55 protein-coding genes (1 of these 55 cut by a window edge) are annotated in these 56032 nt (G+C 63.3%); 34 read left to right on the top strand and 21 right to left on the bottom strand.

The window, feature by feature from the left end; genetic code table 11:
* Nucleotides 1-188, bottom strand: partial view of a heat-inducible transcriptional repressor HrcA gene (gene hrcA / locus EI545_RS10850; RefSeq protein ID WP_125325494.1) — the start only. It extends 880 nt beyond the left edge of the window; the window shows 188 of its 1068 coding nt (coding positions 1-188); its start codon is at nucleotides 186-188; the stop codon falls past the left edge of the window.
* A gap of 94 nt (nucleotides 189-282) precedes the next feature.
* Between hrcA and rph the strand changes: the two genes are divergently transcribed.
* The 3 genes from rph to hemW are packed head-to-tail and all read left to right on the top strand — an operon-like array spanning nucleotide 283 to nucleotide 2788.
* Nucleotides 283-999, top strand: coding sequence for a ribonuclease PH (gene rph / locus EI545_RS10845; protein ID WP_125325493.1), 717 nt, complete (start codon nucleotides 283-285; stop codon nucleotides 997-999).
* Nucleotides 999-1607, top strand: coding sequence for an RdgB/HAM1 family non-canonical purine NTP pyrophosphatase (gene rdgB / locus EI545_RS10840; protein ID WP_125325492.1), 609 nt, complete (start codon nucleotides 999-1001; stop codon nucleotides 1605-1607). The genes rph and rdgB overlap by 1 nt, the downstream gene beginning before the upstream one ends.
* 8 nt (nucleotides 1608-1615) lie before the next feature.
* Nucleotides 1616-2788 carry a radical SAM family heme chaperone HemW gene (hemW, locus tag EI545_RS10835; RefSeq protein ID WP_125325491.1) on the top strand — a complete coding sequence of 391 codons (1173 nt, stop codon included), beginning with the start codon at nucleotides 1616-1618 and terminating at the stop codon, nucleotides 2786-2788.
* Here the strand turns inward: hemW and EI545_RS10830 are convergent.
* The 7 genes from EI545_RS10830 to hemJ all read right to left on the bottom strand — a co-directional run bounded on the left by EI545_RS10830 (nucleotide 2785) and on the right by hemJ (nucleotide 10208).
* Nucleotides 2785-3699 carry a ParB/RepB/Spo0J family partition protein gene (locus tag EI545_RS10830; protein ID WP_125325490.1) on the bottom strand — a complete coding sequence of 305 codons (915 nt, stop codon included), beginning with the start codon at nucleotides 3697-3699 and terminating at the stop codon, nucleotides 2785-2787. The genes hemW and EI545_RS10830 overlap by 4 nt on opposite strands.
* Nucleotides 3700-3702: 3 nt before the next feature.
* On the bottom strand, nucleotides 3703-4521 hold the full coding sequence (locus tag EI545_RS10825; protein ID WP_425471551.1) for a ParA family protein: 819 nt from the start codon (nucleotides 4519-4521) through the stop codon (nucleotides 3703-3705).
* Nucleotides 4505-5137, bottom strand: a complete 633-nt coding sequence (rsmG, locus tag EI545_RS10820) for a 16S rRNA (guanine(527)-N(7))-methyltransferase RsmG (RefSeq protein ID WP_245989950.1) — start codon at nucleotides 5135-5137, stop codon at nucleotides 4505-4507. Before rsmG ends, EI545_RS10825 begins: the two co-directional genes overlap by 17 nt.
* Complete coding sequence (gene mnmG, locus EI545_RS10815; RefSeq protein ID WP_164517269.1) at nucleotides 5134-6999, bottom strand: tRNA uridine-5-carboxymethylaminomethyl(34) synthesis enzyme MnmG; 1866 nt, start codon at nucleotides 6997-6999, stop codon at nucleotides 5134-5136. Before mnmG ends, rsmG begins: the two co-directional genes overlap by 4 nt.
* A 12-nt stretch (nucleotides 7000-7011) precedes the next feature.
* Nucleotides 7012-8298: a tRNA uridine-5-carboxymethylaminomethyl(34) synthesis GTPase MnmE gene (gene mnmE, locus EI545_RS10810; RefSeq protein WP_125325487.1), complete on the bottom strand. Its 1287-nt coding sequence runs from the start codon at nucleotides 8296-8298 to the stop codon at nucleotides 7012-7014.
* A gap of 28 nt (nucleotides 8299-8326) precedes the next feature.
* A complete protein-coding gene (gene rho, locus EI545_RS10805) occupies nucleotides 8327-9598 on the bottom strand; it encodes a transcription termination factor Rho (protein WP_125325486.1) in 1272 nt (423 codons plus the stop codon).
* A 157-nt stretch (nucleotides 9599-9755) separates the two neighbouring features.
* Nucleotides 9756-10208: a protoporphyrinogen oxidase HemJ gene (hemJ, locus tag EI545_RS10800; RefSeq protein WP_125325485.1), complete on the bottom strand. Its 453-nt coding sequence runs from the start codon at nucleotides 10206-10208 to the stop codon at nucleotides 9756-9758.
* 413 nt (nucleotides 10209-10621) lie between these two features.
* On the opposite strand from hemJ, the gene EI545_RS10795 reads away from it, so the two are divergent.
* Genes EI545_RS10795 through dnaQ form a run of 4 tightly spaced genes read left to right on the top strand, consistent with a single transcriptional unit; the run spans nucleotide 10622 to nucleotide 13335 of the window.
* The gene (locus EI545_RS10795; protein ID WP_125325484.1) at nucleotides 10622-11215 is read left to right on the top strand and encodes a Maf family protein; all 594 of its coding nucleotides are present in this window, start codon (nucleotides 10622-10624) and stop codon (nucleotides 11213-11215) included.
* Nucleotides 11212-12051: a shikimate dehydrogenase gene (locus tag EI545_RS10790; RefSeq protein WP_125325483.1), complete on the top strand. Its 840-nt coding sequence runs from the start codon at nucleotides 11212-11214 to the stop codon at nucleotides 12049-12051. Before EI545_RS10795 ends, EI545_RS10790 begins: the two co-directional genes overlap by 4 nt.
* A complete protein-coding gene (gene coaE / locus EI545_RS10785; RefSeq protein WP_125325482.1) occupies nucleotides 12048-12647 on the top strand; it encodes a dephospho-CoA kinase in 600 nt (199 codons plus the stop codon). The genes EI545_RS10790 and coaE overlap by 4 nt, the downstream gene beginning before the upstream one ends.
* Nucleotides 12640-13335, top strand: coding sequence for a DNA polymerase III subunit epsilon (dnaQ, locus tag EI545_RS10780; protein ID WP_125325481.1), 696 nt, complete (start codon nucleotides 12640-12642; stop codon nucleotides 13333-13335). Before coaE ends, dnaQ begins: the two co-directional genes overlap by 8 nt.
* Nucleotides 13336-13341: 6 nt before the next feature.
* Here dnaQ and secB read toward each other — a convergent pair whose 3' ends face one another.
* The gene (gene secB / locus EI545_RS10775; RefSeq protein ID WP_125325480.1) at nucleotides 13342-13857 is read right to left on the bottom strand and encodes a protein-export chaperone SecB; all 516 of its coding nucleotides are present in this window, start codon (nucleotides 13855-13857) and stop codon (nucleotides 13342-13344) included.
* 54 nt (nucleotides 13858-13911) lie between these two features.
* Nucleotides 13912-14370 (bottom strand): FxsA family protein, encoded by a 459-nt coding sequence (locus EI545_RS10770; protein WP_125325479.1) that lies wholly within the window; start codon nucleotides 14368-14370, stop codon nucleotides 13912-13914.
* A gap of 116 nt (nucleotides 14371-14486) precedes the next feature.
* Here EI545_RS10770 and EI545_RS10765 point away from each other — a divergent pair, with 116 nt between their 5' ends.
* The 3 genes from EI545_RS10765 to EI545_RS10755 are packed head-to-tail and all read left to right on the top strand — an operon-like array spanning nucleotide 14487 to nucleotide 16775.
* Nucleotides 14487-15146: a Tim44/TimA family putative adaptor protein gene (locus EI545_RS10765; RefSeq protein ID WP_125325478.1), complete on the top strand. Its 660-nt coding sequence runs from the start codon at nucleotides 14487-14489 to the stop codon at nucleotides 15144-15146.
* 10 nt (nucleotides 15147-15156) lie between these two features.
* Nucleotides 15157-16182, top strand: a complete 1026-nt coding sequence (gene mltA, locus EI545_RS10760; protein ID WP_125325477.1) for a murein transglycosylase A — start codon at nucleotides 15157-15159, stop codon at nucleotides 16180-16182.
* Between the two features lie 5 nt (nucleotides 16183-16187).
* On the top strand, nucleotides 16188-16775 hold the full coding sequence (locus EI545_RS10755) for a Smr/MutS family protein (RefSeq protein ID WP_125325476.1): 588 nt from the start codon (nucleotides 16188-16190) through the stop codon (nucleotides 16773-16775).
* A 105-nt stretch (nucleotides 16776-16880) separates the two neighbouring features.
* On the opposite strand, the gene EI545_RS10750 is transcribed toward EI545_RS10755, so the two are convergent.
* Nucleotides 16881-17981 (bottom strand): alpha/beta hydrolase, encoded by a 1101-nt coding sequence (locus EI545_RS10750; protein ID WP_125325475.1) that lies wholly within the window; start codon nucleotides 17979-17981, stop codon nucleotides 16881-16883.
* A 150-nt stretch (nucleotides 17982-18131) separates the two neighbouring features.
* Here EI545_RS10750 and EI545_RS10745 point away from each other — a divergent pair, with 150 nt between their 5' ends.
* Together EI545_RS10745 and EI545_RS10740 are read left to right on the top strand one after the other, a co-directional pair.
* Entirely contained in the window at nucleotides 18132-18875 is a 744-nt protein-coding gene (locus tag EI545_RS10745) for an SDR family oxidoreductase (RefSeq protein WP_164517268.1), read from the top strand.
* A 60-nt stretch (nucleotides 18876-18935) separates the two neighbouring features.
* Complete coding sequence (locus EI545_RS10740; RefSeq protein ID WP_125325473.1) at nucleotides 18936-19772, top strand: fumarylacetoacetate hydrolase family protein; 837 nt, start codon at nucleotides 18936-18938, stop codon at nucleotides 19770-19772.
* Nucleotides 19773-19877: 105 nt separating this feature from the next.
* Here EI545_RS10740 and msrA read toward each other — a convergent pair whose 3' ends face one another.
* A complete protein-coding gene (gene msrA / locus EI545_RS10735) occupies nucleotides 19878-20486 on the bottom strand; it encodes a peptide-methionine (S)-S-oxide reductase MsrA (RefSeq protein WP_125325472.1) in 609 nt (202 codons plus the stop codon).
* A gap of 163 nt (nucleotides 20487-20649) precedes the next feature.
* On the opposite strand from msrA, the gene EI545_RS10730 reads away from it, so the two are divergent.
* Genes EI545_RS10730 through EI545_RS10710 form a run of 5 tightly spaced genes read left to right on the top strand, consistent with a single transcriptional unit; the run spans nucleotide 20650 to nucleotide 26337 of the window.
* The gene (locus EI545_RS10730) at nucleotides 20650-21549 is read left to right on the top strand and encodes a D-amino acid aminotransferase (RefSeq protein WP_125325471.1); all 900 of its coding nucleotides are present in this window, start codon (nucleotides 20650-20652) and stop codon (nucleotides 21547-21549) included.
* A 3-nt stretch (nucleotides 21550-21552) separates the two neighbouring features.
* Nucleotides 21553-22737, top strand: a complete 1185-nt coding sequence (locus EI545_RS10725) for a phytanoyl-CoA dioxygenase family protein (RefSeq protein ID WP_125325470.1) — start codon at nucleotides 21553-21555, stop codon at nucleotides 22735-22737.
* A 10-nt stretch (nucleotides 22738-22747) separates the two neighbouring features.
* Nucleotides 22748-23464 (top strand): sulfotransferase-like domain-containing protein, encoded by a 717-nt coding sequence (locus EI545_RS10720; protein WP_125325469.1) that lies wholly within the window; start codon nucleotides 22748-22750, stop codon nucleotides 23462-23464.
* 10 nt (nucleotides 23465-23474) lie between these two features.
* Entirely contained in the window at nucleotides 23475-25385 is a 1911-nt protein-coding gene (locus tag EI545_RS10715; RefSeq protein WP_164517267.1) for an alpha/beta fold hydrolase, read from the top strand.
* Between the two features lie 16 nt (nucleotides 25386-25401).
* Nucleotides 25402-26337 (top strand): hypothetical protein, encoded by a 936-nt coding sequence (locus EI545_RS10710; RefSeq protein WP_164517266.1) that lies wholly within the window; start codon nucleotides 25402-25404, stop codon nucleotides 26335-26337.
* A 32-nt stretch (nucleotides 26338-26369) separates the two neighbouring features.
* Here EI545_RS10710 and EI545_RS10705 read toward each other — a convergent pair whose 3' ends face one another.
* Nucleotides 26370-27599, bottom strand: a complete 1230-nt coding sequence (locus tag EI545_RS10705) for an argininosuccinate synthase (protein ID WP_125325466.1) — start codon at nucleotides 27597-27599, stop codon at nucleotides 26370-26372.
* Between the two features lie 133 nt (nucleotides 27600-27732).
* Between EI545_RS10705 and ilvA the strand changes: the two genes are divergently transcribed.
* On the top strand, nucleotides 27733-28980 hold the full coding sequence (gene ilvA / locus EI545_RS10700; protein WP_125325465.1) for a threonine ammonia-lyase IlvA: 1248 nt from the start codon (nucleotides 27733-27735) through the stop codon (nucleotides 28978-28980).
* Nucleotide 28981: 1 nt separating this feature from the next.
* Here the strand turns inward: ilvA and EI545_RS10695 are convergent, their stop codons facing one another.
* Nucleotides 28982-29314: an Hpt domain-containing protein gene (locus tag EI545_RS10695; RefSeq protein WP_125325464.1), complete on the bottom strand. Its 333-nt coding sequence runs from the start codon at nucleotides 29312-29314 to the stop codon at nucleotides 28982-28984.
* Between the two features lie 182 nt (nucleotides 29315-29496).
* Between EI545_RS10695 and EI545_RS10690 the strand changes: the two genes are divergently transcribed.
* On the top strand, nucleotides 29497-30741 hold the full coding sequence (locus EI545_RS10690; protein ID WP_125327391.1) for a SpoIIE family protein phosphatase: 1245 nt from the start codon (nucleotides 29497-29499) through the stop codon (nucleotides 30739-30741).
* Here the strand turns inward: EI545_RS10690 and EI545_RS10685 are convergent.
* Nucleotides 30715-31173: an NUDIX domain-containing protein gene (locus tag EI545_RS10685; protein ID WP_125325463.1), complete on the bottom strand. Its 459-nt coding sequence runs from the start codon at nucleotides 31171-31173 to the stop codon at nucleotides 30715-30717. The genes EI545_RS10690 and EI545_RS10685 overlap by 27 nt on opposite strands.
* 75 nt (nucleotides 31174-31248) lie before the next feature.
* Between EI545_RS10685 and hslO the strand changes: the two genes are divergently transcribed.
* The 7 genes from hslO to EI545_RS10650 all read left to right on the top strand — a co-directional run bounded on the left by hslO (nucleotide 31249) and on the right by EI545_RS10650 (nucleotide 39663).
* Nucleotides 31249-32250, top strand: coding sequence for an Hsp33 family molecular chaperone HslO (gene hslO / locus EI545_RS10680; protein WP_125325462.1), 1002 nt, complete (start codon nucleotides 31249-31251; stop codon nucleotides 32248-32250).
* Nucleotides 32247-32846: a CoA pyrophosphatase gene (locus EI545_RS10675; protein WP_125325461.1), complete on the top strand. Its 600-nt coding sequence runs from the start codon at nucleotides 32247-32249 to the stop codon at nucleotides 32844-32846. Before hslO ends, EI545_RS10675 begins: the two co-directional genes overlap by 4 nt.
* The gene (locus EI545_RS10670) at nucleotides 32843-33988 is read left to right on the top strand and encodes a CCA tRNA nucleotidyltransferase (RefSeq protein WP_125325460.1); all 1146 of its coding nucleotides are present in this window, start codon (nucleotides 32843-32845) and stop codon (nucleotides 33986-33988) included. Before EI545_RS10675 ends, EI545_RS10670 begins: the two co-directional genes overlap by 4 nt.
* Before the next feature lie 177 nt (nucleotides 33989-34165).
* Complete coding sequence (locus tag EI545_RS10665) at nucleotides 34166-36013, top strand: ABC transporter ATP-binding protein (RefSeq protein ID WP_125325459.1); 1848 nt, start codon at nucleotides 34166-34168, stop codon at nucleotides 36011-36013.
* Complete coding sequence (locus EI545_RS10660) at nucleotides 36010-37863, top strand: ABC transporter ATP-binding protein (RefSeq protein WP_245989948.1); 1854 nt, start codon at nucleotides 36010-36012, stop codon at nucleotides 37861-37863. The genes EI545_RS10665 and EI545_RS10660 overlap by 4 nt, the downstream gene beginning before the upstream one ends.
* Nucleotides 37860-39077 (top strand): class I SAM-dependent RNA methyltransferase, encoded by a 1218-nt coding sequence (locus tag EI545_RS10655; protein ID WP_125325458.1) that lies wholly within the window; start codon nucleotides 37860-37862, stop codon nucleotides 39075-39077. Before EI545_RS10660 ends, EI545_RS10655 begins: the two co-directional genes overlap by 4 nt.
* Before the next feature lie 91 nt (nucleotides 39078-39168).
* On the top strand, nucleotides 39169-39663 hold the full coding sequence (locus EI545_RS10650; protein WP_125325457.1) for a L,D-transpeptidase family protein: 495 nt from the start codon (nucleotides 39169-39171) through the stop codon (nucleotides 39661-39663).
* 36 nt (nucleotides 39664-39699) lie between these two features.
* Here EI545_RS10650 and dalA read toward each other — a convergent pair whose 3' ends face one another.
* Entirely contained in the window at nucleotides 39700-40209 is a 510-nt protein-coding gene (gene dalA / locus EI545_RS10645; protein ID WP_125325456.1) for a divisome-associated lipoprotein DalA, read from the bottom strand.
* A 174-nt stretch (nucleotides 40210-40383) separates the two neighbouring features.
* On the opposite strand from dalA, the gene EI545_RS10640 reads away from it, so the two are divergent.
* Nucleotides 40384-40977: a L,D-transpeptidase gene (locus tag EI545_RS10640; protein WP_125325455.1), complete on the top strand. Its 594-nt coding sequence runs from the start codon at nucleotides 40384-40386 to the stop codon at nucleotides 40975-40977.
* 118 nt (nucleotides 40978-41095) lie between these two features.
* Here EI545_RS10640 and EI545_RS10635 read toward each other — a convergent pair whose 3' ends face one another.
* From EI545_RS10635 to EI545_RS10625, 3 genes are all read right to left on the bottom strand, one after another.
* Complete coding sequence (locus EI545_RS10635) at nucleotides 41096-42643, bottom strand: hypothetical protein (protein ID WP_125325454.1); 1548 nt, start codon at nucleotides 42641-42643, stop codon at nucleotides 41096-41098.
* A 169-nt stretch (nucleotides 42644-42812) separates the two neighbouring features.
* A complete protein-coding gene (hemH, locus tag EI545_RS10630; protein WP_125327386.1) occupies nucleotides 42813-43913 on the bottom strand; it encodes a ferrochelatase in 1101 nt (366 codons plus the stop codon).
* Between the two features lie 54 nt (nucleotides 43914-43967).
* Nucleotides 43968-44807, bottom strand: coding sequence for a methyltransferase domain-containing protein (locus EI545_RS10625; RefSeq protein WP_125325453.1), 840 nt, complete (start codon nucleotides 44805-44807; stop codon nucleotides 43968-43970).
* A gap of 23 nt (nucleotides 44808-44830) precedes the next feature.
* On the opposite strand from EI545_RS10625, the gene EI545_RS10620 reads away from it, so the two are divergent.
* The 7 genes from EI545_RS10620 (at nucleotide 44831) to EI545_RS10590 (ending at nucleotide 50360) form a co-directional block, all read left to right on the top strand.
* Nucleotides 44831-45553, top strand: coding sequence for a ComF family protein (locus EI545_RS10620; protein ID WP_125325452.1), 723 nt, complete (start codon nucleotides 44831-44833; stop codon nucleotides 45551-45553).
* A 35-nt stretch (nucleotides 45554-45588) separates the two neighbouring features.
* Nucleotides 45589-45846, top strand: coding sequence for a glutaredoxin 3 (grxC, locus tag EI545_RS10615; protein ID WP_125325451.1), 258 nt, complete (start codon nucleotides 45589-45591; stop codon nucleotides 45844-45846).
* The gene (locus EI545_RS10610) at nucleotides 45846-46676 is read left to right on the top strand and encodes a carbon-nitrogen hydrolase family protein (RefSeq protein ID WP_125325450.1); all 831 of its coding nucleotides are present in this window, start codon (nucleotides 45846-45848) and stop codon (nucleotides 46674-46676) included. Before grxC ends, EI545_RS10610 begins: the two co-directional genes overlap by 1 nt.
* Entirely contained in the window at nucleotides 46673-47137 is a 465-nt protein-coding gene (locus EI545_RS10605; RefSeq protein ID WP_125325449.1) for a MarR family winged helix-turn-helix transcriptional regulator, read from the top strand. Before EI545_RS10610 ends, EI545_RS10605 begins: the two co-directional genes overlap by 4 nt.
* Before the next feature lie 202 nt (nucleotides 47138-47339).
* On the top strand, nucleotides 47340-49373 hold the full coding sequence (locus tag EI545_RS10600) for a YjbH domain-containing protein (protein WP_245989944.1): 2034 nt from the start codon (nucleotides 47340-47342) through the stop codon (nucleotides 49371-49373).
* A 2-nt stretch (nucleotides 49374-49375) separates the two neighbouring features.
* Entirely contained in the window at nucleotides 49376-50050 is a 675-nt protein-coding gene (locus EI545_RS10595) for a YjbF family lipoprotein (RefSeq protein ID WP_164517265.1), read from the top strand.
* 97 nt (nucleotides 50051-50147) lie between these two features.
* On the top strand, nucleotides 50148-50360 hold the full coding sequence (locus tag EI545_RS10590) for a hypothetical protein (protein ID WP_125325446.1): 213 nt from the start codon (nucleotides 50148-50150) through the stop codon (nucleotides 50358-50360).
* A 45-nt stretch (nucleotides 50361-50405) separates the two neighbouring features.
* On the opposite strand, the gene EI545_RS10585 is transcribed toward EI545_RS10590, so the two are convergent.
* Nucleotides 50406-53939 (bottom strand): translocation/assembly module TamB domain-containing protein, encoded by a 3534-nt coding sequence (locus tag EI545_RS10585; protein ID WP_125325445.1) that lies wholly within the window; start codon nucleotides 53937-53939, stop codon nucleotides 50406-50408.
* Nucleotides 53939-55714: an autotransporter assembly complex protein TamA gene (locus tag EI545_RS10580; protein WP_245990367.1), complete on the bottom strand. Its 1776-nt coding sequence runs from the start codon at nucleotides 55712-55714 to the stop codon at nucleotides 53939-53941. The genes EI545_RS10585 and EI545_RS10580 overlap by 1 nt, the downstream gene beginning before the upstream one ends.
* Nucleotides 55715-56032: the final 318 nt, after the last annotated feature.

The following is a 56032-nucleotide window of genomic DNA, read 5'->3' as shown; positions in this document are numbered from 1 at the left end:
AGCAGACCCAGATATTCCAGATCCTGCATCACATTGCGCACTGTTGCGGCGGACACCTTCTCGGACAGGCTGCGCGTCAGAGTGCGGGACCCGACCGGCTCACCCGAGGTCAGGTAGCCTTCCACCACCCGGCGAAACACTTCGCGGGTGCGGTCGTTCATGTCGCCAAGGTTGGGTTGCTGGGTCATGGGGTGGGGTTGGGGCCTGATGCTGGGATCAATCGGGGTTGCATCCGACGTCTGTGGTTGCGTAAGTGGCCGCAGTCCAGCGAAAGGTCCGGAAATGCGCCCGTCAGGCAGAAAATTAAGCGATCTACGGACGGTTTCAATCGAAACCGGCGTGATGAAGCATGCCGAAGGGTCTTGCCTGATCAAGATGGGCGAAACCCACGTCCTGTGTTCTGCCACGATCGAGGATAAACCGCCACCGTTCCTGAAGAACACCGGCCAGGGCTGGGTCACCGCTGAATATGGCATGCTGCCCCGCGCCACCAACAGCCGCACCCGGCGCGAGGCTGCGGCGGGCAAGCAATCTGGTAGAACCCAGGAAATTCAACGGCTTATTGGGCGGGCGCTGCGCGCTGGCGTGGATCGCAACGCGCTTGGTGAACGGCAGATCGTGATCGACTGCGATGTGATCCAAGCCGATGGTGGCACGCGCTGTGCGTCGATCACCGGCGGTTGGGTGGCGCTGCGGCTGGCGGTGAACAAGCTGATGGCGGCGGGCACAATTGTCAGCGACCCGATCCTTGACCATGTCTCGGCCATCTCTTGCGGGGTCTATGCCGGGCAGCCGGTGCTTGACCTTGACTATCTGGAAGATTCGGCTGCGGGGACCGACGGCAACTTCGTGATGACCGGCGCGGGCCGTCTGATCGAGGTGCAGATGTCGGCTGAAGGTGCGGCCTTTTCGCAAGAGGAACTTTTGCACCTTCTCGACCTTGCCCGCACCGGGAATGCAGCCCTTGTCGCCGCGCAGAAGGCGGCTTTGGGCGTTTGATGCCGGGGCTGATCGGGGACCGCCTGCTGATTGCCACGCATAATCGCGGCAAGCTGGAGGAGATCGCCGATCTGCTGGCGCCGTTTGGCGTGGCTGTGGTGGGCGCTGCCGACCTAAACCTTCCCGAACCCGAGGAAACCGAAACCACTTTTGTTGGCAACGCGCGTCTGAAGGCGCATGCTGCCGCCAAGGCAAGTGGTCTTGTGGCCCTTGCCGATGATTCCGGCCTGTCTGTCGACGCCCTTGGTGGTGCTCCGGGTGTGTTTACGGCCGATTGGGCGACCACAGCCCACGGCCGCGACTTTGCCGTTGGCATGGAGCGCGTGTGGCGTGAGCTTGAGGCGATCCATGCCCCCGAGCCGCGCCTTGCCCAGTTCCGCTGCACGCTTGTCCTGGCCTGGCCTGATGGCCAAGACCGTGTTTTTGAAGGTGTTTCACCGGGCCGTCTGGTCTGGCCCGGCCGTGGTGATCAAGGCCACGGGTTTGACCCGATCTTCATGCCGGATGGCCATCAGATCACCTTTGGTGAGATGGACCGCTGGGAAAAGAACCGGCTCAGCCACCGCGCCGATGCGTTTCGCAAACTGGTGGCGGCTTGTTTCCCGTGAAACAGGCCATGGAAGACTGGCGCCATGCCGGGTTCGGGTTGTACCTGCACTGGCCCTTCTGCCAGTCGAAGTGCCCCTATTGCGACTTCAACAGCCATGTCGCCGCGACGGTCGACCAGTCCCGCTGGCTGACGGCGTTCGAGGCCGAGATTGACCGCATTGGCGCCCTGACCGAAGGCCGTGTCCTGAACACCGTGTTCTTCGGTGGTGGCACGCCCTCCCTGATGGAGCCGGCCTTGGTGCAGGGCATCCTTGACCGCATCCGCGCCACCTGGACGCTGGCGAATGACCTTGAGATCACGCTGGAGGCCAACCCCGGATCCGTCGAAGCGGCGCGGTTCGAAGGCTATGCCAAGGCTGGCGTGAACCGAGTTTCCCTTGGTATTCAATCCCTTGAGGCAAATGATCTGCGCCGCCTTGGTCGGATGCACAGTGTGGACGACGCCCATGCCGCCATTGCCATCGCCCAGAACACGTTTGACCGCGTCAGCATCGACCTGATCTACGCCCGACAGGACCAAACCCTGCCAGCCTGGCGCGATGAACTGTTGCGTGCGCTGGATCTTGGGACATCGCACTTGTCGCTTTACCAGCTTACGGTGGAGGACGGCACGGTCTTTGGCCAGATGCACGCGAAGAACCTGCTCCGCGGTCTGCCGCCCGAAGACCTTGCCGCTGACATGTTCGAACTGACGCAAGAGATCACGTCGGCTGCAGGTCTGCCCGCATATGAGGTGTCGAATCACGCCCGCCCGGGCAGCGAATCGCGCCACAATCTGATCTATTGGCGCATGGGCGATTATGCGGGAATCGGTCCGGGAGCACATGGCAGGCTGACAGTGGACGGTCGCCGAATCGCTACCGAAGCAGAACGAATGCCGACCGATTGGCTGACCAAGACGCTCACCAAACCCGGCCTAGCCGAACGCTCGGAAGTGCTTGTGGCCGAGGATCGCGCCAGCGAATACCTGATGTTCGCCCTGCGCCTGAAGGAGGGTGCGTCGCTTGGCCGGTATCAGGCCCTTGCCGGCGCGCCGCTGTCAGACAGCGCGCTGGATGAGGTTGTGGGACTTGGCCTACTTCACCGCAAGGATGACCGGATTAGTACCACCGGCTCTGGCGTCATGATGCTGAATGGTGTCCTGCGCGCCCTCTTGGCCGATCGGCACAGCGCAACTTAGTCATCACCCCGGGCTAGCCGATGTGGTGGCTGTGAAAGCACCTGACACAATATGTCGAGGTCCTCTAGGCTGTCATAGCGGATCACCAGTTTCCCCGCCTGCCCGTCTGGCCCGTGGTCGATCTGAACGTGCATCTTCAGATTTGCCGACAGATCAGCTTCAAGCGCACGGGTATCTGCGTCCTTTTCGGATGCTGGCGAGGGCTTGCGATCCGCGGCTTTCGGCGTTGCCTGCACCTTGACCAGCTTTTCGGTTTCACGCACCGAAAGCCCTTTTGCCACGATCTGCCCGGCCAGTTCGTGCGCCTTTGGGCTGCCAATCAGCGCGCGCGCATGGCCGGCGGACAGGCTGCCGTCACGGACCATGTCCTGCACTTCGGTCGGAAGCGTCAGAAGCCGCAAAAGGTTGGCAACATGGCTGCGGCTCTTGCTCAGGGCCTCGGCCAGCTTCTCTTGTGTATGGCCGAATCGGGTCATCAACTGGCGAAAGCCGAGCGCTTCTTCGATTGCGCTGAGGTCGGACCTCTGGATATTCTCGATGATAGCGATTTCAAGGACTTCGCTGTCATCAAGATCACGAATCACCACTGGAACTTCGTGCAACTGGGCCAGTTGGGCTGCGCGCCAGCGACGTTCCCCAGCGACGATCTCATAGACATCGCGCCCCATCTTGCGACGGACGATCAACGGCTGGATGACGCCTTTCTGCCGAATCGAATCAGCCAGGCTTTCCAGTTCATCGCGTTTGAAATCCAGGCGCGGCTGCTGCGGGTTCGGTTCCAGCTTGTCGATAGGCAGCATCTGCTCGGCCCGCCGGCCGGATGAGCCCTGATCTGGTCCCGCAAGGTTCACATCGGCCATAAGCGCCGAAAGACCACGACCGAGACCGCGCTTTTCATTCTTGGTGTTCATGCGTCAAGCCTCAGACATTGCAGGGGTTTTTCGGCGATCCGCGATTTCCCGCGCCAACGCGCGATACGCGATGGCACCCTTCGACGAGGGGTCGTAAGTCAGCACGGGCATCGCATGGGACGGGGCCTCACTGATCCGCACGTTGCGCGGGATGGTGGTTTTCATCACAAGATCGCCCATATTGCTGCGGGCGTCCGCCTCGACTTGGGCTGTCAGCCTGTTCCGCACGTCATGCATGGTAAGAACGACCCCCTCTATTCGGAGCGCGGGGTTGGCGGATCGGCGGACATCGCGAATCGTCAGCATCAGTTGCGACAACCCCTCCAGCGCGAAGAATTCGCATTGCAGCGGCACAAGCACCGAATCACACGCCACCATGGCATTCACCGTCATCAGGCTAAGCGATGGCGGACAGTCGATCAGGATATAGTCGAAGCGGTAGTCGTCCATTGCCGGCTGATGCAATGCGTCGTGAAGCAGAAAGCTGCGCTTTTCATTGGCCATGATGTCGAGGTCAGCCGAGGACAGATCCGCATTCGCCGGAATGATGAAAACGTCGGGCAGCCCGGTCGGCAACACAACATCTTGCAGGTCTGCCCCGTCAACGATCAAGTCATAGCTGGTCTTCTTGCGTTTTTCCGGACGGATCCCCAGCCCCGTGGACGAGTTTCCTTGCGGGTCGATGTCGACCAGAAGCACTTTGTTGCCAAGCTCGGCCAACCCTGCAGCCAGGTTTATCGCCGTAGTCGTCTTTCCTACGCCGCCCTTCTGATTGGCAAGGGCCAGGATGTGGGCGCGCGACCCGTCAGTTCTGCTTTGCACGTTCAATGTTCCTGATGATCAGAATGGCCGCCCCAGGCTCGGACTGGCTGGAGTGAGTATCGACGTCGAAGCTCCACTGCGCGCGCGCTGCTGTCAGCTCTTCAGTGTGACGCGCGCCTTTCGGGAAAATTGCAGTGCCACCTTCGCGTAAGTGCACTGCCGCGAACTCGAGGAGAGCGTCGAGCGGCGCAAGCGCCCGGGCAGAGACGACATCTGCCTGCAGGCTTTCCATCGATTCGATTCGTTTGTTGACCACAACGACAGACAGACCCAACGCTTGGGCGGCTTGACGCAGGAAGGTCGCCTTCCGGGCATCTGATTCGACAAGCGTCACTCGCAGGTCCCGGCCTGCCCCGCGCGCAAGGATTGCAATGACAAGCCCCGGGAAGCCGCCACCAGCACCGAAGTCTGCCCAGTGCTGCGCAGTCGCTGGGAGGTGGCTGAAAAGTTGAGCAGAGTCAACGATATGCCTGTCCCATAGAACAGGAAGTGTTGCTTTGCTGACGAGGTTTATGGCCGCGTTCCAGCGTTTGACTAGGGCTTCGAACGCCCGCAGCGACTCGATTGTTTCACGTGAAACATTCTGTCCGCCTACTTGCAGTTCCATAACAATCATCCGGCTCGCCGTTCAGCCTGTGGGCGGCGCAGGCTGGCGAGAATCAACACAAGCGCAGCTGGTGTCACTCCTTCAAGCCGCGATGCTTGCAGCAGGGTTTCCGGCCGAGCTCGCGCCAGCTTTGCTTTCATCTCATTCGACAGGCCCGAAAGGCAAGCATAGTCAAAGTCGAGAGGAATCAGCTGATTCTCTTGCCGCTGCAAGTCAGCGACTTCTTTGGCTTGCCGATCGCTGTACTGATCGTAAATCGCTTCGGTTTGAAGCTGCTGCAACAGCGCCGTATCCAGCTGCTGATAGACCGGAAAAGCCGTGCAAAACGATTGGAGATCGGCGCCAGTCAGGGCCAAGGCTTCATATGCTGTGCGCTTTCCACCATCGCGGCTGACTGTCACGCCCGCATCGATAAGGGCTTTCGGGCCAATCGATTCAGCCGAAAGCCGCTGCTTTCCAAGTGTCAGCGCATCCATCTTGCGGGCGAATTGTTCTGCGCGATCAACAGCTACACAGCCCGCAGCAAGCCCGACGGGAGTCAGGCGCTGATCCGCATTGTCGGCCCGGACTGTCAGCCGGAATTCCGCGCGCGACGTGAACATTCGGTACGGCTCTGTCACACCGCGCGTCGTCAAGTCGTCGATCATGACGCCGATATAGCTTTCTGTGCGACTGAACTCCACTGCCGGACGCCCCAGTGCTGAAGCAGCGGCATTCAACCCCGCCACAAGCCCCTGCGCGGCAGCCTCTTCATAGCCCGTTGTCCCGTTGATCTGCCCCGCGAAGTAAAGCCCGGACACAGACTTGGTTTCCAGCGTTCTGCGCAGGTCGCGCGGGTCGAAATAGTCATATTCGATGGCATAGCCGGGCTGCAGAATCACCGTCTGCTCCAAGCCGCTAATCGTATGGATATAGGCGTGCTGCACATCTTCCGGAAGCGAGGTGGAAAGACCGTTCGGATAGACCGTGTGGTCGTCCAGCCCTTCCGGCTCCAGGAAGACCTGATGGCTGGTCTTGTCAGCAAAGCGCACGATCTTGTCTTCGATGGACGGGCAGTAGCGCGGGCCTACGCCTTCGATATGACCACCATACATAGCGGAACGTGAGAGGTTATCTCGCACGATCTGGTGTGTTGCTTCGCTTGTATGCGTGATCCCGCAGGCAATCTGGCGCGCTTCGGGGCGGGTATTCAGGAACGAAAATACGGACGGGTCTTCGTCACCCGGCTGCATTTCAAGCTTGTCCCAGTCGATCGTTCGCCCATCCAGCCGTGGCGGCGTGCCCGTCTTCAAGCGGCCCATCGGCAAAGCCAGATCGCCCAACTGCGCCGCAAGCACGCGTGAAGGCGAATCGCCCATCCGGCCGCCCTGCATCCGCTTGTCGCCGATGTGAATCACGCCGTTCAGGAACGTGCCTGCTGTCAGAATCACGCGTGCGGCGGAAAGCACGTCGCCAGAAGCCAATTCGACCCCGTGCACTGCACCTGCTTTGAGCAGCAACTGGGCCACTTCACCCTCGATGATCGAAAGCCCCGGTTGCCGGGCAAGCTCTTTCTGGATCGCTTCACGGTAAAGCCGCCGGTCAATCTGGGCGCGCGGGCCCTGCACGGCAGGCCCTTTGCGACGGTTCAGCAGGCGGAACTGGATGCCTGCGCGATCCGCCATACGCCCCATGACGCCGTCAAGCGCATCGATCTCGCGCACGAGGTGGCCCTTGCCGAGTCCGCCAATCGCCGGATTGCAGGACATCGCGCCAATCGCCTCGGCGCGCAGCGTGACAAGCGCTGTAGCCGCGCCCATCCGGGCCGCGGCTGCCGCTGCTTCCGTTCCGGCGTGGCCGCCGCCAATCACAATGACATCGTAGTGTTTCACGTGGAACACCCTTCACTTGCCGATGCAGAAACTTGCAAAAATCTCGCCCAGCAGGTCATCTACATCCACCCGCCCGACCAGCGTGTCCAGTGCCCGAACTGCCCGCCGCAGATGGTCGGCTGCCAGCTCGACTCGCTGGTCTTCCCTTAGCACTTCTGCCCGCGCTTCGGCCAGAGCGGACAGTGCCCCAATCACTGCAAGGCGATGACGTTCGCGCACTAAAGCGCCTGCCGACGCGACGCGATGGTGCAGGATTTCGCCAATGCGATCCAGCAATTCGCTAACGCCGGAGCCCGTCAGTCCCGACACAGCCAACCCATCAGGCGCAGATATTGTGTCCGATTTACCAGCAACCACAAGATCATCGCCCCTGGGCGTCAGCCCCGGCACAGTTTCACCGCTGGTCAGGAAGACACGCAGGTCCGCTGCTTCGGCCCGGGCCAAGGCGCGGTCAATTCCGGCCTGTTCCAGAACATCGCCCGTTGTCCGCAAGCCGGCCGTATCAAGAAAGGTCACGGGCAGGCCGCCGATTTCCATCCGCACTTCGATGACATCCCGCGTCGTGCCCGCGATGTCAGACGTGATCGCTGCCTCGCGCCCGGCAAGCCGGTTCAGCAGGGTCGACTTGCCAACGTTTGGCGCACCTACAATGGCAACTTCAAAACCGTCACGGATCCGCTCGGCCGCGGCCACCCCTGCCGCCTCGCGCCCGAGGTCGGCCAGCAAGCCGTCGATCAGGGCAAGCACTTCCGGACTGACGTCAACCGGCACTTCTTCATCGGCGAAGTCGATGGTGGCCTCCAGCAACGCCCCGGCGCGGATCAGGTCGTGGCGCCATTGGTCCACCCGCTGCCCGACCGAGCCGGAGAGAACCCGCACGGCCTGACGCCGCTGCGCCTCCGTCTCGGCGTCGATCAGGTCTGCCAGACCTTCAACCTGGGTCAGGTCCAGCACACCGTTTTCCAGCGCGCGGCGGGTGAATTCCCCCGGTTCGGCAAGGCGCAGGCGGGGCTGATCCGCCAGAGCACGCAGGACGGCGCTGACAACAGCCACGCCGCCATGCAGATGCAGTTCAACCACCGCCTCGCCGGTAAAGCTGGCGCCTTTGGCGAAGGTCAGGACCAATGCCTCGTCCAGAAGGTCGCCCTTCCAGAACAGACGACGCAAGCCGGCCACCCGAGGTTCGGGCAGGCGCGGACAAAGCGCCTTTGCGGCGGCAAGTGCGTCCGGACCCGAGATGCGCACAACGGCAAGGCCGGCGCGCCCCCGCGCGGTGGCGGTGGCATAGATCGTGTCCATCGCCCTCTACCCCTTGGCCCTGCTGCGGTCAGGTGTTCATGGAATCGAAGAAATCGGCGTTCGACTTGGTCTGCTTCAACTTGCCGATCAGGAATTCGATCGCATCCGTCGTGCCCATCGGGTTCAGAATGCGGCGCAGGACATAGGTCTTTTGCAGATCGGTCTTGTCGACCAGCAGGTCTTCTTTCCGGGTGCCGGACTTGAGGATGTCCATCGCCGGGAAGACGCGCTTGTCGGCAACCTTGCGGTCAAGCACGATTTCCGAGTTACCCGTGCCCTTGAATTCTTCGAAGATCACCTCGTCCATCCGGCTGCCCGTGTCGATCAGGGCGGTGGCGATGATGGTCAGCGACCCGCCTTCCTCGATGTTCCGGGCGGCACCGAAGAAGCGTTTCGGGCGTTGCAGGGCGTTCGCGTCGACGCCGCCAGTCAGCACTTTGCCTGACGACGGCACAACGGTGTTGAATGCCCGGCCCAGACGAGTGATCGAGTCCAGCAGGATCACCACATCGCGCTTGTGTTCGACCAGGCGTTTGGCCTTTTCGATCACCATTTCCGCCACCGCGACGTGCCGCGTTGCCGGTTCGTCGAAAGTGGAGGCGACAACCTCGCCCTTCACGGTGCGCTGCATGTCGGTGACTTCCTCGGGGCGTTCGTCGATCAGAAGGACGATCAGATAACACTCCGGATGGTTCTGCGCGATGGAGTTGGCGATGTTCTGCAACAGCACCGTCTTACCCGTCCGTGGGGGTGCTACGATCAGACCGCGCTGGCCTTTGCCGATGGGGGCCACAAGGTCGATGATCCGGGCCGAGCGGTCCTTGATCGTCGGATCCTCGACTTCCATCTTCAGCCGTTCGTCGGGATAAAGCGGCGTCAGGTTGTCGAAGTGAACCTTGTGGCGCGCTTTTTCCGGGTCGTCGAAGTTGATCCGCGTGACCTTGGTCATGCAGAAGTACTTTTCGTTGTCCTTCGGCGCGGCGATCACGCCTTCGATCGTGTCCCCGGTGCGCAGCGAAAACTGGCGCAGGATGTCGGGGGAGACGTAAATGTCATCCGGCCCCGGCAGATAGTTCGCGGAAGGCGAGCGCAAGAAGCCGAACCCGTCCTGCAGCACCTCCAGCACGCCATCGCCGCCGATTTCCCAGCCTTCCTCGGCATGCTCTTTCAGGATCGAGAACATCATCTCGCCCTTGCGCATGCTGGGGGCGTTCTCGATCTCCCACTCCTCGGCCATGGCGAGAAGGTCAGCCGGGGTCTTGGCCTTGAGGTCAGAGAGGTTCAAACGTTCAACGGTCATCGAGTGTCCTTGGGAGGAATGGCTTGGACGGATCGGCCCTGTCAGGGGCAGATCATCACAGGGCTGAAACGGGGGGCGCTTTGACCGGACGGTCTAGCTCTTGGCGCTTTACACCGGGGGCAGGCCGGAAGTCAACGTCCCAGCGGGGTGCCCGGCCCTACCACTTCACGATGACGCCAAAGACGATGACCACCATCAGCACCGTCGGCACTTCGTTCATCAGCCGATAGTGCCGCCCGCTTTTCTGGTTGGCGCCATTGGCAAAGTCCTTGCGCCGCACGGCCAGCCAACCATGAAAGGCCGTCATCCCCAACACGGCCGCCGCCTTGACCCAGGGCCAAAGCATCGACCAGTCGACGATCCCCGGCGTCATCACCAGCGCCAGGCCAAAGACCCAGGTGGCAATCAGCGACGGGTTCATGATCCCCCGGAGAAGCCGACGCTCCATCGTCTGGAACATGCTGTCCGTCCGCGTGCCGGTTTCCACCTGTTCGGCGTGGTAGACGAAAAGCCGGGGCAGGTAGAAGATCCCCGCCATCCAGGTAATCACTGCAATCACATGCAGCGATTTCGTCACCAGATACCATTCCGCCAGCCAATCCGTGATCATTCGATCCAACCTGCTTTGTCCCTGCTTTCTTCTAATAAGAAGATTTGAAAGAAGAAATGATGATGATGTAGGGCCTGTGCAGAAAGGGATGCGGCAGATGGCCCACAGGTCCACCCACAAGCCGCAACCTGTGGATGATCTCGGGACAGTCTTTGAGATCCCTGATTGTTCACCAAAAACAGATGCATTATCAGCGACTTATGCAGCATCCTGGTCCACATGCCATTACATCATGCAGTTTCCTCCCCGGGGATAAGGCGATTGTCCCAAACCCCGTGACAAGCCCGTGCACAGCGGGATATCTCTCGCCCGAAGGCCGTGGTGCGGCTTGAAACTTGGCCCAGGGGCTGCTGACGCCCTTTCGCCCCTCTTTCCTCCCGCGGAACAAAGCGCGGATATGCACAGGCTTTCCCATGGCTTTTGTCCTTGCCTCCACCTCGCCGATCCGTCTGCAGCTTCTGCGTTCCGCAGGGCTGGAGGTTGAAACGGTCGCCCCCCGGGTCGATGAAGAAACGGCGCGGGTGTCGTTGCTGGCAGAAGGGGCGAAGCCGCGTGATGTGGCCGATGCTCTGGCTGAGATGAAGGCCCGCAAGGTGGCAGACCGCCGTCCGGCTGATCTTGTCCTTGGCTGCGACCAGGTGCTGGAGTTTGAAGGAACGATCTTTGCCAAGCCTGAAAGCCCGGATCAGGCGCGCGACCATTTGCGCCTGCTGCGCGGCAAGTCGCACCGCCTGCTGTCCGCCATCGTCGCCTATGAAAACGCCGAACCCGTCTGGCGGCATGTGGCCGAGGCGCGGCTGACCATGCATGACCTGACAGACGGCTATATCGACGCTTATCTGGCCCGGAACTGGGACAGCGTCCGCCATTCTGTCGGCTGCTACAAGATCGAGGAAGAGGGCGTTCGGCTGTTCTCTGCCATCGTCGGCGATCATTTCACCATTCTTGGCCTGCCCTTGTTGCCACTGTTGGCATGGCTGGGAACTCGGGGCATGATCGCCAGATGACCGACCTTCCCCGCATCCCGCTCGCCGGTGTCATTGGCCACCCGATTGCCCACAGCCGCAGCCCGGCATTGCATGGGTACTGGCTGCGTCGTTATGGGCTGAAGGGTCATTACATCCCCATCGACATCGCCCCCGGTGATCTGCCCGAACTGATCCGCACCTTGCCACGCCTTGGCTTTGTCGGGCTGAACGTGACGATCCCGCACAAGGAGGCGATCCTGCAGATTGCGGATATCGTGACCGACCGCGCGGCGCTGATCGGGGCGGCCAACACGCTGATCTTCCGCAAGGACGGCAAGATCCACGCCGACAATACTGACGGGTCCGGCTTCATCGCCAACTTGCGGCAGAACGCAGCGCATTGGGCGCCGGCGTCCGGGCCAGCCGTGGTGCTTGGGGCAGGCGGTGCTGCGCGCGCCGTCATCGCCGCTTTGATCGAGGTGGGTGTCCCGGAAATCCGCCTTGCCAACCGCACCCGGCCCCGCGCTGATGCGCTGCGGTCAGATTTCGGGGCCAAGGTGCATGTCCATGAATGGGTGCAGGCGTCCAATCTGCTTGAAGACGCTGCAACGGTGGTCAACACCACCTCGCTTGGGATGACCGGCAAGCCTGATTTCCGCGTGCCGCTGGACAAGCTCAATCCGCGCGCCCTCGTCACGGATCTTGTCTATACCCCCCTGAAAACGCAGTTCCTGATCGAGGCTGAGGCGAAGGGCTGCACCGTTGTCGACGGTCTGGGCATGCTCCTGCATCAGGCCGCGCCGGGATTTGAACGCTGGTTCGGTGTCCGCCCCGAGGTGGACGAGGCGACCCGCAAGGCCGTGCTTCAGGCATGACGTTTCGGCTTGGCCTGACCGGCTCCATCGGCATGGGGAAGTCCACCACGGCCGCGATGTTCGCCGCTGAGGGCATCCCCGTCTGGGACGCTGACGCTGCGGTCCACCGCCTATACGCCCCCGGCCAGCCCGCTGCGCGGGCGGTGGCCCAGCTCTTTCCTGACGTGATTGACAGCGACGGCAGCGTGAGCCGCCCAAGGTTGCGGGCGCTGATCGCCGCCGATCCCGCGTCGCTGGACCGCCTGAATGCTGCTGTGCACCCGCTTGTCGCTGAAGATCGCGCGCAGTTCCTTGTGGCTAACCGCGAGGCGCCGATTGTTCTGCTTGATGTCCCGCTGCTGTACGAATCCGGCATTGACCGGGACTGTGACGCCGTCGCCGTCGTCACCGCCCCACCCGAGGTGCAGCGCGACCGCGTCCTGTCGCGCGGAATGACTGAGGCAGAGTTTCAGTTGATCCTCTCACGCCAGATGCCCGATGCCGAAAAGCGCGCCCGGGCGGATTACATCATCCCCGCCACCGCCCTTGAAGCCGCCCGCGCGGCGGTCAAGGATGTGCTGGCTGACATTTCCAGACGGGTTGCCAAAGATGCGTGAGATCGTCCTTGATACCGAAACCACCGGTTTTGAACCGGCAGAGGGCCACCGCATTGTCGAAATCGGCGCGGTGGAGCTGATGAACCACCTGCCTACCGGCCGGACCTATCACCAGTACATCAACCCCGAACGCAGCATGCCGAAAGAGGCGTTCGAAGTGCACGGCCTGGGCGATGACTTTCTGCGCGACAAACCCGTGTTTGCCAGCATCGGCCGTGCCTTCCTTGATTTCATCGCCGACGCGCCGCTGGTCATCCACAACGCCGCCTTCGACATGAAGTTTCTGAACCACGAACTTTCCCGCGCTGGTCTGCCCACCCTGCCCACGGCCCGCGCGACCGATACGCTGCTGATCGCCCGGTCAAAGTATCCCGGCTCTCCGGCCTCGCTTGACGCACTTTGCCGCCGCTTCAACATCGACAACTCGATGCGCGAGAAGCACGGCGCTTTGCTGGACAGCGAAATTCTGGCCGAGGTGTATCTGGAACTGGTTGGCGGGCGGCAGCCCGATCTGGTGCTTGGCGGGGCTGCAGCGAACCCGCGGCCGAACGGTCAGGCGGAAATCGTCTGGCGGCCAAAGCCGCGACCGGTTCCCCTTGCGCCGCGGATCATGGCAGATGAGATCGCGGCGCATGAAGCGATGGTCGCAAAGCTGGGCGATGCGGCCATCTGGTCAAAGCGGGGGTGACAGGCCTTAGTTGGCCTTTTCAACCGGCGTTGCGGCCTGCGTCTGGGCGCGGCGGGCAAGTTCCTGGCGATACAGCGCCATGAAATCCACCTGATCCACGTTCAGCGGCGGGAAGCCCCCGTCGCGCGTCACGTCCGAGATGATGCGCCGCACATAGGGGAACAGCATCCGCGGACATTCGATCAGCAGGAACGGGTGCAGCTGGTCATCGGCCACGCCTTCGATGTGAAAGGTGCCGCCATATTCCAGCTCAAGCAGGAACAGCGTCTCGGAATTCACCTTGTTGCGCGAGGTGACCTTGAACTTGGTGACAACGTCATACTGGTTCGCAACGGACCGCTTCCGCGCATCAAGGCTGACGGCCACCTGAATGTCAGGCTGGACCTCGGACCCGCTCAGGCCCTTCTGCACGACCAGATTTTCGAACGACAGGTCACGCACATATTGTGCCAGCACTTGCATGCGAATCTGCGGCGGGGTTGCCGCAGCGGTTCCATTGCCCGATTGGGTTTCTTCTGCCATCTGGCACGCTCCTTCAGGAATTTGCCGGGTGTTTAGCAGGTCGGGCCAGCGCCCTCAATGCCGCGTCACTTCGGATGGCGGGTTGCCCGGAGATGTCGGATTTTCAGGCTTGGCCTCCTGCCATTCGCCTTCGATGATCGTTGTCTGCGTCGCCATCGTCGCAACCGGGCTCAGGCGGCGTCCGATCAGCTTGATCAGCAGCATCCGGATCGGGGGAATCAGCAGCAACAGGCCGAGCGCATCGGTGAAGAACCCCGGCAGGATCAAAAGCGCACCGCCAAAAACCACCATCACCCGATTTGCGACCGGGGACAGCGGATTGTTCAGCTCATGCATGCTGCGGCTTAGTGTCACCGATCCGGTCATTGCCACGCCCTTCAGGATCAGAATTCCGAAGGCGGCAGAAAGGATGACCCATATCAGGGTCGGCCACAGGCCGATTGCCCCGCCAAGTTGGACAAAAAGCCCGATCTCGATCAGCGGCACCGCCAAAATTGCCAGAAAAACCCACATCTCCGTATCCCCTCGGCTTTCCGCCTGTCCACTGGTAGACTTCACGCGCCCCCCACCCTACATAGGAGGTAACCGGGCGCAAGCCCATCAAAGCATCAAGCCTTCAGAGGTCTTCAATGAACGGGTCCCTGATCCAACTCCTGGTCCTTGCCGGGATCGCGATCTTCCTCATCCTCAAGCTGCGGTCCGTCCTTGGCACCCGCGACGGTTTTGAAAAGCCGCCGATCCTGCTGGACGACGTGCGTCCGCGTGTTCGCCGCGATTTCGAAGTGATCGAAGGTGGCGCTGACCGGGATATTATCGACCATGTTCCCGAAGGATCGGACGCGGCCCGCGCGCTCCAGGCGATGAAGCAGGCCGAACCGTCCTTTGCCGTGACGCCCTTTCTGGAAGGCGCGCGCAGTGCCTATGAAATGATCCTGATGGCCTACGAACGCGGCGATCTGGATTCGATCCGCCCGTTCCTTGCCGATGACGTCGAAGCCAGTTTTGCCGAAGCCATCGCCGCCCGCGAACAGGAAGGCCTGACGGTTGATGCCAGCTTTGTAGGCATGAAGGAACTTGTCCTGCACGATGCCACCTTCAACAAGGACAGCGGCATGGCGGAAATCTCGGTCCGCTTCGTTGGTGAACAGACCTATGTCGTGCGCAACAAGGCCGGCGAAATCGTCGAGGGCAACCCGCGTGAGATCAAGCGCCAGCGTGACATCTGGACCTTCGCCCGCCGCATGGGGATTGACGATCCGAACTGGCAACTTGTCGCCACCGGCGACTGATCGCCTTGGGATGCGCGCGCCGTTTCGCATCCTTGCTGTGGTGGCGGCCCTGATGGCCGCCACACCCTTGCCCGCCCAGATCCTTGACTTCGAGGCGCTGGATGGCTGGCGGGATGATCGCCACGCCGAGGCGCTTGTGTCTTTCCTGCGCACCTGTGACCTGATCGACGCCCCTGACTGGCGGCCGATCTGCGCCATGGCAGCCGATGTGCCGCAAGACGACATCTCGGCCCGTAGCTTCTTTGAACTGTTCTTCAAGCCGGTCGTTGTGGGCGAACCCCCCGCCCTGTTCACCGGCTATTTCGAGCCTGAACTTGAAGGCTCCCCCGTCCGCAGCGGCCGTTTCCAGTACCCGCTGTACCGCCGCCCGCCCGAACTGCGCGATGGCACGGTGTTCCACAGCCGCGCCGCCATCGACAATGGTGCCCTTGCGGGCCGCGGCCTGGAAATTGCCTGGCTTGATGATCCGATTGACGTCTATTTCCTTCAGATCCAGGGTTCTGGCCGCATTCGCATGACGGATGGGACAGTGGTGCGCCTTGGCTATGCCGGGGCGAATGGCCACGCTTACCGGTCCGTCGGGCAAGAGATGGTCCGCCGTGGCACCCACTCGATGGATCAGGTCTCTGCCCAAGAGATTGCGTCCTACGTCCGCCGCAACCCCGGCCCGGGGCGTGAGCTTTTGCACAGCAACCCGTCTTTCGTCTTCTTTCGCCAGATCGGCACCCTTGGCGCACAGGATGGCCCTATCGGGGCCATGGGCCGGTCGATCACCACCCTCCGCTCCGTCGCGATCGACCCGAAGTTCACCCCGCTTGGCGCTCCGGTCTGGATCGAGAAGGACGGTCGCGCCCCGATCCGCCGTCTGATGGTCGCCCAAGACACCGGTGGCGCGATCAAGGGCATGCAGCGCGCGGATATCTTCTACGGCACGGGGGCCGGGGCGGGTGATGCTGCGGGCACGGTCAAGGACGGCGGGCGGATGGTCCTTTTGCTGCCGATCGACCGGGCCTACGCGATGCTGGAAGGCGGCTGACGGCCATGCGCCGCCGCCGCACCCTGCGCCCCGAGGAGGAGGAGCTTTGGCGCACGGTCGCCAAAAGCGCCCGGCCACTGCATGACCACCCGATCTTTCACAAACCGGCCGAGGCCCCGCCGCCAGAACCGCCACCCCTGACCCACGCCAAGCCGCGACTTCCCGCCTTCACCTTGGGTGAAAAGGCCCGCAAGCGTGAACGTCACGACCTTGCCCCCTCGCTGCCTCAGGCGCTCGGGCAGGCCCCGCTGCAGATGGATGCCAAGACCCACGGTCGCATGACACGCGGCAAACTTGCCCCCGAGGCGCGGATCGACCTGCACGGCATGACCCTGGCCGAGGCACATCCCGAACTGACGGCGTTTATCCTGAACGCGCAGAGTGCAGGCCTGCGCCTTGTCCTTGTGATCACTGGCAAGGGCAAACAGCGCGATGACCAAGGCCCCATTCCACAAAGAATGGGGGCTCTGCGCCACCAGGTCCCGCAGTGGCTGCGCCAGGCCCCAATCGGCCCGGCTGTCCTGCAAGTGACCGAGGCGCATCTGAAGCACGGCGGCTCGGGTGCCTACTACGTCTATCTCAGGCGCCGCTAGCGCCCTTTGATAGCCCGCCCAAGTGCTTGCTCTTTGGGAAATACTCCACGGGGGGCCGGGGGGTGTGAAACCCCCCGGGGGCGGGCACCCAAGCTTCGCATGGTGTCAGTCCGCCTGCACCTCGCCAATGGCCCCCACCGGTGCCAGCACGATCTCGGTCGCGTTGCGCACTGTCAGGACAAGCCCCTGGAACAGACCGACGCGTGAGCGTTCATCCGCACGGAGTGCCGCGTCGATCCCAATGATGCCGCTGAACAGGCTTATCAGGGTCGGGTTGGTGCCAAGGTTGAAATGCCCAGCCCCCACATCATAGGCCGCCGTGTCGATATAGGTCACCTTCAGGTCCTGGATTTTCGTCAGGTCCTCCAGATTGCCAAGCCGTTCCGGCGCACCCGATATCGTGGCCGACAGGTTCAGGATCCGGTCCTTGCTGCTTCCGAAGATGACAAAGGGCTGCGGCAGCGTCCCGATGTCCAGCGCGATGGACCGGAACAGATCAACGTCAAGGTCGGGCGAGATCAGCACCACCCCCTTGATCCGCGAAAGTGCCCGGCTATTGCCGCGCAACGCCATCTGGCGCAGCGTCTCCATCGAAAGGGCAGACCCCATCGAATGCGCGACAATCACGATCTCGCGCGCGCCGGAGGCGGCCACTTCGTCCAGCAGATCCTCAAACCCGCCGCGCCCGAACAACGCCGAATCCCGGTCGTAGACATAGCCCAAGGCCGATCCGCGCGACGGCCAGGCATAGTGGATCGCCACCCCCGGCACCTTCAGGTCATGGTGCATCTGCGCGACCCGATAGACACCCTCGGCCATCGTGTTGTTGAACCCGTGGACATAGACCACCGCAACGGCTTGGCCGCGCAGGGCCATCGCATCGCGCAAGGCCCCGCGAAACGCCACCGGTTCAGCAAAGCGCGTCTCGTTCAATGTAAGGAAATGCTTGTCCGCATCCGGCTTTTGCGACCGACGCGGCCAGTTCACGGTACCGGCCTCGCGCTCTGCCGGGATCGAGATGTCATAGCGCAGGAAACTGGCGACATCCGCCCGGTCACGGCTAAAGCCATCCTCGCCCGCGACGCGTGTCGTCCCGACGAAAATGGCCGTAGGCGTGGCCGAGCCCCGGTCGGCGGGCGCTGCCGTGAAATCGCCGCGTGGCGCACAGGCCGCCACCAGCATTGCCGCAAAGATCACACGCCGCACGCCTGCCTCCACCGTTGCGCGCAACCCTCATCCGGACGCAAGTGAAGGTCAAGCCGCCCGTCAATTTCCTGGGAACCTCATGGCGTTCGCGGCATGGACAGGCATGCCCTGCTCCGGCTAAACCCGACCCGGCATTGCAGGAGGCCCACCATGACCCTTACCGGCAAAACCGCCCTTGTGACCGGCGGCAACCGTGGCATCGGCCTTGCCACGGTGCGCGCCCTGGCGCTGGCAGGCGCGGCGGTCCACTTCACGTCCCGCAGCGCGGCAGGCATCGCCGCCGCCCAGCGCGCGCTTGGGGACATTCCGGCCACCGGCCATCTTGTGAACATGACCGACCGGCTTGCGATGACCACGCTCTTCGATCAGCCGTTTGACATTCTGGTCAACAACGCCGCCATCATCGGCCCCATCGGCCGGATCCTTGACGTGTCTGTCGAAGATTGGGCGCTGAACATCGACACCAACCTGACCGCCGCGTTCCACGCCACCCAACTGGCCCTTGGCCAGATGGTCGCGCGGGGCGGGGGAACAATCATCAACATCTCCTCCGGCGCAGCCCACCGCCCCCAGGAAGGGTGGAGCGCTTACTGCGCCGGAAAAGCCGGTCTCGCCATGCTGACCCGGGCAGTGCACATGGAATATGGCGATCAGGGCATCCGCATCTTTGGCTTTGCCCCCGGTGTGGTGGATACCGACATGCAGGGCACGATCCGCGCCTCCGGGATCAACCCGGTCTCGCAACTGCCCCGCGAAAGCCTTGCCCCGGCCGATCATCCCGCCCGCGCCATTGCCTGGCTTTGCACGCCCGCCGCCGATGCGCTTGCCGGGCAAGAGCTTGACATCCGCGCCCCCGATCTTCGCGCCGCGGCAGACCTTCCGCCCTTGGCCTGACCGTCCCGCCCGGCTAACATGTCAGCTTGAAGGACAAGCCTAACCAACAAGGACCCAAGCATGAAACTCCTCCGCTACGGGCCGCAGGGCCAGGAAAAACCCGGTCTCCTCGATGCCGAAGGCCAGATTCGTGACCTATCCGCCCACATCCCCGACCTTGGAGGGGAGGTCCTGACCACCCTGGACAGCCTGAAGTCGATCGACCCCGCCAGCCTGCCGCTTGTGCCCGGCTCGCCCCGCATCGGCCCCTGCGTCACCGGCACCGGCAAGTTCATCTGCATCGGCCTGAACTACGCCGACCATGCCGCCGAAAGTGGTCTGCAGGTCCCGCCCGAACCGGTTTTCTTCATGAAAGCCACCTCGGCGATCTGTGGCCCGGACGACCCGATCCTGATCCCCCGCACCAGCACCAAGACTGACTGGGAGGTGGAGCTTGGCATCGTCATCGGCAAACCGGGCAAATACCTGACCGAGGCCGAGGCGCTGTCCCATGTCGCCGGCTACTGCGTCATTAACGACGTGTCCGAACGGGCCTTCCAGATGGAGCGCGCCGGTCAGTGGACCAAGGGCAAATCCTGCGACAACTTCGGCCAAACCGGCCCCTGGCTCGTCACCCCCGATGAGGTTGCCGATCCCCAGAACCTTCCCATGTGGCTGACGGTAAACGGCCAGACCATGCAGAACGGATCGACCCGCACGATGGTCTATGGCGTGGCCCATGTCATCGCCTACCTCAGCCAGTTCTTCACCCTGCATCCCGGCGACATCATCTCAACCGGGACCCCGCCGGGTGTCGGCATGGGGATGAAGCCCCCGCATTACCTGAAGGCGGGTGATGTGGTGGAGTTGGGGATCGAAGGCTTGGGCACACAGAAGCAGGTCTGCGTTCAGGACTGACCCCGGACGACAGACCGCTAAACCTCGACCAAAACTGTGCTTTCTTCCTGCACAAATATCCCAAGGGGAGCGCGAGGGGTGTGAAACCCCTCGCTCGCCGCCAGCTTAATGCGAAAACGCCTGATTGCCCCAAAGCGCCTGCACCCGCGCGTCGCGGCCGCAGCTTTCGCGATAGAACTTGTAGGCGTTCGACTGCTTCTTCGGCCCGGCGCGGGTCAGGATGATCCCCGTGCCCTTGTAATAGTCCTGATGATAATCCTCGGCGATCCAGAACAGCTTGGCGTCCAGCACAGGCGTCACCACCTGTTGCCCCAGCACAGCCTCCGCTTCGGCCACAGCCGCTTCGGCCGCCGCGCGCTCTTCAGCGTCGTTCACGAAAATCGCAGTGCGGTAGGCGTCGCCCCGGTCGCAGAACTGCCCGCCTGCATCCGTCACATCGACAGACCGCAGGAACTTTGCCATCAATTCGGCGTATGAGATCACCGCACTGTCGTATGTGATCTTCACCGCCTCATAATGCCCGGCGTGGCTTTTGTAGGTCGGGTTCGCCTTGTTGCCCCCGGTGTAGCCAGACACCACGTCAATCACGCCCGGCACGGGCTCAAAATCCGATTCCACGCACCAGAAGCAACCCCCGGCCACGACAGCCGTCTTCACTTCGGCCATCGCAGCCCCGGTCAGTCCCAGCACGAAGGCTATTGCCAGCTTCCACATGATCCGCTCCCAAATACTCTGGCCCGGACCCTGAGGCCCGCCGCCGCGCTGGTCCATTCACCCTGCCGTGACCTCACGCCACAGTGATGGTTTCCCTTGGCCTTCCGCCCGCGCCGCCGTAGCCTGAAACATATCGCAGGGCGTCGAAACGGAAATTGCAACAATGAACGACCATGTCTCCACCCATCAGGCGGAAGAGGATGCCCGGAACGAATCCATCCTGATCTGGGTCGACGGCAAACTTCTGCCCCGCGCGCAGGCCACGGTGTCGGTCTATGACTCTGGCTTCATGTTGGGCGATGGCGTCTGGGAAGGGATCCGGCTTTACAACAACCGCTGGTCCTTCCTTGATGAACACCTTGACCGGCAGTTCGAGGCTGCGAAAGCCATCGATCTCGACATCGCCCGCACGAGGGCCGAGGTTGTCGCCGCCGTGCTGGAAACCCAGGCCGCCAACGGCATGACCACCGACGCCCACGCCCGCCTGATGGTCACGCGCGGGGTGAAGACCCGGCCTTTCCAGCACCCGCGCCTAAGCCAGCAAGGCCCGACCATGGTCATCATCATGGAACATTCGCGGCCAAAGATCCCCCGGCCGATCACCCTTGCCACCGTCCCCCACCTGCGCGGTCTGCCGATGACGCAGGACCCCAAGCTGAACAGCCATTCCAAGCTGAACTGCATCCTCGCCTGCATCGCCGCGCAAAAGGCCGGCGCGGATGAGGCGCTGATGCTGGACATCCATGGCTTCGTGAACACGACAAACGCCTGCAACTTCTTCATCGTCAAGAAGGGTGAGGTTTGGACCTCCACCGGCGACTACTGCATGAACGGCATCACCCGCCAGAAGGTCATCGACCTGTGCCACGCCAACGGCATCCCTTGCCGCGAAAAGAACTTCTCGCTCGTGGAGACTTACTCGGCGGATGAGGCGTTCCTGACCGGCACCTTCGGTGCGCAAACCCCGGTGGGCATGATTGACGGTAGGACCATCGGTACTGGCCAGATGGGCCCCGTGACCGAACGCCTGCGCGGGCTGTACAAGACGCTGGTGGGGGCCTGAGCCATGCAACAGATCGACCGCTCGCTGCACCTGACCCGGCGCACTTACCTTCGGGCCGAGGAGTGTGACCTTGCCGATTTCGCCGCCCTTTGCGAACAGCCGACCGACCGTGCGGATTATCCGCTTGCGGCTGATCTGGTCAAAGGCGTCCTGATCTACGACTGCGCGGCGCTGACCCAGAGGCTGGCGGACCCCGGCTTCCCGGAAATGCTGATGGCCGAATGGGCCGACGCCTTCGCCAACGGCCCGGGCGTCATCGTCCTGCAAGGGGCCGAGCCTGATCACGCGATCATCGACCGCGCCTCGGACATCTTCCGCGACCTTATCGACCGGCAGAACCGCGCGGGCACGGGCGGCGGTGACCATTTCGCCAAACCAGGGGCGAATGACCGGCTGTGGAATTCCCTTGAAAAGCACTGCCTGGCGGACCCCGCGAACTTTGCGCGGTACTACGCCAACCCCTTCCTTGCACTGGTCAGTCAGGCCTGGCTTGGCCCCTATTACCAGATGACCGCGCAGCTGAATGTGGTGAACCCCGGCGGCGCGGCGCAGTCGCCACACCGGGATTATCATCTGGGTTTCCAGTCGGCACAGGCGGTCGCGCGCTACCCGGCGCATGTCCATCTGATGTCACCGATGTTGACCCTGCAGGGCGCCATCGCCCATGTCGATGCCAGCATTGAGGCTGGGCCAACCCTGCTGCTTCCCCGCAGTCAGAGATATGTGGCCGGCTACCTCGCCACCGCGAGGCAAGACTTCCGCGACTATTTCCACGCCCACGCCGTGCAACTGCCGTTGAAAAAGGGCGACATGCTGTTCTTTTCGCCCGCCCTTTTTCACGCGGCTGGCACGAACCGGACCAAGGACGTCAAGCGGATGGTGAACCTGTTTCAGGTTTCCTCTGCCTATGGCCGCGCGATGGAATCGATCAACCGCACCGCAATGGTAAAGGCGCTTTACCCAGCGCTGCTGGCCGCCACGGACCTTTCCGAAGCCCAGATCGCCAACGCCATTGCCGCCACTGCCGAAGGCTACAGTTTCCCCACCAACCTTGACCGTGACCCGCCGCTTGGCGGCCTTGCCCCGAAATCGCAAGCCGCCCTTGTCCATGAGGCTCTGGCTGCCGCCTGGACACCCGAGCAGCTTGGCACGGCACTTGACGCGCAGACCGCTAAGCGCCTGCCATGAAGATCGACAGATGAAAATTGCCATGTGGTCCGGCCCCCGGAACCTGTCCACCGCGCTGATGTACGCTTTCGCCGCCCGTGGTGATTGCGCGGTCAGTGACGAGCCCTTTTACGCGGCCTACCTTGCCGCCACCGGCGTTGACCACCCGATGCGGGACGACGTCATCGCCAGCCAGCCCGCCGATCCGAACGAGGTCGCCGCAGCCTGCCTTGGCCCCAATCCGGGCGGCCAGCCGCACTGGTACCAAAAGCACATGACCTTGCACATGATCCCCGCCTTCGACCGGGGTTTCCTTGCGGGCCTGACCAACGTCTTTCTCCTCCGCCACCCCGCTCATGTCATCGCCAGCTATGCCAGAAAGCGTGAGGCCCCGACCCTGCAGGACATCGGCTTTCTTCAGCAGGCCGAGCTCTTTGACCAGGTCGCCGACATGACGGGCACCGTGCCCCCCGTCATCACCGCCGAAAGCATCCGCGCCAACCCGCGCCGGGCGCTGGCCGGGCTTTGCAGCGCCCTGGGCCTGCCCTTCACGGAAAAGATGCTGTCCTGGCCCTCGGGCCCCAAGCCCTATGACGGCGTCTGGGCGCCGCATTGGTACAACGCTGTCCACCGTTCCACCGGGTTTGAAGACCCGGAAGGCCCGCTCCCCGACCTGCCGCCGGCCTATCAGCGCCTCGCCGATGCCGCACTTCCCGCGCATGACCGCCTTGCCGCCCACGCCATCTGACGGATTCCCCATGCGCGCCCTTGCCCTAAGCCTTGCCCTGCTTGCCTCCCCAGCCGCCGCTGACACCCCGCTGGTCGAAGCCGTCGCGGGAATGGACCTGTTCCCTTGTGATCTTAGCAGCCTGTCCTGCACGACACTGACGGTGCCGCTGGACCACCGCGCCAATGACCCTTCGCAGACCATCGACATCACCTTTGCCCTGTCTTTCGCCACGGTCGAAAGCAAGGGCATCCTGTTCTTCTTCGTCGGCGGTCCCGGTGGTTCCGGCCTTGCTTCAGCCGATAGTTACCTGTCCGCGTTTGATGAAAGCCTGAGCCAGTACATCGACATCGTCTTTGTCGATCAACGCGGCATCGGCCCGAAACACGGCCTGTCTTGCCCCATCGCCCAAGCCCGTTTCGATATCGCCCCCGCCTCGATCAACGCGCCCGATCAGGCGCTTGCCACCGCACAGGCCTTTGCGCGCGATTGCACTGCGGAACTGGATGCGGACCATCTGCTGCCCGTCGTCAACTCGGACCAGGCGATCCGCGATTTTGAGGCGTTTCGTCAGGCGATCGGGGCACCCAAGGTCTGGATGTATGGCGAAAGCTACGGCACCCAGGTAGTGCAGGCCTATGCCACGCTTTATCCGCAGGCCGTCCGGGGGGTGATCCTGGATGGCGTGGTAGACCTGAACCTTGACGCCGAGGGCTTCTATGCAGCGTATGCCGTCGCTGCGGAAAGCATCCTGTCACGCAGCTTTGCCGCCTGTGCCGACATTGCCGCCTGCGCTGCCGACATGGGCGGCGACGCGACGCAGGTCTACGATGATCTTGCAGGCGCGCTGGCACAGGCCCCTGTCTTGGTGGACCTCACCCTTGCCGACGGCACAGTGACCCAGCGCGCCCTGACCAGCGGGATCCTTGAGGCAAACGCTTTTTACGCGCTTTACTCCCCAGAAGGCCGGGCCGAATTTCTGCGCGCCCTTGCCGCCACCGGGCGCGGCAATCTGGTGCCGATGCTGCAGCTTGGCTATGCCAACATGTATATCGATCCGGAAACGGAAACCGGCATTGAAGACCCCGGCTGGTTCGCCGCCGCCTTCTACGCCGTCACCTGCACCGATTATGATTCGGGCGCGGGGACCGAGGCGGAACGCACCGCTGCCATTCTGGAAGAAGCGCGTGCCTTTGCGTCCAATGCGCCGCGGCTGCTGCGGTCCTATTTCCTTGAACGGCTCGCCTGCGCCTACTGGCCGTATCAGGGCCCCGCAACCCGCCCCGAACCCTATGCCGGGGGGCCATGGCCCACCCTTGTCCTGAATAGCGACGCCGATCCGATCACCCCGATCACCATGGCCACTTCCGTGCTCAACAACGCGCAGAACGCCTATGGCGTCTTCATGCGCGGCGGTCCGCATGTGATCTGGGGGCGGGGGTTGGCCTGCCCCGATGCCATCGTGCAGGCCCTGCTGTTTGATGGCACCCTGCCCAGCGCCCGGGAACAGCATTGCGAACAGGATCTTGTTGGCCCCTACACACCGCTGACCCTGACAACCGCCGCCGAAATGGCAGACCCCGTCGCCGTTGCCCGCGCGGTTGAGACCGAGCTTTATCAGATCATCCCGCTGAACACCTGGGACATGGTGCATCCTCTGACCATCGGCTGCGATCTTGGGGGCACTTTGTCCGCCACCCCGTCCTTTGACGGCATCGACTATACCTTCGCCAACTGCCGCCTTTGGCCCGATCTGGCGATCAGCGGTCAGGGGGTGGAGGTCAACACAGGCGAAGATAGGGACGGCATCACGCTTACACTTGCGGTCTCGGGCCTTCACAGTGGTAACATTACCTATCGCTACAGCAAGGTGACCGAAGCGTGGAGCATTTCCGGCACTTGGGATGGCCAGCCCGCAAGCCTTGATCTTGATTTGCCCTGACCCTGCTTGAAGGGAAATGCATATGCCTGAGGCCGCGCCCCTTCCCGATTCCTCAACCGAAGTCGCGCGGGCCGTGCGCGCCCTGCTGCCGGGGCTGCGGCGGATCGGGTCCCTGACGGCAGTTCTGATTGCCGTTCTTGCGGTTGCCGCGGGGGTGCTTGGGGTTTGGGGGATCAGCCTCTTGATGGCCGGGACAGACGCCCAGATTCCCATCCTTGGCGCTGCTGTTTGCGGGGGGCTGATCTACTGGGCCCATTTGGGCATGATCCGGCGGCAAGAAGGCATGGTGATGCCGGTTCTCGCCAGCACCGTGGGGCTGACCTACAGCAAGGACGCCAAGGCCTTCATCGCCGGGCTTCCGCAACGGCTGCTGCCCAAGCGTGGCATCAGATCGGGCGAGGATTACGTCTACGGCATCCTTGGCACCCACACGATCCGCATGGCCGAGGTCAAGGTCGAGACGGGGGGCAAGAACTCGCGGACGTTGTTTCAGGGGCTGGTGGCGCAATTCCCCAACCAAGTGGCAATGCCCGCGTTCTTCATCGCGCTGGAAGACAAGACCCGGCCGGGCATGTTTTTCGGCGGCGATCTGTCAACCGAAGGCCTGTTTCACCTGCGCGATGTCCTCACCGACGGTCGGCGCTATGGCATCTGGACCTCGTGGTCATCGGTTGATGAACCGCCGGCGCTGGCGGCCGTCATCGACGTGCTGACCCATATCGAAACCCACGTGGGCCCCGGTGCCCAGCTTTACGCCGCCACCTCGAATGGGGAGGAGACGCACATCGCCCTGACGCACGGCCGCAACCTGTTTCGGGTCGGCGGCATGTTCATCGACGAAAATGACCTGTTCCGCGACGTTCGCGGAGCGTTGCAGGATCTGACAGTGCCACTGACCCTTGCCCAGACGCTGATCTCGGCCGAAGCCGCTGCCGTACAGAAGGGGGCGTAGCCGCCCCCGTCTGCTGGCCAATCTCTGGCGGCTTAGCCCTTCGCCACCCGTGCGTTGCGCGTGGCAATCAGGCGCAGCCGCAGGGCGTTCAGGCGGATAAAGCCCTCGGCGTCTTTCTGGTCGTAAGCGCCGGCGTCCTCTTCAAAGGTCACATGCTTTTCCGAATAGAGCGAATGGTCCGACCACCGCGCCACTGTCCGGGCTGATCCCTTGTAAAGCTTGACCCGCACGGTTCCGGTCACATGCTCCTGCGTCTTGTCGATCAGCGCCTGCAGCGCCTCACGCTCCGGGCTGAACCAGAAGCCGTTGTAGATCAGCTCCGCATAGCGCGGCATGATGCTGTCCTTCAGATGGCCAGCGCCCGCATCCAGCGTGATCTGCTCGATCCCCCGGTGCGCCTCCAGCAGGATCGTCCCGCCGGGGGTTTCGTAAAGGCCGCGCGATTTCATGCCCACGAACCGGTTTTCCACCAGATCGAGCAGGCCAACGCCATGCTTGCCGCCAATGTCGTTCAGCCGCGCCAGGATCGTGGCGGGCGACAGCACCTCGCCGTTGATCGACACCGCGTCGCCGCGCTCAAACCCGATCTCAACGTATTCCGACGTGTCCGGGGCCTTTTCCACCGGTGTCACGCGCTGGTACACAAACTCCGGCGCTTCTTCGGCCGGGTTTTCCAGCACCTTGCCCTCGGAGGAGGTGTGCAGCAGGTTCGCGTCCACGCTGAACGGCGCTTCGCCGCGCTTGTCCTTGGCAATCGGGATCTGGTTCGCCTCGGCAAACTCCAGCAGCTTCGTGCGGCTGGTCAGATCCCACAGCCGCCAGGGTGCGATGACCTTGATGGCAGGGTCCAGCGCCGCCGCCGACAATTCGAACCGCACCTGATCGTTGCCCTTGCCCGTCGCCCCATGCGCCACGGCATCGGCCCCGGTTTCATGCGCGATCCGCACCAGATGCTGCGAAATCAGCGGCCGCGCGATGGAGGTGCCCAGCAGGTACAGCCCTTCATACAGTGCGTTGGCCCGGAACATCGGGAACACGAAATCCCGCACGAATTCCTCACGCACGTCGACAATGTGGATGTTCTCTGGCGCGATCCCCATCAACAGCGCCTTCTGCCGCGCCGGTTCAAGTTCTTCGCCTTGCCCCAGATCGGCAGTGAAGGTCACAACCTCACAGCCATATTCGGTCTGCAGCCATTTCAGGATGATCGAGGTATCAAGCCCGCCCGAGTACGCAAGGACGACTTTTTTCGGCTTCAGCATGTCATGGGCTCCGGCGAGGTTTCGCCCGCGATTAAAGCGAAATGCAGCCAAGGGCAAGGATTGCGCCGTACCGGGTACAATCGCGCCAACCGCTTTTCTTGCGTTATTGCGGCAGTTCCGGCATCTGGAACGGATGACCCGCTTTTCCGACACCGCCATTGCCGCAACGGCCGCCCTGCGCGGGCTGTTTCCCGAAACCCCGTTGCAGCGGAATGACCATCTGTCCGTCCGCTACGGAGCCGAGATCTGGCTGAAGCGCGAGGATCTTTCCCCCGTCCGCAGCTACAAGCTGCGCGGGGCCTTCAACGCGATGCGCAAGGTCCGTGACCGGCAACCCGCCCAGCGGGAGTTTGTCTGCGCCAGTGCGGGCAACCATGCGCAAGGCGTGGCCTTCGCTTGCCGGCATTTCGGGGTGCAAGGCACCATCTTCATGCCGGTCACGACGCCACAACAGAAGATCGACAAGACCCGCGTTTTCGGTGGTGATCAGGTCACGATCCAGCTGACCGGTGACTATTTCGATCAGACCCTTGCCGCAGCGCAGGCCTTTTGCACCGAAAAAGGCGCGCATTTCCTGTCGCCCTTCGATGACCCCGATGTGATCGAAGGCCAGGCTTCTGTTGCAGTCGAGATACTGGAGCAGTTGGGCCGCGCGCCCGATCTGGTGATCCTGCCGGTCGGTGGCGGTGGCCTTTCGTCAGGCGTGACCGCCTATCTGCGCGAGGTGGCGCCCGCGATCGACTTTCGTTTTGTCGAACCCCTTGGCGGCGCCAGCCTGATGGCCGCGCTGCGCGACGGTGCGCCGGTCAAGCTGCCGCGCGTCAACAGCTTTGTCGATGGCGCTGCCGTGGCGCGGATCGGCGCGGCCAATTTTGCGATGCTGGATTGGGTCCGCCCCGATCAGGTGCTTCTGGCCCCCGAAGACCGCATCTGCGTGACGATGCTGGAGATGCTGAATGTCGAAGGCATCGTGCTGGAACCGGCAGGGGCCCTGTCGGTGGATGTCTTGCCGGAACTTGCGGACCTGATCCGGGGCAAGACGGTGGTTTGTGTCACGTCAGGCGGCAACTTCGACTTTGAACGCCTGCCCGAGGTCAAGGAACGCGCCCAGCGCTATTCCGGCCTGAAGAAGTACTTCATCCTCCGGATGCCGCAGCGCCCCGGCGCGCTGCGTGAATTTCTGAACATGCTTGGCCCCGATGATGACATCACCCGTTTCGAATACCTGAAGAAATCGGCGCGGAACTTCGGGTCGGTCCTGATCGGGATCGAAACCAAGGACGCTGACGGATTTCGCGGCTTCACCGATCGGATGGATGCCGCGGGTCTGGCGTTCCGCGACATCACCTCGGATGAGGCGCTGTCCGAATTCCTGATCTAGGTCAGGCTGCGGCTTCGGTGGCCAACCGCCGCAACAGCAGCGCGCGGGAACTGTGATAGACGGCCGACACCCGCCCCACATCCACCAGCGCGCCATATCCGGCAGCTGCCTTGCGCTCGCCATCCTGACAAATCGCGGCAAGGTCGGCCAGACCAAGGTTCAGCGCACTGCCCTTCAGAAAGTGCAACTGCCCCTCAACCTCATCCGCGGGCAGGCCGGCCAGCAGGACCTTCACGGCCTGATCTGCCTCTTCCAGGAACATGTCGGCGACTTCGGCGAATCCGTCACGGCCAATCTCGGCGCGCAGGTCTTCAACCCGTTTCCAATCAATCATGGCAACCCTTCCCCTCGTCCACACAGGCGTCACTCTTGCCCCGCAGCCTGAACAATTGATGGTCCAGAACCGGGCAAGCCCAAGGCAAGCGTGCACAATTTTAGGTTTCACGATGCGTTAAGCGCTGGGCGGCCAATTTCCGGCGGGAACAGGCGAAGGGGCCAGACGTGTCTGCCAGCACCATGTCAGTGGAACAGCGAAAGGCGGTGCCCGGTCGGCCGCTGCATGTGCTTGTGGTGGATGACAGCCGGGCGCAGCGGCATATCCTGACGATGCAACTGCGCCGCTGGGGATACCGCGTGACGGAATGCGAAGCCGCCGCCGCCGCCCTGCAGGTCTGCGCCGCTGGCAATGTGGACATGATCATCAGCGACTGGATGATGCCGGGAATGACTGGCCTTGAATTCTGCCGTCATTTCAGGGCCTTGGGCCATGAAAACTATGGCTACTTCGTGCTTGTGACCTCAAAATCCGAAAAGACCGAAATCGCTGACGGGCTGGAGGCGGGTGCCGATGATTTTCTGACCAAGCCGGTCGACAGCAGCGAATTGCGGGCGCGGCTGCGGGCGGGGGAACGGATGCTGGCAATGCAGGCTGAGCTTCTGGCCAAGAACAAGATGATCGTCAGCACGCTGCTGGAACTGCAGAAACTGTATGATTCGCTCGACCGTGACCTGATCGAGGCGCGAAAGCTGCAGCAAACGCTGATCCGCGACCGGGTGCGTGACTACGGCTGGGCGCGGGCATCGCTGATGTTGCGCAATTCGGGCCGGGTCGGGGGTGATCTGGTCGGCAGCTTCCGGGTGGATGACAACCGTGTTGCGGTCTATTCGATCGACGTGTCAGGTCATGGCGTTGCCTCGGCGATGATGACGGCGCGGCTAGCGGGGTTCCTGACCGGCTCGTCGCCCGAACAGAACCTTGCCTACGGTCGGGGTCTGGTCGGCCAGCAGGTCCTTTTGCCGCCCGAAGCCGTGGCCGAACGGTTCAACCGCCTGATGCTGGAAGAGATTCAGGCCGAACAGTATTTCACCATGGTCTTCGCGGTGATGGACCTTGGCACCGGCATGCTCAGTCTGGTGCAGGCCGGCCATCCGCACCCGATGTTGCTTCGCCGCTCGGGTCAGGTGGTCCGGCTGGGACAGGGTGGCCTGCCTATCGGCCTGCTGCCCGGCGCCACCTATGACCGGACCGAAGTGACCCTTGCCACCGGTGATCGGCTGGTTCTGGTGTCGGACGGTTTCACGGAATGCCCGCTTCCGTCCGGTCAGGACTTTGGCGAAGCGGGGCTGGTGCAAAGCCTGACCCGGTCTGCGCATCTTTCCGGGTCAGACCTGCTTGAAGCGTTGGTCTGGGATCTGACCCAGCAGTCCGGCAGCGATTCGTTTCCCGATGATGTCTCAGGCGTTGTTCTGGATATCCAGTGACAGGAATGATGCCAGCATCGCCCGATCCCCCGGATTACCCAGCCGAAGCACCGCATCCGCGACCGGCAGCCAGATCGCGCTATGCCCCGCCTCGGACGGCGGGCCAAGGCGGCGAACCGGTCGGGCCAGATAGACCGCGCAGACCTTTTCCGCCCAAAGGTCATATTCCGGCATGTAGGTGAACCTGCGAAACGCCCCCAGCCGCCGGGTCACCGCGATCTTCCAGCCTGTTTCTTCAAAGACTTCACGGTGCAAGGCCGGGATCGGATGTTCCCCCTTGTCGATGCCACCGCCCGGCAACTGAAACTCGGGCACCGGTTCGGCCTGATGGGTGGCAAGGATGTGATCGCCGTCCAGCAAGATGGCATAAACCCCTGGTCTGCGGGTATAGCGCCGCCCGGTTTCCGCTGGTTCGCCATAACGTCTGATCATCGTTGCCCCTTGGACCTGCGGTTGATGTGACTATATAGCCGCGATATGCCAGCTTTGGCAGCTTCAGGAAATCTCATGACCATTGGTTCGCAAATCGCCTGGGACGATACCGTCCTGCCATTTCAACTTGACGCCTCGGGCATCCGTGGCCGCGTCGCGCGGCTGGACGGGGTGCTGGATCAGGTGCTGAAACAACACGCCTACCCCCCGGTGATCGAGGCGCTGGTCGCTGAAACCGCGCTTCTGACCGCGCTGATCGGCCAGGCGGTCAAGCTGCGCTGGAAGCTGTCGCTTCAGGTGCGCGGCAAGGGTGCTGCCCGTCTGATCGCCACCGATTACTACGGCCCGACCGCCGATGGCGAACCCGCCCGGATCCGCGCCTACGCCAGCTATGACGCTGAAAGGCTTGAAGAAACCGACAACCCCTTCAGCCAGATCGGCGAAGGGTATTTCGCCGTCATGCTGGATCAGGGCGAAGGGATGACCCCCTATCAGGGCTTCACCCCCATCGCCGGTGGCTCGCTTTCCGCCTGTGCCGAGACTTACTTTGCCCAGTCCGAACAGATCCCCACACGGTTCTCTGTCGCCTTCGGGCGCAGCACCGAACCCGGCCGCCCCGCGCATTGGCGGGCGGGCGGGATGATGCTGCAGCACATGCCAGCCATGGGCGGTGTCGCCGCCGATCAGGGCAGCGGCGAGGGCGGTCTGTTGACCCATGCCGACATCCTCTCCGGTGCCGATTCGGAGAATTGGACGCGGGCCAACCTCCTCCTCGACACGGTCGAGGAGTTGGAGATGATCGGCCCCTCGGTGGAGCCTACCAGCCTGCTGGTCCGCTTGTTCCATGAAGAGGGCCCCCGGGTGTTCGATGCCCAGCCCGTGCGCTTTGGCTGTTCGTGCTCGGCCGACAAGGTGGTGAACACCATGTCGATCTACAGCCAGAAAGACATCGCCAAGATGACGACCGACGCAGGCATCGTCACCGCCGATTGCCAGTTCTGCGGCGCGCATTACGAGCTTGATCCCAAAACCCTTGGGTTTGAAGGCACCATCGCCAAGGGCGAACAGGCAGAATGACGGACGGGGTCGAAGCGGGATTGCGGCGCGCGCTGTCCCGTTCGGCCGGGCCGTCCTCGGACTTTGACCTGAACTCCGCGATCAAGCCGCCGGCCGACAAACCCTTGAGGCCGGCAGCAGTCCTGCTGCCGGTCTGGCTGCGGCCAGACGGGGCGGCGCTGATCCTGACCAAGCGGTCTTCGCATCTTAAGCATCACCCCGGCCAGATTGCCTTTCCCGGTGGCAAGGTGGATGCGGGCGATGCAGGTCCCGAAGCCGCCGCCCTGCGCGAGACGCGGGAAGAGATCGGGCTTGATCCCGCCCGCGTTCAGGTGATCGGCACGCTACCGTTGCATCAGACAGTCACCGGCTTTTCCATCACCCCATTCATCGGCCTGCTCCATGGCGATTTCACCCCGACCCCCGAAGCGGGTGAGGTGGATGAGGTCTTCACGGTCCCTTTGTCCCACGTCCTTGACCCGGCGATGTTCACCGTCCAGCGGCGGCGCTGGATGGGGGAATGGCGGCGCTACTACGCCGTGCCCTATGGGCCGTATTACATCTGGGGGGCCACCGCGCGTATCCTGCGCGGGTTGGCAGATCGGATGCGGGAATGAAAGTTTCGGGCAACTGGCTGGATCATCCGGGGACGCAGGCCCTTTGTGCCGCGCTTGAAGCGGCGGGCCATCGGGCGCTGTTTGTCGGCGGTTGTGTCCGCAACGCGCTGCTTGGCGTGCCGGTTTCGGATGTCGATCTGGCAACGGATGCGATACCCGAAAACGTGTCGAACATTGCAGAAAACGCCAATTTCAAGGTGGTGCCCACCGGTATCGACCATGGGACAGTCACCGTCATCGCTCATGGCCTGCCACATGAGGTGACGACCTTCCGCCGCGATGTCGAAACCGACGGTCGCCGCGCCGTGGTCGCCTTTTCCACGCAGATCGAAGAGGACGCCGCCCGCCGCGACTTCACGATGAACGCGCTTTACGCCGACGCTCGGGGGCAGGTGTTCGATCCGCTGAACGGCCTGCCCGACCTGCAGGCCCGCCATGTCCGCTTTGTCGGCGACCCGGAAACCCGCATCCGCGAGGACTACCTGAGGATCCTGCGCTTCTTCCGCTTTCACGCGGCCTATGGAGACCCGGGTCACGGCCTCGACGCCGAAGGTCTTGCCGCCTGCGCCGCGCTTTCGGCGGGGTTAGAGACGATTTCCCGCGAACGCATCGGCGCCGAACTGCGCAAACTGCTTGGCGCGGCTGACCCGGCACCCGCCGTGGCGGCCATGGCTGTGTCGGGCGTTCTGGCCCAGGTCTTGCCGGGCGCGGACCCTCGCGCGCTCGCCCCGCTCATTCATCTGGAGGGTGATGCCGCGCCACGCTGGCTGCGCCGTCTTGCCGTGCTGGGCGGCGCGGATGTGGAAACCGCGCTCCGCCTGTCCCGAAGCGAGGCGCGCGATCTGACCGCCCTACGCGACGCCATCGCCGCCACCGACAGCCCCGCCGCCCTTGCCTGGCACCACGGCCCTACGCTTGCCACCGACGCCGTCCTTGCCCGCGCCGCCAGCTTCGGCACCCCGCCGCCACAAGGCTGGCAGGCTGAGGTTGACCGGGGTGCTGCCGCCACCTTCCCCATCACCGCCGCCGACCTGATGCCCGACCTCCAAGGCGAAGCGCTGGGCCAAAGGCTCAAGGCGATGGAGGCGCGATGGCTCGCCTCTGGCCTGACCGCCACGCGCGATGACCTCTTGAATTCCTGACCCCGAAAGGGGCGTGACAATCCGCCCCGGGTGCGCTACCAAACCCGCACCCAAGAAGGAGATCGGCATGGACCACGGGATTTCGTTTCGCTCAGCCTGAGCTGACCAGTCCCGTCGTGGCGGTCGCTTGCAGGCACCGCTTCACCCCATCGCCGCACTTATCTTCGGGTTCCCCCCATGTTTCGTTTCTTCGAAAACCTCGTTGATCCTTATCAGCCCTATGTTGAACAGGACGCCCCGCCCACCCGGCTTTGGCCGTTCCTGAAGGATTACGTCCAGCCGTTCAAAAGCGTCTTCGCTGTCACCGCGCTGTTTTCAGTCGGCAATGCGGTGCTGGACGTCGGCCTGATCTGGTACCTCGGCCGTCTGGTTGACCTGATGACCGGCCAGACTCCCGCAGCCTTCATGGCCGCGCATTGGGTCGAATTGCTGGTCGTGGCCTTTGTCATCCTGTTTGTCCGGCCGTTGGTTGCAGGCGGGTCGGTCGGCCTGCTGCACAACACCATCCTGACGAACTTCGGCACGATGATGCGCTGGCGGGCGCACCGGCATGTCCTGCGCCAGCCTGTCGGCTGGTTCGAAAGCGATTTCGCTGGCCGCATCGCCAACCGCATCATGCAAGCCCCCCCGGCGGCGGGTGAGGCGGTGTTCCAGGTCTTCGACATGGCCGCCTTTGCCGCCGCCACCTTCATCGGCGCGCTTTTGATGCTGTTCGAGGCTGACCCCCGGCTGATGGTGCCCTTGCTCCTCTGGGTGGTCGGCTACATCGCCCTGATGCGCTGGACCATCCGCCGCGCGGGCCCCGCCTCGACCGCGGCAAGCGATGCGCGGTCGGCCGTCACTGGCCGGGTGGTAGACAGCTATACCAACATCCATTCGGTCAAGCTGTTCGCGCATCAGGACAGCGAACTGAACTACGCCAAGGAGGCGATCGAGAAGTCCCGCCAAACCCTGCAGACCGAAATGCGCATCGTCACCAAGATGGACGTGGCGCTGACCTTCCTGAACGGGTTGATGATCATGGGTGTCGGCGGGCTGGCGCTGTGGTTCTGGGTGCAGGGCAGCGCTACGGTCGGCGTGGTCGCGGCGGCGGTGGCGCTGGTGCTGCGCATCAACTCCATGACCTACTGGATCATGTGGGCCTCCACCAACCTCGTGCAGAACCTTGGCACGCTGGCCGAGGGGATGCAGACCATTGCCCAGCCCATCACGCTGGTCGACAGGCCTGCAGCCAAGCCGCTTCGGTTTCAGGACGGGCTGCTGGAATTGCGGGATGTCAGCCACCACTATGGTCGGGGGTTCGGCGGGTTGAAGAACATCAGCCTGACAGTCCGGCCCGGTGAAAAAATCGGCGTTGTCGGGCGGTCCGGGGCGGGGAAATCCACCTTGGTCAAGCTGATCCTGCGGTTCTACGACACGGAATCCGGGGAAATCCTGATTGACGGGCAGAACATCGGTGACGTGACGCAGGAAAGCCTGCGGCAGAAGATCGGCATGGTGCAGCAGGATTCGTCGCTGCTGCACCGGTCGGTCCGCGACAACATCCTCTATGGCCGCCCTGACGCGACCGAAGCAGACATGATCGCCGCGGCGAAAAAGGCCGAAGCGCATGATTTCATCCTGACGCTGGAGGACCCGCAGGGCCGCACCGGCTATGATGCGCATGTCGGCGAACGGGGGGTGAAACTGTCGGGTGGCCAGCGGCAGCGGGTGGCGCTGGCGCGCGTGATCCTGAAGGATGCGCCGATCCTGATCCTTGACGAAGCCACCTCTGCGCTGGATTCCGAGGCCGAGGCCGCCATTCAAGAGGCGCTCTATGGCGTCATGGCCGGAAAGACCGTGATCGCCATTGCGCACAGGCTGTCTACCATTGCGGCCATGGACCGGATCGTCGTTCTGGAAGATGGTCAGGTGGCGGAAGATGGCCCACATGCCGTGCTTTTGCGGCAGAACGGGCTATATGCCAGATTCTGGGCACGTCAATCCGGCGGGTTCATCGGTCTGGAAGAGGACGCGGCAGAGTGACTTCCCTGATCCGTCTTGGCGATGCGATCGATGCCTTCCGCCCCGCGGAAGGCAGCCCGCCGCAAAGCCTTGGCGCCTTCATGCGCTGGTGTCTGGCCGGGTCATGGCCGATGCTGGTCCTGGCCGGGGTGCTGTCGTCGCTGGCCGGGGTGACCGAGGTTGTCTCTGCCCTGATCCTTGGCTGGGTGGTGGATGCCGCCGTCACCACCAGCCCCAGTGCCTTCTTCACCGACCATTGGTCGCTGATGGCTTGGTTCCTGGCCTTTTACCTGATCCTGCGTCCGCTGGCCTTTGCCATATCCTCAGCGTCCAACAGCATCGTCATCGGGCCAAACGTGATGCCTTTGGTCTTGTCGCGCCTGCATCGCTGGACGCTGGGGCAGGCGGTCACCTTCTTCGACAACGACTTTGCCGGTCGCATCGCGCAAAAGCAGATGCAGGCCGCCCGTGCCGTCACCGATGTCGCGACCGAAGTCATCAACACCGTCTGCTTCGCCCTTGCCTCGGTCATCGGGTCGGTGGCCTTCCTGATTCTGGTCGACTTGCGGGTTGCCGGGGCGTTGCTGGTCTGGCTCGTCGCCTACATCTTCCTCATCCGCTTTTTCATGCCGATGATCCGCAAGAACTCCGCCGCCCGGGCCTCGTCGCGGGCGATGGTGTCGGGGCAGGTGGTGGACACGATCACCAACATCAAGACGGTAAAGCTTTTCGCCCATGCCGCTTTCGAGGACCGCGTGGCCCTTGACGCGATGGAGGTGTTCCGCGACCGCTCGCTTGAATTCGGCGTGATTTCCACCTGGTTCCGCTTCAGCCTGATGCTGCTGGCCGGGGTGCTTCCCGTCCTCCTGATCGGCGGCACAGTCATGCTGTGGCAGCAGGGACAAGCCAGCGCTGGTGAGATTGCCGCCGCCGGTGCCATCGCCATGCGCATCGCGCAGATGTCGGGCTGGGTGAGCTTTACGCTGATGTCGATCTACACCAGCGTGGGTGAAGTTGAAGACGGCATGCGCACGCTGTCTGCCCCCCACACGCTGACCGACACACCCGACGCCGTGGCCCTGCCACGCGTCAAGGGTGAGATCACCTTTGACAACGTGACCTTCGCCTATGGCCGCGAACGCGGCGGGGTGCAGGGCATCAACCTGACCATCCGCGCAGGGGAAAAGCTGGGCATCGTCGGCGCATCGGGCGCGGGGAAATCCTCGCTCGTCTCGCTGCTTCTGCGGCTTTACGACCCGGAAGAGGGGACGATTGCCATCGACGGCAAGGACCTCCGCCACGTCACGCAGGAATCCCTGCGCCGCCAGATCGGCATGGTCACGCAGGAAACCGCGATGTTCAACCGGTCGGCCCGCGACAACATCGCCTACGGCCGCCCCGAGGCGTCGGAGGAGGAAATCATCGCCGCCGCCAAGGCTGCCGAGGCGGATGACTTCATCACCGGCATGGCCGATCACCAGAACCGCAAGGGCTACGCCGCCTTCCTTGGCGAACGTGGGGTCAAGCTTTCCGGCGGCCAGCGCCAGCGCATCGCCCTTGCCCGCGCCTTCCTGAAGGACGCGCCGATCCTTGTGCTGGACGAAGCGACCAGCGCGCTGGACAGCGAAGTCGAAGCCTCGATCCAAGAGGCGCTCAGCCGCGTGATGGTCGGCAAGACCGTCCTTGCCATCGCCCACCGTCTGTCCACCATCGCCGCGATGGACCGGATCATCGTCCTTGACCGTGGCCGGATCGTCGAAATCGGCAGCCATGACGACCTTCTGGCGCAGGACGGCCTTTACGCCCGCTACTGGAAGCGTCAATCAGGCGGCTTCATCGGCACTGAAGACGAACAGGAAGCGGCAGAGTGATCCTGACCATCGACCGCCTAGGCCACCACGGCGACGGTATCGCCGAGGGGCCCGTCTTCGTGCAGGGCGTCCTGCCGGGTGAGGTGGTCGAAGGCACCTTTGACGGTGACCGCCTGACCGACGTCAGGATCCTGACCCCCTCGCCCAACCGCGTGAAACCCCCGTGCCGCCATGCCCGCACCTGTGGCGGCTGCCAGTTGCAGCATGCCGCTGACAGTTTCGTCGCCAGCTGGAAACAGCAGGTCGTCGAAACCGCGCTGTCTGCTCAGGGGCTGACCGCCGCCTTCCATCCAATCGTCACCTCCCCCGCCAAGACCCGCCGCCGCGCCACCCTGTCGGCCCGCCGCACCAAATCGGGCGCGCTGCTTGGCTTTCATGCCCGTGGGTCAGACACCCTTGTCGCGGTCCCTGACTGCCAACTGCTTGACCCCCAGCTTTTGGCCGCCTTTCCGGGGCTGGAGGCTTTAGTCACCCTTGGTGGTTCCCGCTCCGCCGAACTGTCGCTGCAGATCACCACGACCCGGGGCGGCGTGGATGTCGTCGTCACCGGTGGCAAACCGCTCGACAGCGCCCTGCAGCTTGAACTTGCCCGGGCTGTCGAAGCCCACGGCTTTTCGCGCCTGACTTGGAATGGCGAAACCATCGCCCTGCGCGACCGCCCGGCCCAGACCTTTGGCACGGCAACGGTCGTCCCACCCGCAGGGGCCTTCCTGCAAGCGACGGCGGAGGGCGAAGCCGCCCTTCTGTCAGCCGTCCGCACCGCCCTTGGCCCGCAAAAGCGCATCGTTGACCTCTTCTCCGGCGTCGGAACCTTCGCCCTGCCCCTCGCGGCCGAGGCGGAAGTCCACGCCGTCGAAGGCGACAAGGCGATGATCGCCGCGCTGGAACTTGGCGCCCGCCACACCCAGAACCTCCGCCGCGTCACCACCGAGGCGCGCGACCTGTTCCGCCGCCCGCTGGAACCCGATGAGCTGAAGCCCTTCACCGCCGCCGTGATCGACCCGCCCCGCGCCGGGGCCGAAGCGCAGATTGCGGCGCTGGCCCGCTCCAGCATCCCGGTGATCGCGGCGGTGTCCTGCAACCCGGTCACCTTCGCCCGCGACGCCAAGACCCTGATCGCAGCGGGCTACCACCTTGATTGGGTGCAGGTCGTCGACCAGTTCCGCTGGTCCACCCATGTGGAACTGGCGGCCCGGTTCAGCCGGTCTGCCTGACAGATCCGTGATCCAAGTGGCCGACCGTTTTGCTAGGCAGCCACGGCAAATTCCTGTAAGTGATCGAAAAAAAGAAGCAGGACGGGCAGGTATGCGGTTTCTACGTTTGATGGTTGTTCTGGTGATGGCGCTGGGCCTTGCCGCCTGTGGGGACCCCAAGTTCCGCAGGTACAACGGGCCAGAGGTCACGCAGGTTCAGGTCCACAAGGCCGACCGCAAGATGTACCTGCTCCACAATGACCGCGTGCTGGAATCCTACGACATCGCGCTGGGCTTCGCCCCCGGCGGCCACAAGCAGTTCGAGGGTGACGGCAAAACGCCCGAGGGGCTTTACTACATCACCCACAAGAACCCGAACTCGAACTTCCACCTGTCGCTACGGGTGTCCTATCCGAATGAACAGGACATCGCCTTTGCCGAGGCACAAGGGAAAGCGCCGGGGGGTGATATCTTCATCCATGGCGGCCCACGGCGGCCAATCTCCCGGCGGGACTGGACCGAAGGCTGCGTTGCCGTGACCGACAGGGAAATGGAGGATGTGTACTCCATGGTGGAACCCGGCACTCCAATCTACATCCTGCCCTGACGGGCGATCGGTAGACCGAAGTGAAGGTTGCCTTGATCAGGCTCCGGTGACCACCGTCCACCAGATCTTGCCGCTGGGCTCTTGGAACCATGCAAATCCCATGAACCGTGCCGCCGGATCCATGATGATGGCGCGCGTATCGGGCTGGGCCATCCAGGTCGACAGCGTCTCAAGCTCGGTCTCGTAGGTTTCCGAAATCAATTCGCCCACCAGCCGGCCGGTATAGCCGCTGCGCTGCACCCGGACGAGTGGCGACGACCCGTCAGACCCGAAGTGCCAAGGCCGGTTCTGCACCGACATATCGCGCGAATGCGTGGCGGCGGCGGCGTTCAGCCGGGCGTCAAAGGTCAGCTGCGGCAGCGACCGCGCTGCCCGCAGCGTGTTCACCGAATCCAGCAAGCGGAATGAAATCACCTGCTCATCTCCGGGTTTGATCTCGTAGACGCGCGGCAGGGGCCGGCCATCCGCACCCAACGTTGGCGCCGAAGGCGCGCAGGCTGAAAGCGCAAGGCCCACGCCCGTCAGCAGAAACATCCGTCTTTCCATCGCGTCCACCAGTTCATGCCGCGCGTCGCGGCGGTTCGCTTCTCCATAGCGAAAGCGCGCGGCAGGTTCAAACGGGCTTCTGCCGATCGGCGGAAGCTGACAGCTGTTTGAATTGCCGTTACGCCAAGAAAGCGCTATACGCCGCCAGAAAGAGCCATCTGCAGGAGTATTTCCATGGCGAACGATCCGATCAGCCGACGCGCTCTCTTGGGTGGTGCGGTCGGGGTTGCCGGTCTGGCGGCAATGCCGGCCTTCGCGTTGGAAGACAGCACGGAATTTCAGGCACCGGTGTCAAGCACCGTGCGGAACAACGCGTCCAGCTTCCGGATGCTGCAATGGCAGGACTATTTCGACAACACCCGCAACGGGGCCATTCTGGTCGACCTGACCTCGCGGGCGCTGCACTTCTGGTCTGAGGATCAGTCGATCTACCGGCTTTACCCGTCTTCCGTACCGCTGACCGAAGACCTCACCCGCCGCGGCCGGTGCGAGGTGGTGCAGAAAGTGGTCAACCCACCATGGCGCCCGACCCCGGCGATGAAGCTGCGCAACCCCGAATGGCCGGACGTCGTCGAAGGCGGCGCGAAGGACAACCCGCTTGGCACCCGCGCGCTGTATCTGTCGTGGACCTACTACCGGATCCACGGCACCCACGACACCCGCAAGATCGGCCGGAAGTCGTCGAACGGCTGCGTCGGCCTTTACAACGAACACATCGAAGAGCTGTTCGAGATGGCCAAGGTCGGCACCCAGGTGATCCTGATCTGAGGCCTTTGCCACGGGCACTTGCCGGGACCGTTGCCTTACAGGGCAGCGGTCCTTTTCTTTTGTCGTGGGCCTGCTGCCTTGGGACAGGCAGGATTGGGAGACCGGCAGTGTTGGCAGCCTAATCTTCCTCAGGCGCACAATCCGCTTCAAAGGAATAAAGCCCATCCGGCCCAAGCAGCAGCAGGCCGGGTCGGTCTGGAAGCGGGGCGGCCAGACTTTTGATCATCACCCGAGACTGGACCGGCGAAAACGCCACCAGATCATCCGAAGTATAGATCACATAGCTCAGTGACCTGCCTGTGACGTAGATTCCAGCGTGATCCAGATACTCGATCCATACTGATGACGGGAACGGTTCGGGATGTGGAAACGTCTCTATCCGTTCGGCAATCAGGGCGTCGCTCAACCGAAATACGCCCTTGGACGACTGAACCAGCACGCTCGGCCCAACTTTGCGGATGATGGCCTGTTCACCGACAAGATCGGTGGTCAGTGTCGCCAACGCCGTTGCACCAGCACCTTCGAAGGTATGCCAGCCATCTGCGGTTCTGATCAACAGCGGGTCAATGCCGGGTATTTTGGTAACCCGAACGCTGTAATGGATGCCGTTTCCGATCTTTTCGCCCGCTACCTTGATGTCCGGCAATGGCGATGGCACCAGTGTTCCGGGACCAAGGCTGTGGAACACCGGCGGTTCCGGTTCGACCGGTCGTTCGAAGAACCACAGATAGCGCTCTGACAGCCGCTGTGTCGTTTCACCGATCAAGGCGATGCGCATACCCGACGGTTCATGCGTCACCCAGTCCTCGAACGGTGCGGCCGCCTCTAGCCTCCATCCGTCATGATACCGCTGCAGAAGGACGCTCGCCTCGCGTGGATGGCCTGCAAACAGGCGGACGGTGTCTCCGTCATCGCTGACATCGGCGTCACGGAATGGCCCCGGAAACACAAGCCCCGGCGCCAAAGTGTCAAGGTCGGCCCTGTTCGCGATCAAGGACCAATCGCCGCCGAACGGACGAAACCAAAGGCTGCGCCAACCTTCGTTGTACCAGTCGATTGCCACAGCGAAGGTGCCACCGGCCTTGGGCAGCGTCCGTATCGCGCGGGGCACGCCCTCTGGCGCAAGGGATGATGTCGCATCATCAAACGCGGTCGGCATTGGCCCGGTGGGGACGAACGCCGCGCCATCCCAACGCAGGGACGGGGCACCCCGGCCAAGGCCGACATAAAGGTCCTGTGTCCCCTCGTCATAGGCCGTAAGCGAAAAGCTGTCCCTACCGGGGACTTGCCGCCATTCGTTTGAGCCTTTCGGCAGATGCCAAATCTCCCTGCTACCCAAAAAGATGTCTCCACCACGGGCGATCCGTATCTCATCGTCAATGATGTTGGACCCGGCGGCCGGCTCCGCCATCTTCCGATAGGTCGTGCCGACGATCTGATAGAAATTGCCATCGCTGGGCCGATTGATCGGTCGAAGCAACAGCCCATCATAGCCAGGCAGGGTAAGCGGGTTCCAGGCCAGCCGTCCGGGCTGTTCCATCTCGACTTCGCTCAACGGTTCTTCGCCAGTGATAGGCAGAATGCAGGGGTCGGCCCGAGCGCCCGATGCCAGAAGCCAGAAAACGACGCCGACAGCCGCGGCACGTTGCGCATTGTTCCAGATCATTGGCCAACCCTCACCGCCGCATGGTTCAAGGATTACGACAGCGCTGCAAGACGCAAAACATCGCACCCAGAAAGGCGCGCTCCAATTCCAGAATAGATTAACGCCAGACTAACGTGGCATTATATCCCGTTGAAATCGTTCACAAATGAAACCTGCCCTGCCCGGGACATCACTCCAGCCGTGGCAGCCAGCCGGTCAGGTTTTCCTCGATCACGGTCACCAGCGCCTCGATATGGGCGGCGTCATCGTTCAGGCAGGGGATATAGGTAAAGCTCTCGCCGCCCGCATGTTCAAAAGCCTCGCGGATCTCGCCGTTGATCTCTTCCAGCGTCTCGATGCAGTCGGCACTGAACGCCGGCGCCATGACCGCGATCCGCTTTTTCCCGGCCTTCGCCAGTTCGGCCACATGCTCCACCGTGTAGGGTTTCAGCCATTCCTCTGGCCCAAAGACCGACTGGAAGGTCGTGTCGATTGACCCCTTCTCCCACCCCAGCCGTTCCCGCAAAAGGCGTGAGGTCTTGGCGCATTGGCAATGGTAGGGGTCGCCCTCCATCAGATAGCGCTGCGGCATGCCGTGGTAGCTGGCCACCAGCACGTCGGGGGTGTGGTCAAGCTGGGCATAGGCGGTGGTCACGGACTGGGCCAGCGCGTCGATGTAAAGCGGGTGGTCGAAATACTCCGGCACGGTCCGCACGGCGGGCTGGCGCTTTTCCTTCATCAGGGCGCGGAAGAATTGGTCATTCGCGGTGGCCGAGGTTGCCCCGGCGTAATGTGGGTACAGCGGGAAGAACAGGATCTTCTCGCACCCCGCCTCGACCATGGCGCGCACCTTCGATTCGGTCGACGGGTTGCCATAGCGCATGCAGTAGTCGACCACGATCTCGGCCCCATGCCGCGCGGCGATGGTTTCGGCGATTGCGGCGGTCTGGGCCTTGGTGATGGTCAGCAAGGGGCTTTCGTTCAGATCGTGGTTCCAGATCAGCTTGTAGTTCGCGCCGGAGGAAAAGGGGCGCTTGGTCAGGATGATCAACTGCAACAGCGGTTGCCACAGCCAGCTGGAATAATCGACCACCCGCTTGTCCGACAAAAACTCGTTCAAGTAGCGCCGCATCGACCAGTAGTCATAGTTGTCCGGCGTGCCGAGGTTGGCCAGCAGCACCCCGATCTTCGCCTTCCGTACCGGGGGATGGGTGCCGGGGGCATGGGTCAACCGCCCCTCACCCGGGTTCACCTGTACGCCAACCGCTTCCGAGGGCCTTGCATCCAGCATGGTGCGTCTTTCCGATTTGTCCATTGCGGGGACATATAGGCTGTGGCGGTCGGGTCAACCGCCCTTGGGCAAAGGTTCTTCGGGAACACCAAGCGCGTCGGCCAGCCTTTGCCGCGCGCTGCCGGGCCTGAGGGGCTTTTGCTGGCTGTCATGCGGCGCCCAACCGGTCAGGAACACAAGGTCGAAGGTCGCGACCAGCCGATCATCAGGGGTGGCGAAGTTGGCGCGATAGATCGCTTCGGTCGCAGCCATCACCGACTTGCCGGTAAAGCGGCGGAGGCGTGCGGCCAGGGCGTTGGTTTCCCCCATCGCGCGCAAGTCGGCACAGAGGGTCGCAAAGCTGCTGTAGTGGACCGTCTGGGCAAAGCTGTCAGCCACTGGCAGGGCAAAGCCCGCGCGCTGCATCAATGCGCCCAGATCACGGATTTCGGCCATGGGCAGCACCCGGGGCGACAGCCCGCCAGCGACCATGCTTTCAGCCTCGGCGAGGCTTGCCCGCAGTTCGTGCAAGGTCCGATCCCCAAGAAGAACCGCGATGAACAGCCCATCCGGTCGCAAAGCGTGACGGCATTGCACAAGTTGACCCAAAGGATCGTCCGCCCAGTGAAGGCCCATGGCGTGGATCACAAGATCGTGCGCGCCGGCGGCAAGGCCCAGTGTCTCGGAATCCTCGACCAGCCGGGCATCCCTGCCGATCTTGCCCCAGATTTCGGGAAATCCTGTCACGACCGCCGGCGCTGTAAAGGTTCTGTTAACCTCAATCAGCCTTTCCTGAAGGTCGTCAAAGGCGGCGCGGTGCAGGAACAGCGCGTCGTCATGGCCCGGCATCTGGCGGGCGCGGGCGCGCTGGCGCAGCAGGGCCGGCCGGTCGGTCAGGCGTGGGGGTGCGGTCATCGTGGGGACATTAGGGGGCGGATATGGGAATGCAAGCCGCGCTGCATCTGCTTTACCCGCCATCCTGCATCAGTTGCGGGGACCCGGTGACCAGCGACTTCGGCCTGTGCAGCGATTGCTGGCGCGAGACGCCCTTCATCGGCGGTCTGGTTTGTGACCAATGCGGCGCGCCCTTGCCGGGGTCTGACACGGGTGAGCGTGTGATCTGCGATGATTGCATGACCATCGCGCGGCCTTGGGGGCAGGGGCGGTCTGCCCTGCTGTACCGTGACAACGCGCGCAGCCTGGTGCTGGCGTTGAAGCACGGCGACCGGATGGACCTTGCGCGCCCTGCCGGGGTATGGATGGTCAAAGTGGCAAAGCCGGTCATCCTGCCCGGGGCGCTTGTCGTGCCGGTTCCGCTGCACTGGTTCCGGCTGTTTCGGCGCAAGTACAATCAGGCGGCGCTGCTGTCCAAGGTGGTGGCAAGGGCGGCGGGGCTGGATCATTGTCCGGATGCCCTGATCCGCCAAAGGCCGACCGGAACGCAGGAAGGCAAGACCCGCGACGGGCGTTTTGCCAACCTTGTAGGCGCGTTCTTGGTGCCAAAGCGGCGGCAGGCGGTGGTGGAGAACCGCGATATCCTGCTGGTCGATGACGTCATGACCTCGGGCGCCACGTTTTCTGCCGCGACAGAGGCGCTTTTTTCAGCAGGGGCGCGGTCGGTGAACGTGGTGTCGCTGGCACGCGTTGCGAAAGATGCATGAAACCCTATAGTCATGGCGCAAAAGAGGTTTTGCCCATGCGCCCTGTCGAGATCTACACGACCCCGATCTGCCCCTATTGCCATGCAGCCAAGCGGCTGCTGGACCGCAAGGGCGTGTCCTACAACGAGATTGACGTCAGCCGCGACCCCGCTCTGCGGTCTGCGATGATGCAGCGGGCGGGCGGACGCCGCACTGTGCCGCAAATCTTCATCGGGGCGGTCCATGTCGGCGGGTCGGATGACCTGCATGCGCTGGATCATGCGGGCAAGCTTGATCCGCTTCTGGCCGGCTGATGCGGGCGGCGCTCGTCCAGCTGACGGTGACGGATGATCCGGCGGCGAACCTGCCGGTGACGGTGGGTTTCATCCGGCGAGCTGCGGCTGCCGGGGCTGGTTTCATCCTGACGCCTGAATTGACGAACGGCCTGTCGTCCAGCCGCGCCCATCAGCGCAGCGTCTTTCGGTCTGAGGCTGAGGACCCGACGCTTGCCGCCCTTCGGGCTGAGGCGAAGGCGGCAGGGGTCTGGCTGCTGATCGGGTCGCTTGGGGTGCTGACCGATGACCCGGACGGGCGATTTGCCAACCGCAGTTTCCTGATCGGGCCGGATGCGGACATCGCCGCGCGCTATGACAAGATCCACATGTTCGACGTGAACGTATCTGAGACCGAGGTTTACCGGGAAAGCGAAGGCTACCGGCCCGGGGGCCGTGCCGTTCTGGCCGAAACGCCCTTTGGCAAGGTGGGCATGACGGTCTGCTATGACCTGCGGTTTCCAGCGCTTTATCGTCGGCTGGCGCAGGCGGGGGCGCAGATCCTGACGGTTCCGGCGGCGTTCAACCACATCACCGGGGCTGCGCATTGGGAAACTCTGCTGCGGGCACGCGCGATTGAAACCGGGTGTTTCATGCTGGCCCCGGCGCAGACCGGGTTTCATGCTGAAAGCCACGGCAAGGGGCGGCGAACCCATGGCCATGCGCTGGCCGTCGCTCCCTGGGGCGAAGTGCTGGCCGATGCAGGCACCGAACCCGGCGTGACGCTGGTGGATATTGACCTTGCCCGCGTGGCCGAGGCGCGCCATCGGGTGCCGTCCCTGACCCATGACCGGGGCTTTGACGGGCCATGAGCACCGAAAAGACGGGTACGGAAAAGACCGACGACACCGCCGTTGCCCTGTTTGGCGAGCTGTTCATGGCCGACCAACTGGCGCGCAACCGCATCTCGAAGGTCCTGCCCAAGGGGATGGAGCTGTCGCATTTCTCGGTCCTGAACCATCTGGCCCGGATCAATGACGAACGCACCCCGGCGCAGTTGGCGCGGTCCTTCCATGTGACGCGGGGGGCGATGACCAATACGCTGTCCCGTCTGGAATGGGCCGGACATGTCCACATCCGCCCCGACTGGGAGGATGCGCGACAGAAGTTCGTGGCGATCAGCCCCTCCGGCCGTGCGGCGCGTGATTCGGCGGTGGCCTCTGTCGTGCCGCTGATTGCCGAGGTGGTGCAATCGCTGGGCGCCGACCGGGTGCGCGCGCTGTTGCCCGTCCTGCGTGAGTTGCGCATCAAGCTGGAGGAAGCCGCCCCCTGACCGGACCCCATACTGTGCCGAAAGGCCATAGCTTCAGGGTTTGACAGATCTGGCGGACGATAGGTCTTGCCCTAGGCCGCGTATCTTCGCATAGACTGTCGCTGACCCTTGGATCACGGAAACCATGCTGAATTTGCCTCTTCGCTTGTTAGCCTCGGTTGCGGTCACCTCCCTGCTTTGGGGCGGGCCGGCTGTTGCCGAAATGACCAAGTCGCTGAACATCAACGGCACGACGGGCCTGATCGACATGCCTTCGGGCGAGGCGCAGGATGACGCGACCTTCAGCTTCAGCACGGCTCTCTTTGGTCCGATTTCGCGGACCACCATCAGCTTTCAGTTCACGGAACGGCTGTCGGCGTCGTTCCGGTTTCTGGCGTGGCGGGACTGGAACAGTGTGGTCCCCGGGGCTGACGAAATCAAGGACCGCGCCTTCGACATCCGCTACATGCTGTTGAAAGAAAGCGATTTTGTGCCGTCGCTGACCATCGGCTTGATCGACTTTACCGGCGAAGGACGGTTTTCGTCCGAATACATTGCGGCGACCAAGTCGATTGGTGACCGGGTCAAGGTGACGGCGGGCCTTGGCTGGGGCCGGTTGGGCAGTGAAGGGTCGATCGGGAAGCTTTTCGGCGACCGTCCGGCGCTGGACGACAGCGACATTGGCACGCCCAATTCCGACCAGTGGTTCCGGGGCGATGCGGCCCCCTTCGCTGGCGTCGAAGTGAAGCTGACCGATAACTGGACGTTCAAGGGCGAATATTCGTCGGACGCCTATGTGCTGGAAGACGACGAACGCGGCTTTTTCGAGCGTGAAAGCCCCTTCAACTTCGGGTTCGAGTACCAAAAGGGCCCGAACACCCGCTATGGCATCTATTCGCTTTACGGTTCCGAAGTCGGGCTGGTCTTCCATTTGATCCTGGACCCGAAGAACCGGGCGACGGGCGGTGTCATGGGGCCGGCCCCGGTGCCAGTGAAGGCCCGGCCATCCCGCGCGCGGGATCCTGACGCTTATGACAGGGGTTGGGTCACTCAACCGGACGCAGGGCCGCTCCTGCGCAAGAACCTTGCCAAGCGCCTTGCCGTGGACGGCATCGTGATCGAGGATCTTGCCTATACCGCCACGACCGCTCAGCTGCGAATTCGCATCAACCGGATCGACGCCGGATCCCAAGCGATTGGCCGCACGGCTCGGGCTCTCAGCCATGTCATGCCCGCTTCGGTCGAAGTGTTCGAGATTGTTCCCGTGGTCAATGGCATCGGGGCTTCCAAAGTCACGATCCGCCGCAGGGATCTTGAAGAGCTTGAATTCGCGCCGGACAACGGAACGCTTCTGCGCGAACGCGTGACGATCACCGAAGCCGGGCCTGCCCCAGCCAACGGCGTGGGAAGCGAGAATCTGTATCCGAAGTTCTTCTGGAGCTTGAGACCAGCGTTCCGCATGGCCGAACCTCTCAAGGGCGACGTGGGCCTGAGACTGTCAGGTTCTTACAGCATTCGCCCCGGTCTGCAGTTGTCCGGGTCGATCTACGGCAGCATCGCGGGCAATGTCGACAGGTCGGGCGACCCGTCGGATTCGGTTCTGCCGCACGTCCGCACTGACGGGTCGCGCTACAGCAAGTTCGGTGATCCGGGGCTTGAGACGCTGACCCTGGCTTGGTACGCGCGCCCTGCTGCAGACATCTATTCCCGCGTAACTTTGGGATACCTTGAGCGGATGCATGCCGGGATTTCCGGCGAAGTGCTGTGGAAGCCGGCGGACAGCAACCTTGGTCTTGGGGTCGAGCTTAACTATACCAAGCAGCGCGATACCAACGGCGGTTTGGGCTTTGACGAATACGACTACGACATCGTCACGGGCTATGTCTCGGCCTACTATGAGTTCGGCAATGGCTATGTCGGCCAGTTGGACGTGGGCCGCTATCTTGCGGGAGACGTGGGTGCCACAGTGTCGCTTGACCGGATCTTCGTGAACGGCTGGCGCGTGGGTGCCTTTGCCACAGTGACCGATGTCAGTGCAGAAGATTTCGGGGATGGCGGATTTGACAAGGGCATCCGCTTCTCGGTCCCGCTAAGCTGGGCGCTGGGCAACGAGGTCAAGAACACCTTTAGCCAGACGCTTCGGCCTGAGATCGGCGACGGCGGTGCTCGGGTCAACGTGAACGGTCGGCTGTACGAATCCATTCGGGAATACCACTCGGACGGGCTTGATTCCGAATGGGGCAGGGTCTGGCGTTGACCATGAAAATGCGCACGGCAGTCGCCGTTCTTGCCTTGGCTGCCTTGGCGGCCTGCGGCAGTTCGAAATACGAAGGACCGCCCCTCCTCAAGGTGGCGGGCGGCCTTGCCAAGGCGACCGTGGGCCAGGTCACGGGCCGTGGCGCCGCTGGGGCAACCAAAAAGGCCGCCCCCGTCACCCGCGCCGATATCGAGAAATATGGCATTCCGATCCTGCGGGCGGTGATTCCGGTTCGATCAGCCGATGCGCTTTTGACGATCAGCGATCAAAAGGGCAACGTCATCACCTGGGCGACGACCGACGGGTCAAGCTTTACCCTGCGCGAGGGTGTCCTGATCCAGACGCGCGGCCTTGGCCCTGACCTGATGTCGGCACAGGCACCATCAGCTGCCGCGCTGAGAACAGCAGGCGGGACCCACCAGCGGATCTATTTCTTCCTTGGAGAGGACGATCAGACCACTCGTCGGACCTATGACTGCACTGTGACCGCTTCCGGGTCTGAAAAGATCGAGATCTACTCGCGCGCGCACAACGTGTCGAAGTTCGTCGAAACCTGTTCGCGGCCACAGGGGTCGATCACCAACACCTTCTGGTTCGAGGGGACCGAGATCCGCAAATCGCGACAGTTGGCGAGCGGCGGGCTTGGCTTTATCGACTTTGAACGCGCGGTTGACTAAGCGTCTCCAATCCTCATGACGCGGCCAAGAAGTCAGGCGCTGATTGACAAAATGCGCCTTACTGGCAAACTGTCGCCTTGAACTTCAGGAGGGTCGCATGAAAACGCTTGTCGCCAGCACTCTGACCGCTTCCCTTGTTGCTTCCGCCGCGATGGCCGGTGGTCCTGTCATTGTTGTGGAAGATGAAGCGCCCATCGTCGTGGAGGAAAAACCTGCCACCAGTTCGGGTGTGCTGCCGTTGTTGTTGATCCCGGTCGTCCTGTGCATCGCCCTGTGCGGTGGGGATGATGATGAACCTCGGCCAGACTGATCCGGGAACCTGATCAGACCATCTGCATCTCGCGGGCTGTAGGTTTCAGTAGTCGCGTTCGATGTAGATGCCGAGGCCGGTTTCGCCATCGCCGTCCACCCCCACCTTGACCGTCACGCCCTGGCGCAGATCAAGGTTCAGATTGACGCTGGTCTTGCCGCCCTGTTCGACTTCAACTTCGGTGTATACATTCTCGGCAATGTATTTCCCCGCAGTCAGCGCCGTTGACCCATCCTCGGCGGTTGCCACGTCAAGATCGTCCAGACCAAATCCGCGCCGCAGCCGGCTGACCAGCCCCTCACCCCCGCGCCCGGCAAGAACGGCCACCGCATTGGCAAGTTGCGCTGCCTGAAGGGCAGAAATGCTATTGAGGTCGCGGCCGAACAGCAGGCGGGCCAGAACCTCTTCCTGCGGCAGGTCCGGGATCGAGGTGAAACTGACCTCCGGGTCATCCGCCGGGCCTTCAATCCGGACAGAGCTGACCACCCCGTCACTTTCCGAATTAGCCGCGACCTGCAGCATCGGAACGAAGCTGCCCTCAAGCACCAGACCGGCCTCGGCCAGCACCAGCCGCTTGCCCAGAATATCAAGCCGCCCCCGGATCAGATCGAAGCTGCCCGACGGAACGATCGCAGCGGTGGTCCCCTGCAGCCGAAGCTGACCCCCCAGTTCCGCGTCAATCCCGCGGCCGCGCACGAAGATGCGGCTGGGCGCCGACACCGTCAGGTCCAGACCAAACGCAGCGCCACCGCCCGCAGACCCGCCCCTGCCATTCGCGCCGCCCAGAAGCCCGGCGCGGTCACGCGTGGCACGCACTTCGCGCGGTTCGTTGCGGTGGCGGATATCCAGCAGGGCACCGGCTGATCCGAAGCCCGACTCTGGCACACGCAACTCAGCCTCGGACAACGCAATGGCGCCAGAGATCATGGCACCGCCGGTCAGCGGGCCCCGGACATTTAGCGCCCCGTTCACCGCCGCGTCGAACAGTTCAGGATCGTACAAGCGAAGCCGATCAAGGTTGATCGTCAGGTCCGCCGGAAAGGGCGGTGACAGTGTGACAGGCCCGTCGACCCGCACGCGCCCACCCGAGGAGAGGCCAGAGGTGGCCGATATCTGCGCCCGTCCGCCCTGCAGATTGGCCGCAGCTTCGATCCCGACCAGGGCAAACCCAAGGTTGGGGTCGCTCAGCCGTCCGTTCGCCAGCGTGACCCGCCCCGAGAGCGACGACAATCGCAAGGGTCCGTTGAGGCGCAGGTCATAGCGCACTGGCCCCTCGATCGCCCGGGGTGTCAGGAAGATATTCGCCAGCCCGGCCTGGCCTGTGCCGGAAATCGTGACATCGGCTGACCCGAAACCCCGGGCAATCCGGCCTCGGATCTGGCCATCCACCTGCCCGGGGCCGCGGCCAGCAAGGTCGATGGCGTAGCCATCAACGTCCTCTGTCGCGGTGCCGGTCAGGCTGAGCGGCCCTTGGAACTGGGGGACAAGCAGGCCCAGGTTCGCCAATCGGGCATCAAGCACCACAGTCCGCACGTCGCCGTCGATCTCGCCGGTGGCCGAGACGGTCAACTGCGGATTAGCCAGCCGCGCATCGGTCACGCGGAGGCGGCCATCGACCAGATCCATCTCGGCGGACAGGGTGCTGTTTCCGGCCAGCAGACGATCCGCCTCGGGGTTCCCGACGCGCAGGCTTGCCGCCGATCCATCCAGCGAAATCCGCCCCTCGGCCGGGGACCCGTCGAACTGCGCTTGCAGCATGGCTGACCCGGCGAAGCCCGGGCCAAGCGCCGCCAGATCGGAAAAGGCAATGTTGCCGGTCAGGCTCGCCCCGGCTGACGTGATCGTGCCAGCGCCGCGGGCCGAAAGTGGCCCGGCAGTCAGATCAACGGCCCGCAGCGTGGTTCCCTCTTCGTTGCGCAAGACCGATAGCAGGAACTGGCTTTCGCCTTGCAGCAAACGATCGACCGGCGTGATGCCAATCTTCAGACCTTGGCCCTCGACCTCGGCCACGCCGTCCAGAAACCCGGACAGGCCACCGACTGATCCATCCAGCCGCACCGTGCCACGGCCGGCAAGCGGCCGCCCGGCCAGCAGTGAAAAGCGCGAAAGATCCTCGGCCACGACTTCGACTTTGCCGCTGGTCAGCAGGCCCGAGGCCAGACCGCCGATGCGCAGATTGCCAGTGGCGGCAAAGCCTTCACCCGTTAGCCGCAGGTCTGACAGGCTTATCGCGCCGCTGTCCTGAAGGACGTGCACGCGCAGGCCACCCGTCAGCGATGGGCCAAGCGCGGCGGCAAGGCCCGGGTCGGTTGGCAAAAGACCTTCGGCCAGCAGGGTCAGCGTTCCGCCCAGACTGTTGCCAGCCGGGGTCCGGCCGATGCGCCCTGATCCACTCAGGTCCAGCCGATCTGCCACAAAGTCAGCGCGCTTCAGCCCGAGGACGGAAATCGCACCCTTCCAGCCCGCATCGTCTGCCTGTGTCAGAGACAGGTTGAAGGTGCCCCGATCAACCTCGGTCGGGCTGTCGGTGAAGGGCAGCACCACCGCCGCCCCGTCAGGCGAGGCGAGGGTTCCCGACACGGCAAGTTCTTCCGGCAGGCCGTCAGGCGCAAGGCGGCCCTGTCCTGTCAGCGTCAGGGACCGCGCGCGCAGGGCGATCTGGTCCAATGTGACCGCACCAATGGCCGACCGCCGCGCATCCAGCACCAAACCGATGTCTGTCCCGAAGAAATCCACCATGTCCGGCGCCAGAAGCGGGGCAAGGTTCCCCGCCACGTCCGCTTGCAGCCGGTAGCTGGCATCTTCGCTACCCGTCAGGGTAATCGTCCCGGCAAGCCGATCTTCGCCATCTGTGGCAAGGCGCACATCGGCGGCGAATGCTTCGACCGGGCCGCTGCCTTGCAAGGTCAGCGTCGCCGCCGGAGCGCCGGGAATCCCAAGGAGGGTCGAGAAGACCCCGTCCGCCCCTTCGGTCGCGCTCAGATCAATGCCAAGCTGCCGCGTCGCGTTGTCATAGCTGGCATCAAGGGCAATCTCGCCCTCGGGCCCATCGCCCGACCGGATCAGATTCAGTGTTGCCTGCCCCGCGCCACCCGCCAACTGAAGCGTAGCGTCAAGGCTGCCTTCGACCGGCTGGCCCAGAACTGATTCCCCAAGCGTGATTGCCGGGGCCGAAATGCGCCCGATGTTGATCGACACTGGCAGTTCCGGCAGGCTGAACCCGCTTGCCTCGGGGGCTGGCATGCTGCTGTCGCCGGTGTCAGGCACCCGGTCTAGGACGATGGTTTCTGCGGAAAGCTCGCTCACCTCAAGCGCGCCGGACAACAGCGACGACCGGCTCCAGTCCAGGGTCACGCCGGTGATCGTCAGCCAGATGCCGTCGTCGTCGGCAATCGTCAGCCGCTCGATCTTTGCCTGCGATGACAGAGCCCCGCTGAACCCTGCGATGGTGACCTGCCGCCCGGCGTCTGAAAGGTTGTCCTCCAGAAAGGCGGCCAGAAAGCTGCGATCCGCCTCTTCGGTTTGCGCAAGGACGGGGGTTGTCCCCAGGGCCGCCATCAGGATCAGGGCGCGCCGCATCAGAATGCCTGCCCCAGTCCGATGTAGATCTGCACGCCGTCCCCGGTTGTCCCGCTGACTGGCGCGGCCACGTCCAGCCGGATCGGACCAAAGCCGGTGTCATAGCGCAGGCCCAGCCCGGCCCCGGCATGCGGGTCAGAGATATCGTCAAGGAAACCGTCCAGCCCGATGCTGCCGGCATCGACAAAGCCCACCACCCCGATCCGCTCGGTCACCTTGGCGCGCAGTTCGATTGACCCGCCAAGGAAATACTGGCCGCCAATCAGGAACTCGGACCCAACCATCCGGGTCACGGGAATACCAAGGGACCGGTAGGGCTGCCCCCGCACGGTCCCGCCGCCACCGGAAAAGAAAAGCTGGTCGCGTGGGGTTTCCAGAAGATCAGGCCCGACGATCGCCCCGGCCTGCCCCCGGATGGCAATGACAAAGCGGCCCTGTTCGCCCAAGCTGCGATAGACCCGACCGTCCACAGTGGCGCGGACGCCAGACCCGGTGGTGCCAAACCCAACGAAGGGCTTTACCGTGGCATCCAGATAGGTGCCGCCCGTCGCATTTCGCGGGTCGTTACGCCGATCCCATGTCAGGCCCAGGGGAAGCGACAGGTTGCGGAAGCGGAAGTTGCCGCCCGGATCATCGCCGTCCTGATAGGAATAGGTGATACCCGCGCGGGCTGTCAGCTGTTCGGAAAAGATGTGCGAAAAGGCCAGACCGAATTCAACCGCGTCGGCGGAATAGTCGATCTCGTCCAGATGGGCGAAGGCAAAGACCAGACCCGCTGTCGTGTCCGGGGTCAGCGTCGCAGGCCGGTCCAGCGTGACGCCAACCGCATAGTCGACACCGCTTTCGCCTGACCCGATGTTGGTGACACCGCCTTCGATCTTCAACCGCTCACCCCCGCCCAGCAAGTTGCGGTGGAGCCATGATCCGGTCAGCGAAATGCCGTCCAGGCTGGCAATCTCGGCTCCAAAGGAATAGCGGCGCGGTTTTTGTTCCACGACAGTGGCGGTGATGCCCAGCAGGTCGGGCGCGGTGATTGCCTCATCTTCCACAAGCGTGACTGAACTGAAGATGCCCGTCCGGCGCAACCGCTCCTCGGATCGGCGCAACTCGGTTTCGCTGAAAACCTCGCCCTCGGGCAACCCGGCGATCTTTTCGATCCGACGTTCGCGCATGCGCGCCTCGCCTTCGATGGCCAGTCTGCCAAAGCGCAGCCGTGGGCCGGGGGCAAGGCCCACGTCCACATCCAGAACGGCGGTATCGTGGTCGGCGACCACTGTTTCTGTCGCAACGGCCGCCTTGGCATAGCCCACATCGCGCCACGCCCGGATCGACACATCTACGGCATCGCCGATCAGCCCGCTATCGGCACGGTTGCCGCTGCGAAAGGCTTCGGGCAATTCGGTGCCCTGGGCCAAGGGATCGACCCGCGCGGTGCCCAGACGAAAGGCGGTGCCGGGGTCTACCGTCACCAGAATGCGGGAAATCGCAGAGGGTGCACCAAGCGTGGGGATATCCGCAGCCTCGCGCCCGTCCACCTGAATGCGGATGACCGCCGAATAATGCCCTTTGGCATATAGTGCGGCCAAGATGCGGGCATAGTCTGCACGGGCGGCGGCCAGAAGGTCACGCGCGTCGGTCTGATCCTGCGCCTGCAGCGACCGCATAAGCGATGCACCCTCAACCGTTTTTGTCAGGTCGGCATCGGTGCCCTGCACCTGAAAATCCAGCCGGTCCAGCGCAAGTGCCGGCTGCCCGAACAGGCAGGCGCCGATCACTGACAAGACGATAAGATTTCCAAGCCCGCCGGGCATATGACACACCCCTCCTGCGGGTTACCTCCCAACTATTGCAGCTTGGCAATGCGGGGGCAATCTTGGCGACGGCAATCTGGTGCCATCCTGCCACCGAATAATGTGAAGCTGGCCCTCCGGTTCCCCTTGTCACGTGGAAGTGACAAGAGACGCCTGCGCCCAAGCCCCTTGCAGACTCGGCCCCTTCTGCGTATATCCCCCTCAACAGCGGTTTCGGGGTCCACACCCGAAGCTACCGATCGTCACGGGCGGGCCGCATGGGCCCGCTTTTTTGTTTCTGGA

The organism is Tabrizicola piscis, assembly GCF_003940805.1.
GTDB classification, from domain to species: domain Bacteria; phylum Pseudomonadota; class Alphaproteobacteria; order Rhodobacterales; family Rhodobacteraceae; genus Tabrizicola; species Tabrizicola piscis.
This window is presented reverse-complemented; position numbering and strand designations above follow the sequence as displayed.

Excerpts from the sequence above, each read along its gene's own strand:
- rph (WP_125325493.1), top strand. The coding sequence starts at position 283 with ATGCGCCCGTCAGGCAGAAAATTAAGCGATCTACGGACGGTTTCAATC.
- rdgB (WP_125325492.1), top strand. The coding sequence starts at position 999 with ATGCCGGGGCTGATCGGGGACCGCCTGCTGATTGCCACGCATAATCGC.
- hemW (WP_125325491.1), top strand. The coding sequence starts at position 1,616 with ATGGAAGACTGGCGCCATGCCGGGTTCGGGTTGTACCTGCACTGGCCC.
- EI545_RS10830 (WP_125325490.1), bottom strand. The coding sequence starts at position 3,699 with ATGAACACCAAGAATGAAAAGCGCGGTCTCGGTCGTGGTCTTTCGGCG.
- rsmG (WP_245989950.1), bottom strand. The coding sequence starts at position 5,137 with ATGATTGTTATGGAACTGCAAGTAGGCGGACAGAATGTTTCACGTGAA.
- mnmE (WP_125325487.1), bottom strand. The coding sequence starts at position 8,298 with ATGGACACGATCTATGCCACCGCCACCGCGCGGGGGCGCGCCGGCCTT.
- rho (WP_125325486.1), bottom strand. The coding sequence starts at position 9,598 with ATGACCGTTGAACGTTTGAACCTCTCTGACCTCAAGGCCAAGACCCCG.
- hemJ (WP_125325485.1), bottom strand. The coding sequence starts at position 10,208 with ATGATCACGGATTGGCTGGCGGAATGGTATCTGGTGACGAAATCGCTG.
- EI545_RS10795 (WP_125325484.1), top strand. The coding sequence starts at position 10,622 with ATGGCTTTTGTCCTTGCCTCCACCTCGCCGATCCGTCTGCAGCTTCTG.
- EI545_RS10790 (WP_125325483.1), top strand. The coding sequence starts at position 11,212 with ATGACCGACCTTCCCCGCATCCCGCTCGCCGGTGTCATTGGCCACCCG.
- coaE (WP_125325482.1), top strand. The coding sequence starts at position 12,048 with ATGACGTTTCGGCTTGGCCTGACCGGCTCCATCGGCATGGGGAAGTCC.
- dnaQ (WP_125325481.1), top strand. The coding sequence starts at position 12,640 with ATGCGTGAGATCGTCCTTGATACCGAAACCACCGGTTTTGAACCGGCA.
- secB (WP_125325480.1), bottom strand. The coding sequence starts at position 13,857 with ATGGCAGAAGAAACCCAATCGGGCAATGGAACCGCTGCGGCAACCCCG.
- EI545_RS10770 (WP_125325479.1), bottom strand. The coding sequence starts at position 14,370 with ATGTGGGTTTTTCTGGCAATTTTGGCGGTGCCGCTGATCGAGATCGGG.
- EI545_RS10765 (WP_125325478.1), top strand. The coding sequence starts at position 14,487 with ATGAACGGGTCCCTGATCCAACTCCTGGTCCTTGCCGGGATCGCGATC.
- mltA (WP_125325477.1), top strand. The coding sequence starts at position 15,157 with ATGCGCGCGCCGTTTCGCATCCTTGCTGTGGTGGCGGCCCTGATGGCC.
- EI545_RS10755 (WP_125325476.1), top strand. The coding sequence starts at position 16,188 with ATGCGCCGCCGCCGCACCCTGCGCCCCGAGGAGGAGGAGCTTTGGCGC.
- EI545_RS10745 (WP_164517268.1), top strand. The coding sequence starts at position 18,132 with ATGACCCTTACCGGCAAAACCGCCCTTGTGACCGGCGGCAACCGTGGC.
- EI545_RS10740 (WP_125325473.1), top strand. The coding sequence starts at position 18,936 with ATGAAACTCCTCCGCTACGGGCCGCAGGGCCAGGAAAAACCCGGTCTC.
- msrA (WP_125325472.1), bottom strand. The coding sequence starts at position 20,486 with ATGTGGAAGCTGGCAATAGCCTTCGTGCTGGGACTGACCGGGGCTGCG.
- EI545_RS10730 (WP_125325471.1), top strand. The coding sequence starts at position 20,650 with ATGAACGACCATGTCTCCACCCATCAGGCGGAAGAGGATGCCCGGAAC.
- EI545_RS10725 (WP_125325470.1), top strand. The coding sequence starts at position 21,553 with ATGCAACAGATCGACCGCTCGCTGCACCTGACCCGGCGCACTTACCTT.
- EI545_RS10720 (WP_125325469.1), top strand. The coding sequence starts at position 22,748 with ATGAAAATTGCCATGTGGTCCGGCCCCCGGAACCTGTCCACCGCGCTG.
- EI545_RS10715 (WP_164517267.1), top strand. The coding sequence starts at position 23,475 with ATGCGCGCCCTTGCCCTAAGCCTTGCCCTGCTTGCCTCCCCAGCCGCC.
- EI545_RS10710 (WP_164517266.1), top strand. The coding sequence starts at position 25,402 with ATGCATATGCCTGAGGCCGCGCCCCTTCCCGATTCCTCAACCGAAGTC.
- EI545_RS10705 (WP_125325466.1), bottom strand. The coding sequence starts at position 27,599 with ATGCTGAAGCCGAAAAAAGTCGTCCTTGCGTACTCGGGCGGGCTTGAT.
- ilvA (WP_125325465.1), top strand. The coding sequence starts at position 27,733 with ATGACCCGCTTTTCCGACACCGCCATTGCCGCAACGGCCGCCCTGCGC.
- EI545_RS10695 (WP_125325464.1), bottom strand. The coding sequence starts at position 29,314 with ATGATTGATTGGAAACGGGTTGAAGACCTGCGCGCCGAGATTGGCCGT.
- EI545_RS10690 (WP_125327391.1), top strand. The coding sequence starts at position 29,497 with ATGTCAGTGGAACAGCGAAAGGCGGTGCCCGGTCGGCCGCTGCATGTG.
- EI545_RS10685 (WP_125325463.1), bottom strand. The coding sequence starts at position 31,173 with ATGATCAGACGTTATGGCGAACCAGCGGAAACCGGGCGGCGCTATACC.
- hslO (WP_125325462.1), top strand. The coding sequence starts at position 31,249 with ATGACCATTGGTTCGCAAATCGCCTGGGACGATACCGTCCTGCCATTT.
- EI545_RS10675 (WP_125325461.1), top strand. The coding sequence starts at position 32,247 with ATGACGGACGGGGTCGAAGCGGGATTGCGGCGCGCGCTGTCCCGTTCG.
- EI545_RS10670 (WP_125325460.1), top strand. The coding sequence starts at position 32,843 with ATGAAAGTTTCGGGCAACTGGCTGGATCATCCGGGGACGCAGGCCCTT.
- EI545_RS10665 (WP_125325459.1), top strand. The coding sequence starts at position 34,166 with ATGTTTCGTTTCTTCGAAAACCTCGTTGATCCTTATCAGCCCTATGTT.
- EI545_RS10650 (WP_125325457.1), top strand. The coding sequence starts at position 39,169 with ATGCGGTTTCTACGTTTGATGGTTGTTCTGGTGATGGCGCTGGGCCTT.
- dalA (WP_125325456.1), bottom strand. The coding sequence starts at position 40,209 with ATGGAAAGACGGATGTTTCTGCTGACGGGCGTGGGCCTTGCGCTTTCA.
- EI545_RS10640 (WP_125325455.1), top strand. The coding sequence starts at position 40,384 with ATGGCGAACGATCCGATCAGCCGACGCGCTCTCTTGGGTGGTGCGGTC.
- EI545_RS10635 (WP_125325454.1), bottom strand. The coding sequence starts at position 42,643 with ATGATCTGGAACAATGCGCAACGTGCCGCGGCTGTCGGCGTCGTTTTC.
- hemH (WP_125327386.1), bottom strand. The coding sequence starts at position 43,913 with ATGCTGGATGCAAGGCCCTCGGAAGCGGTTGGCGTACAGGTGAACCCG.
- EI545_RS10625 (WP_125325453.1), bottom strand. The coding sequence starts at position 44,807 with ATGACCGCACCCCCACGCCTGACCGACCGGCCGGCCCTGCTGCGCCAG.
- EI545_RS10620 (WP_125325452.1), top strand. The coding sequence starts at position 44,831 with ATGGGAATGCAAGCCGCGCTGCATCTGCTTTACCCGCCATCCTGCATC.
- grxC (WP_125325451.1), top strand. The coding sequence starts at position 45,589 with ATGCGCCCTGTCGAGATCTACACGACCCCGATCTGCCCCTATTGCCAT.
- EI545_RS10610 (WP_125325450.1), top strand. The coding sequence starts at position 45,846 with ATGCGGGCGGCGCTCGTCCAGCTGACGGTGACGGATGATCCGGCGGCG.
- EI545_RS10605 (WP_125325449.1), top strand. The coding sequence starts at position 46,673 with ATGAGCACCGAAAAGACGGGTACGGAAAAGACCGACGACACCGCCGTT.
- EI545_RS10600 (WP_245989944.1), top strand. The coding sequence starts at position 47,340 with ATGACCAAGTCGCTGAACATCAACGGCACGACGGGCCTGATCGACATG.
- EI545_RS10595 (WP_164517265.1), top strand. The coding sequence starts at position 49,376 with ATGAAAATGCGCACGGCAGTCGCCGTTCTTGCCTTGGCTGCCTTGGCG.
- EI545_RS10590 (WP_125325446.1), top strand. The coding sequence starts at position 50,148 with ATGAAAACGCTTGTCGCCAGCACTCTGACCGCTTCCCTTGTTGCTTCC.
- EI545_RS10585 (WP_125325445.1), bottom strand. The coding sequence starts at position 53,939 with ATGCGGCGCGCCCTGATCCTGATGGCGGCCCTGGGGACAACCCCCGTC.